53 protein-coding genes and 1 tRNA gene (2 of these 54 running past the window's edge) are annotated in these 57,671 nt (G+C 47.9%); 43 read left to right on the top strand and 11 right to left on the bottom strand.

Annotated features, from left to right (window positions below):
- Positions 1–342 carry the 5' portion of a GntR family transcriptional regulator gene (locus tag RQP18_RS12185; RefSeq protein ID WP_342387954.1) on the bottom strand. It extends 300 nt beyond the left edge of the window, so 342 of the gene's 642 nt are visible here — the first part of the coding sequence; the start codon lies at positions 340–342; its stop codon lies off the left edge, out of view.
- Between the two features lie 109 nt (positions 343–451).
- A complete protein-coding gene (locus RQP18_RS12180; protein WP_342387953.1) occupies positions 452–1,345 on the bottom strand; it encodes a LysR family transcriptional regulator in 894 nt (297 codons plus the stop codon).
- Positions 1,346–1,562: 217 nt separating this feature from the next.
- On the opposite strand from RQP18_RS12180, the gene hpaB reads away from it, so the two are divergent.
- The 16 genes from hpaB to RQP18_RS12100 all read left to right on the top strand — a co-directional run bounded on the left by hpaB (position 1,563) and on the right by RQP18_RS12100 (position 18,968).
- Positions 1,563–3,050, top strand: a complete 1,488-nt coding sequence (hpaB, locus tag RQP18_RS12175; protein ID WP_342387952.1) for a 4-hydroxyphenylacetate 3-monooxygenase, oxygenase component — start codon at positions 1,563–1,565, stop codon at positions 3,048–3,050.
- Between the two features lie 97 nt (positions 3,051–3,147).
- Entirely contained in the window at positions 3,148–3,996 is an 849-nt protein-coding gene (locus RQP18_RS12170; RefSeq protein WP_342387951.1) for an FAD synthetase family protein, read from the top strand.
- Positions 3,989–4,462 carry a flavin reductase family protein gene (locus tag RQP18_RS12165; RefSeq protein WP_342387950.1) on the top strand — a complete coding sequence of 158 codons (474 nt, stop codon included), beginning with the start codon at positions 3,989–3,991 and terminating at the stop codon, positions 4,460–4,462. The genes RQP18_RS12170 and RQP18_RS12165 overlap by 8 nt, the downstream gene beginning before the upstream one ends.
- Before the next feature lie 63 nt (positions 4,463–4,525).
- Complete coding sequence (locus tag RQP18_RS12160; RefSeq protein WP_342387949.1) at positions 4,526–5,185, top strand: GntR family transcriptional regulator; 660 nt, start codon at positions 4,526–4,528, stop codon at positions 5,183–5,185.
- Between the two features lie 110 nt (positions 5,186–5,295).
- The gene (gene hpaE, locus RQP18_RS12155; RefSeq protein WP_342387948.1) at positions 5,296–6,816 is read left to right on the top strand and encodes a 5-carboxymethyl-2-hydroxymuconate semialdehyde dehydrogenase; all 1,521 of its coding nucleotides are present in this window, start codon (positions 5,296–5,298) and stop codon (positions 6,814–6,816) included.
- A gap of 33 nt (positions 6,817–6,849) precedes the next feature.
- Entirely contained in the window at positions 6,850–7,833 is a 984-nt protein-coding gene (hpaD, locus tag RQP18_RS12150; protein ID WP_342387947.1) for a 3,4-dihydroxyphenylacetate 2,3-dioxygenase, read from the top strand.
- 55 nt (positions 7,834–7,888) lie between these two features.
- Positions 7,889–8,812, top strand: coding sequence for a 2,4-dihydroxyhept-2-ene-1,7-dioic acid aldolase (gene hpaI, locus RQP18_RS12145; protein WP_342387946.1), 924 nt, complete (start codon positions 7,889–7,891; stop codon positions 8,810–8,812).
- A gap of 83 nt (positions 8,813–8,895) precedes the next feature.
- Complete coding sequence (locus RQP18_RS12140) at positions 8,896–9,684, top strand: fumarylacetoacetate hydrolase family protein (RefSeq protein ID WP_342387945.1); 789 nt, start codon at positions 8,896–8,898, stop codon at positions 9,682–9,684.
- The gene (locus RQP18_RS12135) at positions 9,681–10,442 is read left to right on the top strand and encodes a fumarylacetoacetate hydrolase family protein (RefSeq protein WP_342387944.1); all 762 of its coding nucleotides are present in this window, start codon (positions 9,681–9,683) and stop codon (positions 10,440–10,442) included. The genes RQP18_RS12140 and RQP18_RS12135 overlap by 4 nt, the downstream gene beginning before the upstream one ends.
- A 32-nt stretch (positions 10,443–10,474) precedes the next feature.
- Positions 10,475–10,858 (top strand): 5-carboxymethyl-2-hydroxymuconate Delta-isomerase, encoded by a 384-nt coding sequence (locus tag RQP18_RS12130; protein WP_342387943.1) that lies wholly within the window; start codon positions 10,475–10,477, stop codon positions 10,856–10,858.
- Positions 10,859–10,881: 23 nt separating this feature from the next.
- Positions 10,882–12,303 (top strand): NAD-dependent succinate-semialdehyde dehydrogenase, encoded by a 1,422-nt coding sequence (locus RQP18_RS12125; RefSeq protein ID WP_342387942.1) that lies wholly within the window; start codon positions 10,882–10,884, stop codon positions 12,301–12,303.
- A gap of 35 nt (positions 12,304–12,338) precedes the next feature.
- Positions 12,339–14,204 carry a XylR N-terminal domain-containing protein gene (locus tag RQP18_RS12120; protein WP_373446073.1) on the top strand — a complete coding sequence of 622 codons (1,866 nt, stop codon included), beginning with the start codon at positions 12,339–12,341 and terminating at the stop codon, positions 14,202–14,204.
- A 167-nt stretch (positions 14,205–14,371) separates the two neighbouring features.
- Complete coding sequence (locus RQP18_RS12115) at positions 14,372–15,892, top strand: 4-hydroxyphenylacetate 3-hydroxylase family protein (RefSeq protein ID WP_342387940.1); 1,521 nt, start codon at positions 14,372–14,374, stop codon at positions 15,890–15,892.
- 232 nt (positions 15,893–16,124) lie between these two features.
- Positions 16,125–17,183: a TRAP transporter substrate-binding protein gene (locus RQP18_RS12110; protein WP_373446072.1), complete on the top strand. Its 1,059-nt coding sequence runs from the start codon at positions 16,125–16,127 to the stop codon at positions 17,181–17,183.
- Between the two features lie 4 nt (positions 17,184–17,187).
- A complete protein-coding gene (locus RQP18_RS12105) occupies positions 17,188–17,667 on the top strand; it encodes a TRAP transporter small permease (RefSeq protein WP_342387938.1) in 480 nt (159 codons plus the stop codon).
- On the top strand, positions 17,664–18,968 hold the full coding sequence (locus tag RQP18_RS12100) for a TRAP transporter large permease (RefSeq protein ID WP_342387937.1): 1,305 nt from the start codon (positions 17,664–17,666) through the stop codon (positions 18,966–18,968). The genes RQP18_RS12105 and RQP18_RS12100 overlap by 4 nt, the downstream gene beginning before the upstream one ends.
- Positions 18,969–19,227: 259 nt before the next feature.
- On the opposite strand, the gene RQP18_RS12095 is transcribed toward RQP18_RS12100, so the two are convergent.
- Complete coding sequence (locus tag RQP18_RS12095; RefSeq protein WP_342387936.1) at positions 19,228–19,431, bottom strand: helix-turn-helix transcriptional regulator; 204 nt, start codon at positions 19,429–19,431, stop codon at positions 19,228–19,230.
- Positions 19,432–19,585: 154 nt separating this feature from the next.
- Between RQP18_RS12095 and RQP18_RS12090 the strand changes: the two genes are divergently transcribed.
- Positions 19,586–20,437 carry a fumarylacetoacetate hydrolase family protein gene (locus tag RQP18_RS12090; RefSeq protein ID WP_342387935.1) on the top strand — a complete coding sequence of 284 codons (852 nt, stop codon included), beginning with the start codon at positions 19,586–19,588 and terminating at the stop codon, positions 20,435–20,437.
- A 131-nt stretch (positions 20,438–20,568) separates the two neighbouring features.
- Here RQP18_RS12090 and RQP18_RS12085 read toward each other — a convergent pair whose 3' ends face one another.
- On the bottom strand, positions 20,569–21,327 hold the full coding sequence (locus RQP18_RS12085) for an SDR family NAD(P)-dependent oxidoreductase (protein ID WP_342387934.1): 759 nt from the start codon (positions 21,325–21,327) through the stop codon (positions 20,569–20,571).
- A 156-nt stretch (positions 21,328–21,483) separates the two neighbouring features.
- Between RQP18_RS12085 and RQP18_RS12080 the strand changes: the two genes are divergently transcribed.
- The 20 genes from RQP18_RS12080 (at position 21,484) to RQP18_RS11985 (ending at position 43,179) form a co-directional block, all read left to right on the top strand.
- Positions 21,484–22,113: an SDR family oxidoreductase gene (locus tag RQP18_RS12080; RefSeq protein ID WP_342387933.1), complete on the top strand. Its 630-nt coding sequence runs from the start codon at positions 21,484–21,486 to the stop codon at positions 22,111–22,113.
- 186 nt (positions 22,114–22,299) lie between these two features.
- Positions 22,300–22,542 carry a hypothetical protein gene (locus tag RQP18_RS12075; RefSeq protein WP_342387932.1) on the top strand — a complete coding sequence of 81 codons (243 nt, stop codon included), beginning with the start codon at positions 22,300–22,302 and terminating at the stop codon, positions 22,540–22,542.
- A complete protein-coding gene (locus RQP18_RS12070; protein WP_342387931.1) occupies positions 22,543–24,048 on the top strand; it encodes a sodium:solute symporter family protein in 1,506 nt (501 codons plus the stop codon). It begins immediately after the preceding gene.
- Between the two features lie 252 nt (positions 24,049–24,300).
- Positions 24,301–25,068, top strand: a complete 768-nt coding sequence (locus RQP18_RS12065; protein WP_342387930.1) for an IclR family transcriptional regulator — start codon at positions 24,301–24,303, stop codon at positions 25,066–25,068.
- Positions 25,059–26,006, top strand: coding sequence for a sugar kinase (locus tag RQP18_RS12060; protein ID WP_342387929.1), 948 nt, complete (start codon positions 25,059–25,061; stop codon positions 26,004–26,006). Before RQP18_RS12065 ends, RQP18_RS12060 begins: the two co-directional genes overlap by 10 nt.
- Before the next feature lie 11 nt (positions 26,007–26,017).
- The gene (locus RQP18_RS12055; RefSeq protein WP_342387928.1) at positions 26,018–26,644 is read left to right on the top strand and encodes a bifunctional 4-hydroxy-2-oxoglutarate aldolase/2-dehydro-3-deoxy-phosphogluconate aldolase; all 627 of its coding nucleotides are present in this window, start codon (positions 26,018–26,020) and stop codon (positions 26,642–26,644) included.
- 1 nt (position 26,645) lies between these two features.
- Entirely contained in the window at positions 26,646–27,794 is a 1,149-nt protein-coding gene (gene dgoD / locus RQP18_RS12050) for a galactonate dehydratase (protein WP_342387927.1), read from the top strand.
- Between the two features lie 20 nt (positions 27,795–27,814).
- A complete protein-coding gene (locus tag RQP18_RS12045; RefSeq protein ID WP_342387926.1) occupies positions 27,815–29,176 on the top strand; it encodes a gluconate:H+ symporter in 1,362 nt (453 codons plus the stop codon).
- Between the two features lie 155 nt (positions 29,177–29,331).
- Positions 29,332–30,846 (top strand): gluconokinase, encoded by a 1,515-nt coding sequence (gene gntK, locus RQP18_RS12040; RefSeq protein WP_342387925.1) that lies wholly within the window; start codon positions 29,332–29,334, stop codon positions 30,844–30,846.
- Positions 30,847–30,858: 12 nt separating this feature from the next.
- Entirely contained in the window at positions 30,859–32,292 is a 1,434-nt protein-coding gene (locus RQP18_RS12035; protein ID WP_342387924.1) for a plasmid pRiA4b ORF-3 family protein, read from the top strand.
- Positions 32,293–32,304: 12 nt separating this feature from the next.
- Positions 32,305–33,180 (top strand): LysR family transcriptional regulator, encoded by an 876-nt coding sequence (locus RQP18_RS12030; protein WP_342387923.1) that lies wholly within the window; start codon positions 32,305–32,307, stop codon positions 33,178–33,180.
- A 105-nt stretch (positions 33,181–33,285) separates the two neighbouring features.
- The gene (gene acnA / locus RQP18_RS12025; RefSeq protein WP_342387922.1) at positions 33,286–35,967 is read left to right on the top strand and encodes an aconitate hydratase AcnA; all 2,682 of its coding nucleotides are present in this window, start codon (positions 33,286–33,288) and stop codon (positions 35,965–35,967) included.
- 22 nt (positions 35,968–35,989) lie between these two features.
- Positions 35,990–36,862 (top strand): LysR family transcriptional regulator, encoded by an 873-nt coding sequence (locus RQP18_RS12020; protein ID WP_342387921.1) that lies wholly within the window; start codon positions 35,990–35,992, stop codon positions 36,860–36,862.
- Positions 36,859–37,473, top strand: a complete 615-nt coding sequence (locus RQP18_RS12015) for an RraA family protein (protein WP_342387920.1) — start codon at positions 36,859–36,861, stop codon at positions 37,471–37,473. The genes RQP18_RS12020 and RQP18_RS12015 overlap by 4 nt, the downstream gene beginning before the upstream one ends.
- Before the next feature lie 37 nt (positions 37,474–37,510).
- Entirely contained in the window at positions 37,511–38,569 is a 1,059-nt protein-coding gene (locus RQP18_RS12010; protein WP_342387919.1) for a tripartite tricarboxylate transporter substrate binding protein, read from the top strand.
- Positions 38,570–38,645: 76 nt separating this feature from the next.
- Positions 38,646–39,104, top strand: a complete 459-nt coding sequence (locus RQP18_RS12005) for a tripartite tricarboxylate transporter TctB family protein (RefSeq protein WP_342387918.1) — start codon at positions 38,646–38,648, stop codon at positions 39,102–39,104.
- Between the two features lie 11 nt (positions 39,105–39,115).
- Positions 39,116–40,600: a tripartite tricarboxylate transporter permease gene (locus RQP18_RS12000; RefSeq protein WP_342387917.1), complete on the top strand. Its 1,485-nt coding sequence runs from the start codon at positions 39,116–39,118 to the stop codon at positions 40,598–40,600.
- A 3-nt stretch (positions 40,601–40,603) separates the two neighbouring features.
- The gene (locus RQP18_RS11995) at positions 40,604–42,010 is read left to right on the top strand and encodes an SLC13 family permease (RefSeq protein ID WP_342387916.1); all 1,407 of its coding nucleotides are present in this window, start codon (positions 40,604–40,606) and stop codon (positions 42,008–42,010) included.
- A gap of 210 nt (positions 42,011–42,220) precedes the next feature.
- On the top strand, positions 42,221–42,457 hold the full coding sequence (locus RQP18_RS11990; protein WP_342387915.1) for a hypothetical protein: 237 nt from the start codon (positions 42,221–42,223) through the stop codon (positions 42,455–42,457).
- Positions 42,458–42,474: 17 nt separating this feature from the next.
- Positions 42,475–43,179: an MOSC domain-containing protein gene (locus RQP18_RS11985; protein ID WP_342387914.1), complete on the top strand. Its 705-nt coding sequence runs from the start codon at positions 42,475–42,477 to the stop codon at positions 43,177–43,179.
- Between the two features lie 108 nt (positions 43,180–43,287).
- On the opposite strand, the gene RQP18_RS11980 is transcribed toward RQP18_RS11985, so the two are convergent.
- Both RQP18_RS11980 and RQP18_RS11975 read right to left on the bottom strand, forming a co-directional pair.
- Positions 43,288–44,259 carry a zinc-binding alcohol dehydrogenase family protein gene (locus RQP18_RS11980; RefSeq protein ID WP_342387913.1) on the bottom strand — a complete coding sequence of 324 codons (972 nt, stop codon included), beginning with the start codon at positions 44,257–44,259 and terminating at the stop codon, positions 43,288–43,290.
- Between the two features lie 86 nt (positions 44,260–44,345).
- Positions 44,346–45,221 (bottom strand): LysR family transcriptional regulator, encoded by an 876-nt coding sequence (locus RQP18_RS11975; RefSeq protein ID WP_373446071.1) that lies wholly within the window; start codon positions 45,219–45,221, stop codon positions 44,346–44,348.
- Between the two features lie 189 nt (positions 45,222–45,410).
- Here RQP18_RS11975 and RQP18_RS11970 point away from each other — a divergent pair, with 189 nt between their 5' ends.
- Together RQP18_RS11970 and RQP18_RS11965 are read left to right on the top strand one after the other, a co-directional pair.
- On the top strand, positions 45,411–45,644 hold the full coding sequence (locus RQP18_RS11970; protein ID WP_342389408.1) for a DUF2798 domain-containing protein: 234 nt from the start codon (positions 45,411–45,413) through the stop codon (positions 45,642–45,644).
- 122 nt (positions 45,645–45,766) lie between these two features.
- A complete protein-coding gene (locus RQP18_RS11965) occupies positions 45,767–46,858 on the top strand; it encodes an NAD(P)-dependent alcohol dehydrogenase (RefSeq protein ID WP_342387911.1) in 1,092 nt (363 codons plus the stop codon).
- 279 nt (positions 46,859–47,137) lie between these two features.
- On the opposite strand, the gene RQP18_RS11960 is transcribed toward RQP18_RS11965, so the two are convergent.
- Entirely contained in the window at positions 47,138–47,716 is a 579-nt protein-coding gene (locus RQP18_RS11960; protein ID WP_342387910.1) for a hypothetical protein, read from the bottom strand.
- Positions 47,717–48,144: 428 nt separating this feature from the next.
- On the opposite strand from RQP18_RS11960, the gene pruA reads away from it, so the two are divergent.
- Positions 48,145–49,689, top strand: coding sequence for an L-glutamate gamma-semialdehyde dehydrogenase (gene pruA, locus RQP18_RS11955; RefSeq protein ID WP_342387909.1), 1,545 nt, complete (start codon positions 48,145–48,147; stop codon positions 49,687–49,689).
- Between the two features lie 244 nt (positions 49,690–49,933).
- Positions 49,934–51,076 carry a 5-methyltetrahydropteroyltriglutamate--homocysteine S-methyltransferase gene (locus tag RQP18_RS11950; protein ID WP_342387908.1) on the top strand — a complete coding sequence of 381 codons (1,143 nt, stop codon included), beginning with the start codon at positions 49,934–49,936 and terminating at the stop codon, positions 51,074–51,076.
- 105 nt (positions 51,077–51,181) lie between these two features.
- Here RQP18_RS11950 and RQP18_RS11945 read toward each other — a convergent pair whose 3' ends face one another.
- Genes RQP18_RS11945 through RQP18_RS11935 form a run of 3 tightly spaced genes read right to left on the bottom strand, consistent with a single transcriptional unit; the run spans position 51,182 to position 55,466 of the window.
- Complete coding sequence (locus tag RQP18_RS11945) at positions 51,182–52,393, bottom strand: DUF819 domain-containing protein (protein WP_342387907.1); 1,212 nt, start codon at positions 52,391–52,393, stop codon at positions 51,182–51,184.
- 38 nt (positions 52,394–52,431) lie between these two features.
- A complete protein-coding gene (locus RQP18_RS11940) occupies positions 52,432–54,036 on the bottom strand; it encodes an amidohydrolase (protein WP_342387906.1) in 1,605 nt (534 codons plus the stop codon).
- Entirely contained in the window at positions 54,033–55,466 is a 1,434-nt protein-coding gene (locus RQP18_RS11935) for a sodium:solute symporter family protein (RefSeq protein WP_342387905.1), read from the bottom strand. The genes RQP18_RS11940 and RQP18_RS11935 overlap by 4 nt, the downstream gene beginning before the upstream one ends.
- Positions 55,467–55,656: 190 nt before the next feature.
- On the opposite strand from RQP18_RS11935, the gene RQP18_RS11930 reads away from it, so the two are divergent.
- On the top strand, positions 55,657–56,040 hold the full coding sequence (locus RQP18_RS11930; protein ID WP_342389407.1) for a VOC family protein: 384 nt from the start codon (positions 55,657–55,659) through the stop codon (positions 56,038–56,040).
- Positions 56,041–56,088: 48 nt separating this feature from the next.
- On the opposite strand, the gene RQP18_RS11925 is transcribed toward RQP18_RS11930, so the two are convergent.
- Positions 56,089–56,161: transfer RNA gene (locus tag RQP18_RS11925), tRNA-Ala, on the bottom strand.
- A 271-nt stretch (positions 56,162–56,432) separates the two neighbouring features.
- On the opposite strand from RQP18_RS11925, the gene RQP18_RS11920 reads away from it, so the two are divergent.
- Positions 56,433–57,671, top strand: partial view of an amidohydrolase gene (locus RQP18_RS11920; protein ID WP_342387904.1) — the 5' portion only. 192 nt of this gene lie beyond the right edge of the window; the window shows 1,239 of its 1,431 coding nt (coding positions 1–1,239); the start codon lies at positions 56,433–56,435; its stop codon lies off the right edge, out of view.

The following is a 57,671-nucleotide window of genomic DNA, read 5'->3' as shown; positions in this document are numbered from 1 at the left end:
TTCGATATTCTGTGCAAGCCGTCTGAGTGTATCCTCCCCCATATTTTTTAGCGCGAGACGAATTGCCAGTACCTCAAGGCTTTCCCGGCATTCAAAGATATCGACGATATCCTTCTTCGACGGGTTATAAACCTTTACCAGTCCATCGTTATAGAGGAGCAGTCCATCCTGGATCAGCATCCGGACTGCTTCCCTAACAGTCCCACGGCTTATTCCAAGTTCTTTGGCAGTCCGCGCTTCGACGATTCTGTCTTCAGGCTTCAGCTTACCATTCATAATGGATTCCTTAATCAGATGGTAGGCCTGTATGTGGAGGGACTCGGCTTTTACAATCTTGCTCATTTGCATCAGCTCATTTCTAAATTGAAGATATTCACCCTGGTCCGGGGTGTCCATAGTGGGTTCATGTGTTGCTGTGACCATATGCATTCATAGCAAATATACCATAGATTTAATCCATTTCATTTTCTTGATCGAAGAGTTCTATGAACTTTTGGGCACTTTTTGACAAGTACCTTTCTTTCAACCAGATTACGGCTGATTCAGAATGGAGAATATCTTCTTTTATCTTCATCATCTTCACTTTCCCGGGGTTGTGCTTCTGATAGGCAAGTTCCGGAACAATTGTAGCTCCGACGCCTTCGCTTACCAGTTCCAATATCATATCGACATCCGGACACATGGTGACGACTTTTGGGGAAGGAGTGAAATTTTTAAGCTGGTCGAGGATAAGCTCATATTGCCCACGGCCGCTGGTTCGCCTGAGCAGCAATAAAGGTAAAGCTGATAGTAGGTCCATCCCTATCGTACTGTCATCGCCTTCGACAAGCCATTCATTTGGAAGCACGGCTACATAGTCTTCGACGGGCAGGCGTTTATGGTGGAATTCATCGAGTTCCAGAGGAAGGCGGACGACTGCAAAATCTATCCGGCGGTTTTTCAGATCGTTGGCCAGGGAGGCGGAGTCTCCCTCCCTCAACTCGAATGTTATATCGGGATAAATTTTTCCGAATTCTTTCATTTTCCCGGGAATGTGGGAGAATGCTGATTTTACACATCCAATATTCAATTTCCCCTTCATGCCTTCGCCAGTATCCTGAACTTCCAGTAGTGTCTCCTCGAAAAGTTGAAAGAGTGTTTCACATCTGCTATAGAGGGTCTTTCCTGCTTCGGTCAATTCCATCCGCCTGCCGTTGCGGTCAAACAATGGGGTGCCGATATCCCGTTCAAGATTTTTCAGGCTCTGGCTCAAAGGGGGCTGGGCAATATGAAGTTTTTTTGCAGCCCTTGTAATCTGCCCTTCAGCGGCAATGGTATAGAAATATTTGAGATGCTTCATATCCATTTTTATTCTCCCTTTACGTCTATACTTTAAATATATGGTTATCATATATTATATATATTTTTAATATAACAACAAGGGTGCTATTCTATAACCAGGTTGAATTTTCCGAATATTCAAGTTGGACGCATAAGCGGGATTCAACTTTTTTAACTCATCTTATTGTAACCGCTTTCCATAATAGGTGCATTACGGGTGATAAATAAAAGGGGGAAACACTATGCCAGCAAAAACAGGCGCACAGTATATCGAAAATCTTAGAAAAGCAAAGAACAATGTCTACATACACGGTGAACGTGTAGAGGATGTAACGACACATCCAGCATTCAAAGGCGCAGTGAATTCAATGGCCAGACTATATGATCTGCAGTACGAGAAGCCAGAAAAAATGCTCTATACATCACCAACTACAGGAGATAAGGTAGGTAAAACCTTCATGGTGCCTGAAACCGTTGAACAGCTCATTGAAAGACGGGAAGCAATCATGGAATGGCAGGGAGTCACGAAAGGCCTGATGGGTCGTGCGCCTGACTATCTGAACTCCGAAGTCATGACGATGGCCAAGGCATTTGAATTCTACGGCCAGGGGAGCAACCCGGAATTTGCAGAGAATGCGAGAAAGTACGCTGAATATGCAAGAGAGAACGATATCAGTCTGACGCACACGCTCATACATCCTCAGGTCAACCGGTCAAAAATGCAGGCGGACCAGGATGACGCCAACGTAGCGCTGCACGTAGTAGAGAAAAATGATGACGGCGTGATTGTAAGTGGAATCCGTCTCCTGGCTACACAGGCAGGCATCACGGATGAAATTTTCGTCTTCCCGTCCACAGTTGTGAAGAGCGGTGCGAAGGACGATCCATATTCCCTAGCATTTGCAATTCCAAATAATACACCAGGACTCAAATACTTGAGTCGTGAATCCTTCGACTACGGCAAAAACAGCTACGATCATCCAGTAGGTTCCCAGTTTGAGGAGGGCGATGCAATCGTTTCATTCGATAATGTGCTGGTGCCTTGGGACCGCGTCTTCATTCTAGAGGATTCCGACCTGTGTAACCGCGCATTTGCCGATACAAGTGCAGTAGTCCATATGTCCCACCAGGTCATTGCAAAAGATGTGGCAAAACTTGAATTCCTTCTCGGCGTGACTCTGAAACTCATGGATTCCATCGGAATCGACGGCTTCCAGCATGTCAAAGACAAAGGTACGGAAATCATGCTGACACTTGAGAATATGAAGTCCCACCTTTATAAAGCGGAACATAATGCGAAGCTCGATAGATGGGGCATGATGACACCTGATTTTGAGGCGTTGAACGCAGCCAGAAACTGGTTCCCGCGCGTCTATCCACGTATGACGGAAATACTGAGGATCCTCGGGGCTTCCGGACTAATGGGAATCCCGACGTATGATGATTTCTCCAATGATGAAATCGGACCGATCCTTAACCGGGCAATGCAGGGCAAAAATGTTGAAGGATTTGAACGTGTTCAGCTCTTCAGGCTTGCATGGGATATGACAATGAGCTCATTTGGAACTCGTCAGACGCATTATGAATATTACTTCTTCGGTGACCCTGTCAAGATGGGCATGGCATACTTCGATAAGTATGATAAAGATTCCTTAGTTAAGGATGTAGACGAATTCCTCAAGCTGCAAGATGTAAAACGCCCGAACTTCAATGCAACACAACATGTCTAAATTTTTATTATTATCAGACATTTATTGATGTAGTGTGAAATTCGATATCTTGATACATTGAAAGCGTACACAAAATCTGTCCTGGGAGTGAGGCAATATGGAAGTGATCCATCTTGACCATTCAGCAATACCGACCATAAAAGAGGAACATGTCATGGCCATCGGTTTTTTTGACGGTGTCCATCTGGGTCATCAGAAACTCTTGGATGAGGCGCGGGATCTGGCTGAGAGGAAAGGGTGCAAGTTTTCTGTCATGACCTTCAGCCCACATCCCAGTGAAGTGATCAGAAAAGACAGCGACTTCCAGTATCTTATGACTTTGCCGCAAAAAGTTGCAAAGATGGAGAGGTTGGGCGTCGACACACTGTTCATTACAAAGTTCGATCTGAACTTCGCATCACTTCAACCAACAGAATTTGTACAGCAGTATATCCGGGATATCAACGTATGCCATGTTGTAGTGGGGTTTGACTTTACTTTTGGATTTAAAGCCCAGGGGAATACCGAACTGTTGAAGCGGGAGTGCTCCAATGAACCCTGGGGAGTCAGTATCATACCGAAGAAAAAATGTGATGAAGAGAAAATCAGCTCCACACGCCTCAGAAGTATGGTGAAGGCAGGCGACTTTTCTTCGATTCCAGAATGCCTCGGAGAGTATTACAGTATTAGGGTAAAGATTGGTGTTCAGAAAACCTCATGCCATTATACTGTCCATACTGATCCGAAAATTACTCTGCCGGCCTCCGGAATCTACGACGTAGAAGTGAGGACACCTCAAGGAATGAGATATGGACTATTGCAAGTACATGAGGAAAAAGGGTTTGAACTCAGTGTACTTTCCCCATTGGGGTACAGTAAAGATGGTTATGAAATGATGTTCATTGGAAGAAGCCGGAAAGCAAAAGGAAAGACGATAGAAAGAATGGAGGAGATTGTATATGGATAGCAGAGAATTCCGCAATGCAATGGGCAGGTTTGCTACTGGTGTAACTGTAATCACGTCGAGTGATGGTACAGAGAATTATGGTATGACGGCAAATGCATTCATGTCCGTATCACTTGAACCAAAGTTGATTACGATTTCAGTAGATAACAAAGCGAACATTTTGAACAAAATCAAAACCTCGGGACAATTTGCAGTCAGTTTCCTTTCTGATGAGCAACAGGACATCTCAATGCATTTTGCAGGTCAGAAAAAGAAAGATGATCCGATTGAATTTGATGAGATTGAAGGTGTGCCGACCATAAGAGGGTCCCTCGCCTCTGTAGTGTGTGATGTCGACCAGTCCATAGTTGTAGGGGATCATACGATATTCATCGGAAAAGTCCTGGACTTGAAATTGTCGGAGGGCCAACCACTCACATTCTTCTGTGGAAGGTATGGAAAGTATCAGGAAAATATCCACGTATAAAATGGAGCTTTGATTTTTCCGAAATTTTAATATATTATGTAAATTATCATGAATAATATAAAAATGAGTAAAAAACAAAAGGCTTATGAGTATATCAAGATTAGAATAATTGAGGGTATCTACGCTCCAGGACAACGTATTGTCATCAACCAGCTCCTCAATGAGCTGTCAACGAGTGCGATACCAATCCGTGAAGCTGTTATGCAATTGGAAGCTGAGGGGCTGATTAAATATCAGCAGAATATAGGACCGGTCGTCACACCCATAGACGAAAGTGCCTATGCAGATACATTATCAACCTTGGCAATCATGGAAGGATATGCAACAGCTTTAAGCAAAGATGCAATTACAGGCGACGTGATTGAAGAGTTATCACATTTGAATAGGCAGATGGAGGCTGCCCTGGAAACCATGGATTTTTCAAAGTATGGAGAGTTGAACCATACGTTTCATGAGCTCACCTACAGCGTATGCCCAAATCGCTATTTGGTGGAGGAAATAAAAAAGACTTGGTTAAGACTGGATAGTATAAGGATTTCGGGCTCGACGCTCAATATTGAAAGAGCCCGTCAATCCATCGCCGAACATGCCCATATAATTTCATTGATAGGCGGAGAAGGGGATTTTCAGGAAATTGAGATGACGGTCAGAGAGCACAAACTTAATACCATCAAAGCCTTCCACGAGAAAAAACATTCAACCAGAGGTACAACTTTCATCTAGAGGAAGTCTTTGAAGGTCAGCACGAAGAGAGAGTCTAAGCGAAAGACAGCGGAGCTATGCGCAATATTATATATGATTTCATATATGATTAAATTTAAGGAGATGATTTTGTGGCAAACCAACAAACACAATCAGTAGCAGATCAACATACGAAACTCGCCAAGGAGCTTCAGGATGTGAAGCTATACATCGATGGAAAGTTTGTAGACGCTGAAGATAATGGCACCTTTGAAAATATCAGTCCTTTCACGAACGAAACGATGAACAATATCGCCTCAGGACAGGCTGCAGATATTGACAAGGCTGTCAAAGCAGCGCATAAAGCATTCAAAGGGGAATGGGGCAAGATGAAACAGTCGGAGCGCCTGGATTATGTCTACAAGATCGGCGACCTGATTGAAGAGCATGTAGAAGAGATAGCATTGCTTGAGGCGCTGGATACCGGACTGCCATTAAGCCAGACAAAGAAGCAGGTTTCTCGCTCCGCGAACAACTTCAGGTTCTATGCTGATACTGTAAAAAGCCAAATGTACGGTGAAACATATCAGGTTGATGACGAGTTCGTCAATTATACTGTGCGTACGCCTGTAGGTGTGGCTGGACTCATCACTCCTTGGAATGCGCCATTCATGCTTGAAACATGGAAGATCGCCCCTGCTCTCGCTACTGGCAATACAGTTGTATTGAAGCCGGCAGAGTGGTCGCCGCTGACTGCAAACCGCATGGCAGAAATCATCGATCAGGCCGGCTTGCCGGATGGTGTATTCAATATAGTACATGGTTTTGGTGAAACAGCAGGAGATGCATTGGTCAAACACAAAGACGTAAAACTCATTTCCTTTACAGGAGAAACAACTACAGGTTCCACCATCATGAAAAATGGTGCTGACACGCTGAAGCGTTTTTCCATGGAACTTGGAGGCAAATCCCCGATCATCGTCTTCTCGGATGCCGACTTGGACCGCGCGCTCGATGCAGCAACATGGGGTGTCTTCTCATTCAACGGGGAGCGATGCACAGCGAACTCCAGACTTTATCTGCATGAAGATATCGCGGAAGATTTCGTTGCAAAGCTGAAGCAGCGTGTTGAAAACATCAGGGTGGGCGATCCACTGGATGAATCCACACAAGTTGGGCCGCTCATCAAGACCGAGCATTATGAAAATGTGAAGAGCTACATTGAAATAGCGAAAGAAGAAGGCTGTGAGGTCGTGAGCGGGCATATTCCTGAGGAGTTGAGCCGTGGGAATTATGTAGCACCAACAATGCTGCTGAATGCCGAAAATGATATGAGGGTGGTACAGGAAGAAATATTTGGTCCTGTCATTGCTGTCATGACTTTCAAAGATGAAGAAGAAGTCATTGAAAAGGCGAATGATGTCGAGTATGGCCTGGCCGGATATGTATGGACCAATGATATCAAACGTGGACACCGCGTCGCGCACGCTGTCGAATCCGGTATGCTTTGGGTAAATGCCCAGAATGTCCGTGATTTGAGGACACCGTTTGGCGGGTCCAAGAACAGCGGTATCGGACGTGAAGGCGGGTACTACGCTTTTGAATTCTATACAGAACAGAAAATCATCCATGTAGCAATTGGAGACCACCATATTCCACAATTCGGAATTTAAATATAGTGCTTGAAATATGAGAGGGGAAAACATATGAATTTTGATATCAAACGTACTGGCCGGGCTGTATTGCATGTGACTGATCTGGAAAAATCCAAGGAATTCTATGAATCATTGGGACTCATTGAGACGGAGTCGGATGATGAGAACGTCTTCTATAGAGCAATAGAAGACCATAACCACCATTGTCTGTGGCTTAGGAAAATGCCTGAAGCGGCAGTTGAAGTAATCAGTTACAGAGTGGATTCAGAAGAGGATCTGGATAAGCTTGCTGATTTCTTTGAAGCTGAAGGCACAGAAGTGATCTGGATGGAAAAAGGCATGCAGCCTGCAATTGGGCGTACGCTGCGTGTACAGGATGTTTCAGGGATTCCTTGCGAATACTACTGTGAAATGGATAAGGTGGAGCGCATGCTACAGCGCTTTGATATTCATGTGGGAGCAAAAGTACAGAGGATCGACCATTTCAACTGTGCAGTGCCAGATGTCCAAAAAGCCTATGACTACTATATAGACAAGCTTGGATTTGCGTGCTCAGAATATACGACGACAAAAGGCAGCGACGAAGTGTGGGCAGCATGGCTGCACCGCAAGCCAGGCGTCCATGATACTGCGTTCATGAACAGCATCGGACCGAGACTGCATCATATCGGCTTCTGGCTGAAGGATCCGATGAGTCTGATCGATGGCTGTGACTACCTTGCAGCAAAAGGCTTTGCACCGACCATCGAGAGGGGGCCGGGCAGGCACGGGCTCTCCAATGCGTTCTTCCTGTACTTGAGGGATCCGGACGGCCACCGCATCGAATTGTACAATGGAGACTATTACACAGGGGATTCCGACTTTGATCCGGTGGAATGGGATCTCGACGATCCGCAACGCCAGACTTTCTGGGGGCATGAAGCACCGGATAGCTGGTTTGAGGAAGCTTCCACATTCCTGAACGTCTATACAGGGGAAAAAGTGGAAACCGAACAGCCGAAGCTCGATAAGAGAAAGCCGAATACGATCATCTGATCCAAAAAAGATATGGAAGTGGCGTTTAATAATAATATCAGGAGGTTCATTATAAATGAGTAATCAATATGAAGATATCAAACAGAGACTAAGAGGATCAATCTGTCCGGTCATCACACCTTTCAAGGCCAACGGAGATCTTGACCTGGAGAAGCAGGCTGAACTGATCGAATATCAGCTGGAAAATGGCACACATGCCATTTCTGTAACAGGTACATCAGGAGAGCCGAGCTCTTTGACTACAGAAGAGCGGGTACAGGTGATGGAAAATGCAATGAAGGCCATTGATGGACGTGTGCCGTTTGCCCCAGGTACGGGTTCCGTAAACCACGATGAGACCATGTACCTCACCAAAAAGGCTGAGGAGATGGGTGCTGATGCCGCGATGGTGATCGTTCCCTACTACAACAAGCCGAACCAGGAAGCGCTGTATCAGCACTTCAAGACAGTGGCGGATTCTGTAGACCTTCCGATCATCATCTATAACATCCCTGGACGTACTGCGCAGAATATGACAGTACAGACGATGGCGAGACTTGTCAGGGACTGCCCGAACATCGTCGGTGCAAAAGAGTCCAACAAGGACTTCGAACATGTAAACCGCGTAATGCTCCATTGCGGCAGGGATTTCCTTCTCTATTCAGGAATCGAACTGCTTTGCTATCCAATGCTTGCAATCGGAGGAGCTGGTTCCATCAGTGCAACAGCGAACGTGGAACCTGCCAAAGTGGCTGAAATGCATGATGCATGGGAAGCCGGCGATATCAAAAGGGCGCAGGATCTTCATTTCGAACTGATGAACCTGAATGATGTGCTCTTCAAGGATACCAACCCAGCGCCTGTTAAAGCGGCACTCGGCATGATGGGCATGATAGAACCTGTTCTCAGGATGCCTATGGGACTGCCTTCTGAGGAACTGCAGGAGGAAATCAAGGAAACATTGGTGGAATACGGTAAGTTGGCAAAACAAAATTCATAATCCAACCAGGAGGGGAAGGATAGGACCAGTACACGCTGGTCTCTTTCTCTTTTTACAAACTGACTAAAGGAGAATGCAGGAATATGGTAAACATCAAATTCAAGCATCAAGGCATACAGTTGATGCAGGAAGGTCTGTTTGAAGGACCAGATAGAGTGACGCTTGATGCAGAACAGCATAATATTTCGGATTTCAAATTTGATGTCCCGATTACCGGGACGGTCTATGGCACACTTCTCAATTACAAGGGAGCCTACGAGCAGTATGAGGGGCAATTGAATGAAGACCCCTACAAAGCACCTCCAAAAGCACCCATACTCTATATCAAACCGATCAATACATATATCGGGGACGGGGAAGCTGTACCATTGCCGCAAAGTGAAGAGGCGCTTTCAGCAGGGGCCGCTCTGGCAGTGGTGATCGGAAAGACGGCCACCAGACTTGAAAAACCAAATGCCCTCGATCATGTAGCGGGTTATACGATCGTCAATGACATCAGCATTCCGCATGAAAGTATCTACAGGCCTGCCTACAAGGAAAAGGCAAGGGATGGTTTCTGTCCGATCGGTCCATGGATAACAGAAAGGGATTCTGTCGATGATCCAAACGCTTTGAAAATCTCCGTGTATGTAAACGGAGAGCTCAAGGCTGAAAATAACACATCCAATCTCATCCGTTCAGTGGAAGAACTTCTGACGGACGTCACTGAGTTCATGACGCTTTACGAAGGGGATGTTCTGCTGGTCGGTGTACCCGAAAACATGCCATTGCTTAGGGCCGGGGACACGGTCAAAGTGGAAGTGGAAGGCATCGGTGTTCTGGAGAACGAAGTGATGGATGAGAATCAAGTGGCAGGAGGCAAAAGAAAATGAAGCATGCAAGAATCGCAGTAGATGGTTTGATTCATAATGGCGTGGAGACGGACTCAGGTATAAAGCTCGAAAATGGCAGAACTGTCCAGGAGCATGATGTGATCTGGCTGCCTCCGGTCGAACCTCAGACGGTCTTCACCCTTGGTCTCAACTATGCAGACCATGCAGCTGAGCTGTCCTTTAAGGAAGCGCCCAAGGAACCGCTTGTATTCCTGAAGGGGCCGAATACTTTCATAGGCCACCGGGGGAAGACATACCGCCCTGCAGATGTGACATTTATGCACTATGAATGTGAGCTTGCTGTAGTGATTGGAAAAGCCGGGAAGAACATCTCCAAGGAAGATGCCTATGATTATGTAAGCGGCTATACAGTAGCAAATGATTATGCCCTGCGGGACTATCTTGAAAACTATTATCGTCCCAACCTCAGAGTTAAAAATCGTGATACGTGCACACCAATCGGCCCATGGTTTGTAGATAAGGAAGATGTGGAGGAACCGATGAACCTCAAGTTGCGTACCTTGGTGAATGGAGAGGTCGTACAGGAAGGGACCACAGCAGATATGATTTTTTCAGTCCCTGATCTCATAGAGTACCTGAGCAGCTTCATGACCTTGAACAAAGGCGATATCATCCTTACCGGTACACCTAAAGGGTCTGTTGATACTAAAGTCGGGGATGAAGTGATTACTGAGGTTGAAGGTGTTGGTCGTCTCGTCAATACCATCGTAGGGGAAGAGGCGGATATCAAGCAGTAGATCATCCAACATGATTCAAGGAGGAACTGTAGATGCCACATCTCTATATAGAATACACATCCAACCTGAAGGGTGCGTTCGAGGTGGATGAACTTCTCGAACAGGCAAATGCCTCCCTGCTCTCCCATTCGGATGTCATTCCAATTGGGGGATTGCGTACAAGGGCGATTGAAATTGAGGATTACCGTGTTGCAGATGGCACAGAAGATGATGCGTTTGTGCACATTACATTAAAACTTGGCGGTGGACGCTCTGAAGCGGTCAAGAAAGAACTGTGTGACAATCTCTTCAGTGTCATTACAGATTACTTTGAACCAATATACCAAAAAAGGTATCTTGCCCTCTCAATGGAGTTGTACGAATTTACCAACCCAACTTACAAGAAGAATAATATTCACGGAAGATATAAAAAATAACAGCAGGTTGTGGAGGCGTATTAATGGCAAATGTTGAAATGTATATCAATGGCGAATGGACTGGGAAAGAACTCGAACAGATGGATGTCACCAATCCAGCCACGGGCGAAACGATCGCTTCCGTCCCTAAGGGAGGAAGCGGTGAAGCCAAAGCTGCTGTAGATGCAGCGGCTGCAGCATTGAAGGAATGGCGGGCGCTTACGGCTGAGGAACGCAGTGCCTACCTTTTCAGATGGCATCAGCTGATCCATGAACATAGGGAAGAAATTGGCAGGATCATGACTGAAGAACAGGGGAAACCTTTGAAGGAAGCAATCGGCGAGGTGGATTATGCCAATGGCTATATATCCTGGTATGCAGAGGAAGGCAAAAGGATCTACGGGGACATCATACCGGCTTCCCACAGAAATAAGCGTCTATTCGTAACAAAACAGCCGGTTGGTGTAGTTGCAGCAATCACACCATGGAATTTTCCGGCTGCCATGATTACGCGTAAGGTGGGGCCGGCAATGGCTGCGGGATGTACCGTGGTCGTGAAACCAGCCTCCCAGACCCCGCTGACTGCTTTCAAGCTGGTCGAATTGGCAGAAGCTGCCGGTGTGCCAAAAGGCGTCATCAACATCATCACTGGAAGCTCCCGTCAGATTGGAGAGGTATGGACCCAGGATAGCCGGGTCAGGAAGCTCACTTTTACAGGATCTACAGGAGTCGGCAAGCAGCTGATGAAGGATTCCGCGGATACCATGAAAAAGATATCACTTGAACTCGGAGGACACGCACCTTTCATCATCACAAAAGATGCTGATTTGGATAAAGCGGTAAGTGGTGTGGTCATGTCGAAATTCCGCAATGCCGGCCAGACATGTGTCTGTACCAATCGAGTATATGTACATGCTTCGGTAGAGGAGGCTTTCAACGAAAAGCTCAGAGAAACAGTCTCCGGGTTGAATATGGGCAATGGACTTGAATCCGGTACGGATATCGGCCCATTGATCGATAATTCTGCAGTGGAGACAGTAGATAATCAGGTGAAGGATGCAGTAGACAGAGGAGGTACCGTTGTGTGTGGGGGCGGCCGGGGCGAAGGGCTATTCTATCAGCCGACTGTTGTTACCGGTGTTTCTGATGAGATGCTCTGCATGCATGAAGAGACATTCGGACCATTGCTGCCAATCACCGTATTCCATGAGGAGGAAGAAGTGATTGAGCGCGCTAATAATTCTCCATACGGATTGGCCGCCTATGTATTCACAGAGAAAATCGGCGAAGCGATCAGGATCAGTGAAGCGTTGGAATATGGCATCATTGGACTGAATGACGGAGGACCGTCGACACCACAGGCACCATTCGGTGGGTTCAAGGAAAGTGGCCTTGGAAGAGAAGGCGGCTATTATGGTATAGAGGATTACCTGGAAACGAAGTACATTTCCTTGAATTTTGAATAGAAGTTGAAAAGGAGCCTTCCCGGCTCTTTTTCATCGTGGAAGAACTGAGAGAAGGTGGAAGAGTGTACCAGGGGCAAGAAGTCAGCGATAAGGATGGAAGGATATATCTGGATGGTGAACGTGTGATCATGACCTCTCCTTCCGTCTTTGGAATACTGCGCAAAGAACTGGAAGAGAACATATCCTATGAGAGGATGAAAGGTTTTCTCATAAGGTATGGTTGGAATCTGGGGAAAAATGATGCGAAAAATGTATTGAAGAAGAATCGGGCATCCATTGAGGAGCTTCTTAAACAGGGACCTGCACTACATATGATGAGGGGCTACACAAAAGCCAAGCGTGTAGGACTCCAGATTGAATATGGACAACAGAATGAAATAGATCACATTCATGTCGAAGGGATATGGACGGGGTCCTATGAGGCGGAAGCATTTCTTGAGCAGACTGGAAAGGCTGAAGGCAGTGTGTGCCATACGCTTGTTGGCTATGCAAGCGGCTACTACTCTGAGATATGTAAAAAGAAAATCATCTTCAAAGAGGAAAAATGCAAAGCAGGAGGGCATGACGAATGCTATTATGTGGGCAAAACCCTCTCTGATTGGGATGACACTATAGGCAGTGAATTGAAATATTATGAAGATGACACGATCCTCAGGGAACTGGAAATGACTTATGACAAACTCCTTGAGGAAAGGGATGCGTTGAGCAGGACATTCAAGGTGCATGAGAAACTGACTTCCGTATTTGTGGATGGTAAGGATATGCAGTCCATTGTACGTACCATCTTTGAAGAAACAGGACTGCCGGTTCTGATTGAAGACGAAAGGTTCAAACACCAGGCAAGTGAGGGGCTGGATCAGGAAGCTTTGATGGAGGTCTACAACGGGCGGAAGGAAATGAAGGATACGGATCTGTGTTCCCGCAGGGAAACAACCGTGGGGAATGTTGGGGGCCATAATTATATAACGACACCCATCATTCTCCAGAAGAAATGCTATGGTTTCTGCTCCTTCATAGTTGGGACCGAATATGAATTCACCAGAGTCGACAATATGAACTTGGAACGGCTTGCTGATATATGTTCCCTCTATATTCTAAATGAAAAGACGACATTCGAAGCGCTGGAAAGGATAAAGGGGCATTTCCTTGATCGGTTGATAGAGGGGAAGGAACTTTCGGAAGAGGAACTGCTGAAGCAGAGCCGTTATATACAGGCCGACCTGAATAAGCCCTACCATATGATGACCTTGAAATATGACGATGCAAACAGAAGTCATGACGACTCTCTTCTATTTTACGACGATGTATTGAAGTCTTTGCAGAACTACTGCAAGAATGCTTCAAACATACTCGTCGGCCAACGCTCAGGAAATATAGTGATGATGGTTCAGCAGCATGAGAAGCAGAGCCGGATAATATCGGTGGCAGAACGTACAAGGGGCTATCTCAAGGAAAGATTCCCGGAGGAAAAGTTCCAGATGGGCATAAGTACTCTGACCACTGATATCGGAGATGCGCACGATGCTTATGAAGAAGCACTCACCGCTCTTAAAATGCTGGACGGAACCAATAAAAAGTTTTTGGAATTCGGGGATATCAGTGTGCCCGGGCTTCTGATCCATACTAAAAATAAAAGTGTCATCAGACAGAAGACGAAGCAGGTGCTGGGCCCACTCTATAAAGATAATGACGAATTCCTCCACACTCTGTATGTCTTTCTTTCAAATGGTGGAAACCTGGAGAAATCTTCACAGGACCTCTCCCTTTCCTTAAGTGGTCTACGCTATAGGGTGAAGCGGATACAGGAATTGATCGGCAGGGACCTCAGAGATCCTCAAACCGGTTATGAACTTCTCTTGACTTTGCAGGTGATGGAAGCAGAGGGCCTAATCTCTTTTTAAAACAACGATGCGGAGTCGAGTATTTCTACAGATTACTATTGATGAACAAAAAGTGTCAGTATCAAATAATATAAACAACATTTAGTGTTCTATAATTATACGAATTCATCTGATAATCTTAGAGTACAATATTTATAATTTTTAGATTATTAATGGGGGTATGTATTATGATGGATGGAAAAGAATATATAGAGAGTTTGAAAGATGGACGTGAAGTATATCTAAATGGGGAGCGCATCGAAGATGTAACGACGCATCCTGCATATCAGAACTCGATCAGGTCAGTTGCCCAATTATATGACGCAATGCATGACCCGAAAACGAAAGATATACTGACGACGAAATCGGATGTTGGAGATTTCGATACACATAAATTCTTCAAAGCTTCCAAAAGTGCGGAAGAATTGCTTGAAGCAAGGGATGCGATGGCTGAATGGACGAAAATGAGCTATGGGTTCATGGGCCGGACGCCCGACTATAAAGCAGCATTTCTAGGCTCACTTGGCCCGTACTATGATTTTTACGAAGGTTTCGAAGAAAACGCCAAAAGATGGTATAAAAAAGGCCAGGAGGAAGTGCCGTTCTGCAACCATACTATAGTGAACCCGCAGATCGACAGGCATAAGCCACTCCATGAGAACAAGGATGTCTTTGTACGTGCAGTAGATGAAAAGGATGATGGCATCATAGTCAGTGGAGCTAAAATGGTAGGTACCTCCGCAGCATTGACGAACTATAATTTCGTGGCGAATTATTCTCCGCAAGATTTGGGAGAGGGTGATCAGAGTCATGCCCTGATATTCTTTGTGCCAATGAATGCACCAGGTGTCAAGGTGATCAGCCGCCAATCCTATGAGGAAGCGGCTTCCAAGACAGGCAGTCCTTTCGACTATCCGCTTTCAAGCCGTTTTGATGAAAATGATGCGATTATAGTTCTTGATAACGTCTTCATCCCTTGGGAGGATGTACTCGCCTATAAGAATGTGGAAATAGCGAACGGCTTCCGTCCAAAGACGGGATGGCTGAACAGGTACACATTCCAGGGCTGTACACGTTTTGCAGTGAAGCTGGATTTCATGGTAGGTCTTCTGCTGAAATCCACAGAAGTGGCAGGTACGGATAATTTCAGGGGTGTACAGGCAAGGATCGGTGAACTGATTTCCTATAGGAATATGTTCTGGTCGATTTCAACATCAATGGCTCTGGATCCGGAGGATGGCCCAAATGGTGTGAAACTGCCGAACTCCACTTATGCGACTGCATATAGAACGTTTGCGCCATCAGTATGGCCGAAAGTCAAGAATACATTCAATGAAATTGTGGCCGGCGGACTCATCTCGCTGCCATCCAGTGCAAATGACTTCAAGAATCCAGAGCTGAGACCATATATCGATCAGTATTACAAAGGGACAGGCACGACAGCTGAAGAGAGGGTCAAGCTTCTGAAGATGGTCTGGGATGCAACAGGTAGTGAATTCGGTGGACGCAATGAACTCTATGAAATAAATTATGCGGGCAACAATGAAGGCATTCGACTGGATGCACTCAAAATGGCCCAAAACTCTGGTCAGGCCGATCAGTACAAAGCATTTGTAGAACAGGCGATGGACGACTACAACCTGGATGGCTGGACGAACGACACATGGGTGAACGCTTCTGCCAGCAAAGGCTCCATTCCCGTTTTCTAAACAGGCACATTTTTCCTCATCTTTAATGAGGATTGAAAGGCTATGCAATAGAAGGCAAATGTTTTAAAAGGTATGCTTTTTCTGCAATATGCAGACATACCTTTTATTTCTGTTTTTTCTAAAAATTCTATCATTGTGTTGATTTTATATATTATATTATATATAATTTACTCATATACTTTGTAAGCGGTTGCATAAAGAGCCATAAGTGAATATATAATACAGGAGGAATATGATGAAGGGGAAAAAAGAGATGGGACTTCTGGTCATTGCCATGACGTTCCTGCTGGCATCATGTGGAGGGACAAATGTTTCAGGTGAGGAGCTTGAATCACATAATCTTGTCGTTTCACATTTCCAGCCAGGCAACCATCCGATCCAAAATGAAATATTAACAAATTTTGAGGAAGATTTGAATGAAGGGACAGAAGCCCAAATTGACATGGATTTTTATCCATCCAATTCACTGGGGGATGCAAGTGCTCATTATGATATGGCGGTCACAGGTGAAGCTGATATTGGTTTGAGTGTCTACGGCTATTCCACAGGTCGTTTTCCGTTGGTGACGGTCATGGAACTGCCGTTCCTGGCTGAAAGTGCAGCGCAATCATCTGAGATTCTCTCAACACTCTACGATGAGTTTCCAGAGATGCAGGAGGAGCATGCGGATGTGCATCCTTTATTCCTTTTTTCTGCAGAGCCCGCACAGATCATCAGCAACAGCCATAAAATAGAGACACCAGAAGACTTAAAGGGGCTCAGGGTGAGGTCACCGTCGGCCATGGCAAATGACATCATCAGTGAACTGGGTGCAACGCCCATTTCCATGCCAATGGGTGACGTATATGAATCACTTGAGCGAGGTGTGATAGACGCTGCCATGGTACCGTTGGAGACACTCCTCAACTACAGCTTTCATGAAGTGACGAACTACGTGACCATAGGCAACTTTTCAGCAACACCATTTTTCAGTGTGATGAATAAAAAGACCTATGACGGCTTCAGCGATCATGACCAGCAGGTGCTTGATGATCTGACTGGAAAAGAGCTGGCGAGAAAAGCAGGCAGTATCTACGATAAGGATGGTCAAAAGGGACTCGATACCGCAAAGGAAAATGGTGCAGAAATAATTGAACTGGATGATACTCAGCTGAAGGAATGGAAGAAAGCATTGGAACCGATGGTGGAACAGTGGATTCAGGAGACATCGGCACAAGGGTATCCAGCCCAGGAGATATATGACCGTGCCATGGAATTGAATGATGAGATAAATGTTAAGGAAAGGGAGTAACGCCATGGAGAAACTAGTCATCAAATTGAATGAAGGCCTGGTTTATGTTGCAAAAGGAATCACTATGCTCATGGTATTGCTTATAACACTGGATGTCCTTGGCAGATGGATTTTCAACCAACCTATTACCGGTTCTGTGGAATTGATCGGGTTTGGTTTGTCCATGGTCATATTTTTGAGCATAGGCTACACGCATTTATATGAAGAGCATATTTCCATCGATTTTCTTGTAGAAAAGTTGCCGAAGAAGGTTCGGTATTTCATTGATGGAATCATCAATGCAGTCATCACGTTGTTGATGATATTGATAGCAGGCAGCCTAATGTGGTATGTAAGCAGGCTGTATGATTCGGGCACAATCACTGGTGATCTGGGAATCCCCATTTACATAATGGCCCTTATTACCGTAGCTGGTTCTCTTGTCTTTGCATTGACCAGTCTGCATCTTGCAATAAAGTATTTTGGGAAGGTGGGCCAAGTATGACTCCAGAATTAATAGGCCTCATTGGAATATTGGCAATATTGCTTCTGTTTTTTGCCAAAGTGCCTGTAGCGATCGCCTTGATTATTGTCAGTCTCCTCGGGACGACGGCCATCAGAGGATTCGAAGTGGCATTTGCCCAATTGGGGAGGACGCCCTTTGACACTTCCAGCAACTATTCATTGAGTGTCATCCCCCTGTTTATATTAATGGGGATGGTGCTATCCAACACTGGCATCGGCAGGGATCTTTATAGGATGGTGGACAGTTTCGTTGGTCACCTTAAAGGAGGTCTAGCAACTGCTACGATAGGGACTGCAGCCATCTTTTCCTCCATTTCTGGATCATTGAACGCAACTACAGCCACCGTGGCTAAAATCGCATTGCCTGAGATGGATAAATATAACTACAAATCCAGTCTTTCTACAGCGAGTGTAGCTGCCGGTGGTACACTCGGTATACTGATTCCTCCAAGTGTCATACTCATCCTATATGGGATACTGACACGTGAACCGATTGGCGCACTGCTGATAGCGGGCATAATTCCTGGAATCCTCCAGATTCTGCTTTTCATGATTACCGTTTATGTACTTGTACGAAGAGATTCTGATCTTGCTCCACAGAGGGAAGGAAAGGCAGGTGCCTCAGAGAGGTTACATACACTAAAGAATATATGGCCGTTCATCGGCTTGTTCCTGGTGACGATCGGCGGTATCTACTTGGGCGTTTTCACTCCTACAGAAGCTGCTGGCATCGGCGCGTTCGGTGCACTATTCTTTGCTGTCATTTCAAGAAAATTCAACTGGAAGATGCTTGGTGGATCTCTGGAAGAGACAATCCGTCTGACTGCTTTCATCTTTCTGCTGATTATCGGGGCGAACCTTTTTGGACAATTTTTGGCGATCAGCAGAATTCCGGTAATGCTGACAAGCTATATCGGCGGACTCGAGATGAATGCATATATTATTCTCGGCGTCATCCTGCTTGTACTGCTCATATTGGGATGCTTTGTTGAAAGTCTGGCCTTGATTGTGATTACATTGCCTATACTATATCCAATCATTACAGAGCTCGGTTTCAATGGAATCTGGTTTGGTGTCATCATGATCATGGTAATTAACATCGGTGCCCTGACACCACCTTTAGGAATCAGTGTCTACGTCATCAAAGGGGTGGCAAAAGATGTGCCACTTCAAACAATTTTCAAAGGTATTGTACCGATGATTGTTGCAATGGTCATCTGTGTCATCATTCTGATCATATTCCCGGAACTTGTGACGGTCTTGCCAGATATGATGAAATAACCAGCAAATGAAATATAGCTCAATAAGTGCATATTCTAATATGAGTAAAGCTAATGAAAAACCAGTATCGGAAGATACTGGTTTTTCTGCCTCTTTTTCCTGAATGACAGAATATATTACGATTTTGTAACCAGAAGTATGCCGGCTATGAGTAGCATGCAGAGCACCTGAATATTCCCTGTGCCCATGGAGCTGGGCACCAGATAGGTGACATGAATCCTATTGCGGCGTAAAGCATCAATTGGAAAATATGCTTCATCTAAAGTTCCTCCTCATCGAATATGAAGATATTTTCTATGGGTTCGTTGAAAATCTTCGCAAAGCGCTTGGCAATCAGCAAAGAAGGAATATATTCCTCCCGTTCGATCAGACTGACGGTCTGCCTGGAGATCTTGGCACAATTCGCAAGCTCTGTTTGGTTAAATCCTTCCCTGGCACGCAGCTCTTTCAGGCGTGTTTTCATATTCCTCATCACCTCTTGATAGTAATATATATTAAATTTGTCGTTATGGAAAGGATACTTGTCATTAATGAAAATATAATGGTCAAATCGTGTATTTTCGCAAAATTGTGATATAATCTTTTGGAAACGACATATACTGATGGAGGGAATAGGTATGAAACTTTTGACTTTTTATAGTGATGGAAAGCTCAAACCAGGTGTGCTGACGAAAAAAGGTGTCCTGGATATTTCAGGTTCCTATCCGACAATGATCGAGGCGATTAAACGCTATAAAGGGTTGGAAGAATTTCTGCAATTTGCGTACGAGGAGGAATGCGACTTCTTCGTGGATCCGCATAAGATCGATCTCGGGCCGGCAATCGACTGTTCTGAAAAAATCATCTGTGTGGGGCTGAACTACAGGAAACATGCAGATGAATCCAACATGCCGGTGCCCGACTATCCGATTCTCTTCAGCAAGTATAGGAACAGCCTGTCGGGGAGCGGGGAGACGGTCGGCATCCCATCTGAAGCCTCCCAAGTGGATTATGAAGCCGAACTTGCCATCATCATCGGCAGGGAGGCCAAGGAAATCAGTGAGGAAGATGCCGAAGATTACATATTCGGCTACAGTGCCTCGAATGACCTGTCCGAACGGGGATTCCAATTCAGAAGTGGCCAGTGGCTGCTCGGCAAGAACCTGGATGGTTTCTGTCCCTTAGGCCCATACCTCGTCACACAGGATGAAATCGAGGATCCGAATAAACTGCGGATCAGCTGCAGGGTCAACGGTGAAGTCCGGCAGGACTCCAATACGAACGATATGATTTTCAAATGTGAGAAGCTAGTCAGTTATATTTCACACTATATGACGCTGAAACCGGGAGATGTCATTCTGACAGGCACACCGGAAGGTGTGGCGATGGGCTATGAAGAAGGCAGCCGACCATGGCTCAAGCCCGGCGATGAAGTCGCCGTCGAAATCGAGCAGTTGGGCAGGCTTGTCACATATATGGAAGCGGAGTAGAAGATTATTAATATTGGAAGAATTTTAGTGTGGTTCAAGATTTCATTTGAAGAAAAGAATAGTGTAGAACAGTAAAACCTGCTCAGAACTGAGCAGGTTTTAAAAATTTATGCATTCTGTATAGAGAACCTTTAATCAGCCTGCATACCTCCGTCTACATTGTACATTGATCCGGTCACAAAGGAGGCATTGTCGGAAGCAAGGAAATAGACGACTTTAGCGACTTCCTCAGGAGTACCAAAACGTCCGAATGGTATCCCCGCCTTGATGGCCTCTCCAGATTTCTCAGGTTCTCCCGGTGTAAGGTTGTTTTGGATGTCCGATAGCATATCCGTATCGATAGCGGCAGGTGCAACAGCATTGACTCTAATATTACTGTCTGCAGCTTCAAGTGCAGCAGTCTTTGTGAGGCCCGCCACTGCATGTTTTGAAGCAATGTATGCAGGCATGCCTGCTGAACCGATGTAGGCTGCGTTAGAAGCCGTATTTACAATAGTACCGTGCTCCTGCTTCTCCATTTGTTGGATAACATGTTTCATCCCAAGAAAGACACCGGTTGTATTGATACTCATCACCAAGTCGAACTCTTTCTTTGAAAGATCCTTAATTTCTTTGAAGGGTCCATTTATGCCGGCATTGTTGAAGAAGATGTCAATTTTTCCAAAGCGATCTACAGTTTCTCTAACGTAATTCTCAACATCCTCTTCATTTGTTACATCAGCTTTAATCAGATGTATGTTTTCATCTCCAAGATTTGATTTTGCATTTTTCAATGCTTCTTCGTTAAGGTCAACGAGTATGACTTTTGCACCGTGGTCCAAAAATTCCTTGGCAGAAGCCTGGCCGATACCACCAGCGCCTCCAGTAATTAAAATAATCTTATCCTTCATACTATGCCTCCTAATATTTTCTGTATATTCCCAATATATAGAAAGCGTTTTCACAACACAATGTTTATGCCTGATGACCTTTCAAGCATTCCATTTGATTTGTTTCCGATTGAAGCGCACCATGGAACCATAGACATTTGAGGAGGCGAACATATAATGAGAATATTGGTAATTGGCGCAAATGGCCAGATTGGCAAAATGGTCGTGGAGAAGCTGAAGGAGAGCGAGCATGACCCGGTTGCGATGGTACGCAAGGAAGCACAGGCGGAGGCGCTGCACGAACAGGGAATAAAGACCGTCATCGGCGACCTGGAGCAGGATTTCTCGCACGCTTTTGAAGATATCGACCTGGTGTTGTTCACGGCTGGTTCCGGCGCGAAGACGGGTGCGGACAAGACGATTCTGATCGACCAGGAAGGCGCGATGGAATCGATTGATCTCGCCAAAGAACATGGTGTGAAGCACTTTGTGATGGTCAGTGGCATGGGCGTCGAAAAGGCCAGGGAGGCGGACGATACCATGCGTCCATACATGCATGCGAAATTCCGCGCGGATGAACACCTCAAAGCATCCGGCGTCCCTTATACCATCCTCCGTCCCGGACGGCTGACGAATGATGCCGGCAAAGGCTCGGTGGACTTCTATGAATATGAAGGCGAAACGCGCTACGGTGAGGTGCCGCGCGAGGATGTCGCAAGCGTTCTGATCGAAATCATCAATGCGAAACCTGAAAATAAACTCTACTATCTCATCAGCGGGGATACCCCTGTAGCTGAAATCCTATAGAATCATATCGATGATCGACCCGGCTCAGTCAGCCGGGTTTTTTATTTTCCTTTATGAAAACGATTTCATTAGATAAAAATTCAGAAAATGTAGAATATTTTGTGTGGAAGTGTTAATGTATCGGTAATTATATCTTGGCATCCGCTCTGGGGCGGGCCTCGAACCAATCATAAGGAAGGTGAGCAGATGAAACAGAAAACACGGGAACCGATTATGAACTACAGGATATGGATTGGGTTCCTCATCATTTTCATCCTGTTGAATCCCTGGTATTTTCCGTCCGGAGACCCAGTGCTGGTCTATGGTGTGCCGCTCTGGGCACTGGTGATCATGGGAGTGACGGTCGTACTGTCGCTCTATATCACGTATGTCATCCGGTATCATTGGGATGTCGAGGACGAAGAAGAATCAGGAGAGGAGGAGAAGTAGATGGAACTGGCCTTTTCAGGGACATCCGGCATTCTGATCATGCTTTTCTACGGCATCATCATGCTGCTGATCGGTGTCGGGACGTATATGAGGAACAGGAACGTACATAGCAGTCTGGAAGAATATTATCTCGGAGGCAGGGGACTCGGGACGATGGTCCTGTTCTTCACTTTCTTTGCCACCCAATACAGCGGAAATACCGTCATCGGCTATTCAGCAGAGGCGTACCGCGTCGGGTATGCAAACCTCGTGAGCATCCCGTTCTTCATCATGATCATTCTCGTCTATCTGCTGTTTGCGCCGAGGATGTACAAACTGAGCAAGAAGCACAACATCGTGACACCGGTGGACTGGCTGGAAATGAAGTTCAATTCCAAGGCGGTCTCCATACTCGCTGCAATCATCATGCTGTATGCCCTCGGCAACTTCCTGCTCGAGCAGCTGATCGCAATCGGCCAGGGTGTCGCAGGGCTGACAGGCGGCACGGTGCCGTACCAGGCAGGCGTCATCTTCTTCATCGTCATCATGGTGGTATACGGCTGGCTCGGCGGCATGCGTTCCGTAGCCTATACCGATACGATGCAGGGCATCGCACTGCTCGTCGGCGTATTCATGCTGCTGATCGGTACGATCGTCTACTTCGGCGGTCTGCCGGCGGCCGGAGACTACATCCGCACATACTCCCCTGAGAACCTCGGGGTGCCGGAGGGCGGCGGACTGGTCCGGTGGAGCAACTTCCTCATCCTGGTCGGCATCGGGGCGGCAGTCTACCCGAATGCCATACAGCGGATCTTCTCCGCCAAAAGTGAACGGGCACTCAAGCGGTCCCTTACGCAGATGGCATGGATGCCATTTGTAACGGCCGGAGTCGTATTCGTCATCGGAATCCTTGCCTATACCGCCTTCCCGGACCTCAGTGTGGAGGAATCCGAACAGATCGTCGGCATGATGGCCAGTGCCATCGCCAATGAGCACATCATCTTCTACATCGCGATGGTGCTCCTGTTCGGCGGCATCATTGCAGCCATCGTCTCCACCGCCGATTCCGTACTGCTGACATTCTCATCCATCGTATCGAAGGATATATACGGACGCTACATCAATAGGGAGGCTTCCGACAACAGGAAGATCCTCGTCGGCAAAATCGTCGGGGTCATCGCGGTCGCATTCCTGCTGATGATCGCATGGAATCCACCTGGCACACTGTATCAGGTTTTTGTCCTTAAGCTTGAGATTCTCGTCCAGGTGGCACCGGCCATCATACTGGGCCTCTACTGGGAACGGAGCCATGCAAAATCCGTGTTTGCCGGCATGCTCACCGGTGCACTCGTTGCGGCGATATTCACATTTGCTGGCCTGACGCCACTTGGCATCTTCAGCGGTGTATGGGGGCTCATCATCAATCTGATCATCTATGTCGCCGGCAGTTTCGCTTTCGGTACTGCCCCGGCAAAGGATGCAGTAGCCCAGGTCGATGGCCAGGAAGCCACCCAGTCAGTGAGGTAGGGAGAGCAGGCGTGCTACACCCCTCAGTGGCGCACGGAGCGAAGTACAGTTACCCATATATCAACGTCATATCCATTCAAATTGGCAGCACCTGTTCGATTCCGGAACAGGTGCTGTTTGCATTCTGAAAAAATGATGCAAGCCCTTACATTTTTCATTGACAGAAGGAATATCAAGTATTATATTAGCATTAAGTTCATATACAGGAACACCGTTTACATATGAAAACTATAATGACGAGGAGGTGACGCCATGTCGGTCAAGTCGGCGGAAAGGGTACTGGATATCATCGAATATCTGACAAAGATTGAAGGTGGCGTTTCTCTGATGGCGCTCTCCAAGGAACTGGAGATTCCGAAGAGCAGCATGTCTCAGCTGCTTCTGACGATGGTCAATAAAGGCTATCTGAACAAGTCGGAAGGCAACATCTACAAACTCGGACACAAGCTGATCATCGCGGGCAACAAGGCACGCACGAGCAACGACATCTATAGCGCGAGCATCGAGATTCTGAGGGATGCGGCGATGAAGACGGGTGAAACGGTATTCCTTGCGATACGTTCGGCGGATGAAATCATCTACCTGGCCAAAGTGGACAGTGAAGATTCTGCACGCACCACCGCCCAGCCGGGCATGCGCAAGCCGCTGCACTGCACGGGCCTTGGCAAAGCTTTCCTTTCTTTTGAAAGCGGTGACATCAGAACCTCGCTGCTCGAAATGATTTCGCTGGATGCCTACACTGAAAAGACCATCACGGACCGGGAAGCACTCAAAAAAGAGACGGCGGAGTACCGCGAACAGGGGTATGCCATTGATGATGAGGAGAATGATCTCGGCGTCTATTGCATCTCCGCGCCCATATATGGGGAACAAGGCGGAATGACGGCAGCGATCAGCTGCGCAGGGTCAAAGCCGAGGATGCTTGGAAAAAGAGAAAAAATTGTGGGCATCGTGACACAGGCAGCAAAGGAAATATCAGAAACCCAAGGATTTACAGGAGGTGTGGAAAAATGGATGTAGTCGCAATTGGAGAATCGATGGTGGCACTGGTCAATGAACCCTCGGGCTACATACGGCATGCGGATGGGTTCAAACCATTCGTCGCCGGGGCGGAGACGAACACGCTGGTCGGACTCAGCCGCCTGGGGCATAAGACGTCGTGGATATCGGCGCTCGGCACCGACGAGCTCGGAGAGTTCATACTGCACAAGGTGCGCGCGGAGCAGGTGGATACGACGTCCGTCAGCATGACGGATGACCGCACAGGTGTATTTTTCAAGCAGATTTCACCCGACGGATCGGTGGATGTCACATATTACCGTGAAAACTCTGCGGCAAGCCGCATGACGATGAATCATATCGACATGGATGCGATCAACCGGGCGAAGGTGCTCTATCTGACCGGCATCACACTTTCATTGAGCGCACAGACGAAAGAAATGCTTTTCAATGTGGTGCGGGCGCTCGATGAGGAAGTGAAGGTCGTGTTCGATCCGAATATCCGGCTCAAGATGTGGTCTGAATCAGCGGCACGCGCGACGATCCTCGAATTCCTCCCTCATGTGGACTATCTCATTGCTGGAAAGCAGGAGATCGAAATACTGCTTGGGCATCAGGATTTCGATGAAGCCATGGAGAAGTTCAGGAGCCTCGGTTGTGGCAACACCATCATCAAGCTTGGCAAGTCGGGGGCACTGTACGATATCGATGGAAAGCGCGGCAAGGTAGACAATCCGAAACAGTTTGACGAAATAGACCCGGTCGGCGCAGGCGATGCATTCGCAGCCGGCGTGGTCTCTGGCATACTCGAGGACACGCCGCCCCGCGAAATGATCCGGACCGCCTGCTTCCTCGGCGGCTACATCACCCAGTTCGTCGGGGATTACCAGGGCTTTCCTTCAAGAGGGACGATAGAAGCAATGCTTGACGCAAATGAGGATGAAAAAGTAAAAAGATAGGTGGGATATCAATGACAGTACTTGGCAGGATAAAGGACCATAAGATGATTGGCATACTGCGCGGATATGATACGGAGGAGGCGGTGAAGATCGTCGATACCCTTGTAAAGAATAATTTCAGGGTCATCGAAGTGGCGCTCAACTCCCCGAATGCGAAGGAGACCCTCAAGGTGCTCAAAGAAAAATTTGGTGATGAAATCATCCTTGGTGCCGGAACGGTGCTGACGGTGGAGGCTGCGAAGGCCTGTGTGGACATCGGTGTCCAATTTCTGCTCGCGCCGGCATACGGTGAACGTGTGCTCCAATACGCCAAAGCCCGTGGCATCCTCTATATTCCAGGCTGCTACACGCCAACGGAGATCTATGAGGCCTACCTGGCCGGCGCTAAGATGATTAAAGTGTTCCCTGCCGGACAGCTGGGGGCAGGCTATATCAAGGATGTGCTTGCACCGATGGATGACCTGGTGCTGCTCCCGACAGGCGGAGTGAATACGGACAACATCAGGACCTACTTTGATGCAGGCGCCCAGGCGGTCGGCATCAATTCCGCCCTGGTGCCGTCGAAACGTACGGTCGATGATGCACTTCTTGCAGAAATCGGTGAACGTGTACAGAAACTGAAAGCCGAGGTGAATTAGGATGAAAATAAAAAGCTATGAACTGTTTACGGTACCGCCCAGATGGCTCTTCCTCAAAGTCGAAACGGACGATGGTCTCGTCGGCTGGGGTGAGCCGGTCATCGAAGGCAAGGCAGCGACGGTCAAGGCGGCCGTTCACGAACTGATGGATACGATCATCGGCAAGGATCCGATGAATATCGAAGGCATATGGAATGAACTGTACCGCGCCGGCTTCTATCGGGGCGGCCCGATCCTGATGAGCGCCCTGGCCGGTATCGACCAGGCGCTGTGGGATATCAAAGGGAAGTACTACAATGCGCCGATCCATCAGCTGCTCGGCGGCAAGGCGCGTGAGCGGATCAAGATCTACTCCTGGGTCGGCGGCGACCGCCCGCTGGACGTCGGAGCGGCATCCCTCGAACTGAAGGATCAGGGCATTACGGCCGTGAAGATGAATGCCACTGAAGAGCTGCAGTACATCGACAGCTACAGCAAGGTCGACGATGTGCTCGAGCGTGTCGCATCCATCCGCGAGATGTGCGGCAAGGACTTCGGCATCGGCATCGACTTCCATGGCCGTGTACATAAGCCGATGGCAAAAGTGCTGGCGAAGGAACTGGAACAGTTCCGGCCGATGTTCATAGAGGAACCGGCCCTGCCCGAAAACAATGAGAATCTGAGGGATATTGCAATGCATACATCCATCCCGATCGCTACAGGAGAGCGTATGTTCTCAAAATGGCAGTTCAAGACGCTGCTCAAGGATGGATATGCCGACATCATCCAGCCGGATCTCTCACATGCCGGCGGCATCACCGAGTGCAAGAAGATCATCTCCATGGCGGAAGCCCATGATGTGGCGGCTGCACCACACTGTCCACTCGGTCCGATTGCGCTTGCGGCATGCATCCAGGTCGATGCGACATGCCACAACGCCATCATCCAGGAGCAGAGTCTCGGCATCCATTACAACAAGGGGAACGACATCCTGGACTATGTAACCGACGCTTCCGTCTTCGAATATACGGATGGACATGTCGAAGTGCTGGAGAAGCCGGGGCTTGGCATCGAGATCGATGAAGACTATGTCAGGGAACGCAGCCTGACCGGGCACAACTGGAAAAACCCGGTATGGACGCACAAGGATGGCAGCATCGCAGAATGGTAAAACTGAAAGGAGTATAGAATATGTCTAATGAAATGTGGCTGGTCATTGCGACCGTCCTTGGAATCGCTTTACTGCTGTTTCTGATCATGAAGGTCAAGCTTCACGCATTCGTTTCTCTACTTATAGCATCACTCTTCATCGGCCTGGCCACAGGCATGAGTCCGATGGACATCATCGATGTCATTGAAACCGGCATGGGCGGCACACTCGGCTTCATCGCCGTCGTCGTCGGACTCGGCGCCATGTTCGGTGAAGTACTGAAAGTATCCGGAGGTGCCGAACGCCTGGCCCTCACACTGATCGATAAGTTCGGCGAGAGCCGCTCGCAGTGGGCGCTCGGCTTTACAGGCTTCCTCGTCTCCATCCCGGTCTTCCTGGATGTGGCGCTGGTCATCCTGATTCCAATCGTCTACTCCCTCGCGATGAAGACGAAGAAATCACTGCTGTACTACGGTATTCCACTGCTCGCCGGTCTCGCGGTGGCGCACAGTTTCGTGCCGCCGACACCAGGTCCGATGACGGTGGCAGCCATGCTCGGGGTCGACCTGGGCTGGGTCATCCTCTTTGGTATCGCAGCTGGTATCCCGGCCATGATCCTTGCGGGTCCCGTCTTCGGTAAATTCATCGGGAGCAAGATCCATCTGGACATTCCGGATTATCAGAAGCTGGATGATGAAGTCAGTGCGATGCGTGAAGAGCGCGACATGCCAAGCTTCAAGCTCGTATTCTCACTCATCCTGATTCCGCTTGTGCTCATCCTGGCCAACACGGTGACAGGTGCGATCGTTGGTGAAGATTCAACGAACCTGTTCGCTGAAAGCATCCAGTTCGTCGGTCACCCATTCGTTGCACTGATCATCACGGTCGTCCTGACGTTCATGCTGCTCGGCACACGCCGCGGCTATACTCGGGACGAAGTGCAGGAGATTGCGACGAAAGCGCTCGAACCTGCGGGGATCATCATCCTGATCACAGGTGCCGGTGGGGTCTTCAAGGAAGTCCTCATCCAGAGTGGTGTCGGTGACGTCATGGGCAACCTCGTTGTCGGTGCCGGTCTGCCGCTTGTGGTTGCGGCATTCGTCATCACGACATTCGTCCGTGTCGCCCAAGGGTCTGCAACGGTTGCGATGGTCACAGGTGCCGGCCTCATGGCACCAATCATCTCCATCAGTCCGGTCAGCCAGCCGGAACTCGGTCTGATTGCGATCGCCATTGCGAGTGGTGCGACTGTGCTCTCCCACGTCAACGACTCCGGTTTCTGGCTGGTCAACCGCTTCTTCGGCATGACCACCGGGGAGACGCTGAAATCGTGGACGGTCATGGAGACCATCATCGGTCTGACCGGCTTTGTCGTCGTATTCATCATCAGCATTTTCATATAGAATAAAATTTTCCACCCCATGCTGAGCATGGGGTTTTCTTAAGATTAGTACCACAGGACCCCACCAGGCGCTGTGGTACTAATCTTAGTGTTTTGTATACACAGCCAAAAAGCCATATAATAGAAGCAATAGGAAAATATGAAGGGGGAGTCGACATGAAGAAATATATGATGGGTCTGGATCTGGGGACGACCGCAGTAAAAGCGGTGCTGTTCAATACAACGGGTGAATACATAGACAAGGAAACGCAGCACTACCCGCTCCATACCCCGAATGTACATATTGCGGAGCAGGACCCGGATGAGATCCTGGAGAAGTCGATGGAGGCGATCAAGGCACTCGTCGCGCGCAACCGCTGCAGCAACAGCATCGAGTTCATATCCTGCTCATCCGCCATGCACAGCCTGATCCTGCTCGACAAGTCAGGCAGCCGGCTGACCGAATGCATCACCTGGGCCGACCGCCGCAGTGAAGATGTGGCGGAAGCATGGAATACTGAACGCGGCGTCGGGATATACAGGCGGACCGGCACACCGGTCCACCCGATGAGCCCATTCATCAAGCTGCTTTATTTCAAGGCGGCGCATCCCGAAATGTACAGCCGGATCGGCAAGGTCGTCGGCATCAAGGAATATGTGCTGCACCACCTGACCGGTGTCTATGAAGTCGACAAGTCCGTCGCCAGCAGCATGGGCATGATGAACTTGGAAACGTCCCGCTGGGACACGGAAGTGCTTGAAATCCTTGGTCTGGACACAGCCCAGCTGCCGGATATCGTCGATACGACGAAAGTGTATCCATCACTGAATAAAATGCATCAGAACCTCGGCCTCGCCGAGAAGACGAAGATCATCGCCGGCGCGAGTGACGGCGTGCTGGCGAACCTCGGTGTCAATGCCATCCAGAAGGGGGACATTGCGATCACAATCGGTACAAGCGGTGCCATCCGTACGGTCATTGATGCGCCGAAGACGGATGTGAAGATGCGGACGTTCTGCTACCATCTGACGGATAGCCACTATGTCATCGGCGGGCCGGTGAACAACGGCGGTGTCATCCTGCGGTGGATCCGGGATGAACTGTGCACGGAGGAAGTCGGCGAAGCGGAGTCCTCCGGCAAGGACCCGTATGAAGTGATGACACAGGCAGCAAGGGATGTCGGCCCGGGAAGCAATGGCCTCATCTTCCACCCGTATCTCGCAGGGGAACGCGCGCCGCTCTGGAATGCCAAGGCGGTCGGCTCCTTCTACGGTCTGACACTGTCGCATGAACGGAAGCACATGATCCGTGCCGCGATGGAAGGCGTCGTCTACAACCTCTACAGTGTGTATCTGGCACTCCGGGAGCAGATGGACAGCGTGGGCAGCATCAAGGCAAGCGGCGGTTTCGCCAGAAGCGAGATGTGGAAGCAGCTCATGGCCGATGTGTTCGGCGAACAGCTGACCGTACCGAAATCATATGAATCCAGCGCCTTCGGCGCCTGTCTGCTCGGATTGTATGCCATCGGAGAAATGAAGGATCTGGACGAGGCCGGAGATTTTGTCGGCGAAAGTGATGCATATGTTCCGGATGAGGCGGTATATATGAAGTACCAGGAGATCATGAGCGTATATATCGAACTCGGCCGGGCACTGGAGCCATTCTACAACCGGATGGACGAGATCAGATGAGGAGGCGGTACAATGGATCTGCATCAGTTTTTCATTCATTTTCTGCAGGAGAATGAACTCGTACGCGCCAATCTGATCAATGACCGGTCCTTCGAGTCGATCGAAGCACTCGTAGAGTACAAGGAGGCGGAAGTCGGCGGACTCGATGGCTGGTCACCCGTGACCGGCATGCTGTCGATGACGGAAGTCGAGCTCATCAGCCATCTCGTGGACATCGAGAGCGGCGATCATCTGCATTATGTGGCATATGACGTCGCCAGCTATCCCGTCCTGATCGACTACCAGTACATACTCGAGGCGGGCGACGGGGCGGGTGTCATCCATCATGACATCATCCAGGGTCTCCATGCCATATTGAAGGAGAGCGGCATCCTTCCAGGCCATCCGATGTACATCCATAAGGACGAACCGCTGGATCCGGAGGAGGTTCGGCAGCTTGACCGCATATACGGGGGACCGATCTACTGGCTGTATGACAATCTGACGTGGCGTACGTTGCGTGCAACACTGAAACGGCTCAATGTCGAACCCGACGGCCATCAGAAGGAGGACTACCTGCGGCACATCACGTCCGTCGTCACCCATCCGAAGTATCTGGAAGGGATCCTGCTTCAGCTTGGTTTTGAAGAGTACACGCTCATCAGGGAGAATGTCGAAAAAGGATTCAATGTCTATGAAGCAAGCTCGAGGTGGGAGACGGCAAAGGAGGTCGGCCTGCTCGTCAAAGTCCATGCCGACTACTACGTCATGCATGAAGCGGTGCGCCAGGCGCTCGCGCAGGTCAATTTCAAGACGGTCGAAGACCGGCACCGGCGCAGTCCGAAAACGACCAATCGCCAGAGGCAGGGTGGGGACTATAATGCCTATGTCATGACGCTCACCGTCAAGGATATCGATTTTCCGATCAGTCGGGAGATCATCGTCCCGGCAGGCATCAACTTTTTCGAGCTGCACCTCGTCATCCAGAAGGCCATGGGCTGGCAGCGAAAGCATGACGCAGAGTTCAGGACAGGAGACATCACGATATTCGAAACGTTGAATCAGATGAATGAAGCGGATCCGGGACACATGCAGATGGCCGCAAGCTTCACCCAGGTCGACGCCGTATTCGACCAGTTCAACCCGCTTGAATATGTATATGGCGATTCCTACCGGGTGGCGGCTGCCCTCCGGGAGACGGCGAACATCCATCGGGCGATTCCCGCCATCCGGAACTACGAAGGACCTGCACCGATCGAGAATATCGGGGGTGCTGCACGTCTGCCGGACGTGCTCGAAATCCTGGCGGATCCGAAGCATCCCGACTACGTCCCGACATATGAGAAGGTCAGGGCGACGAACTACCGGGAGCGCTATCCCATCACCGCAATCAACCATCAGCTCGAGAAGCTGTTCGCAAAATCCCATCCGCTGACGGAGTTCAACATGGACGGAATGGAAGTATAGAGGAGTGCGGATATGAATTTTAAAGATTGGGTAATTCTGGAAACAATCAGTAAAGAAGGCAATATATCACGTGCTTCCAAAAAGATATATCTGACCCAGCCGGCAGTTACCAAAAGGATACAGCAATTGGAAAAAGAGCTGGATGTCAATATACTCTATAGGACAAATAGAGGTTCCCAGCTGACGCCACAAGGAGAATTTCTGGCGAATAAAGCTTCAAAGATAATCAAGAAAGTAGAAAGCATTGAAAATGGTATTCAAAGGATGAATGAATCGTTATCAGGAACAATAAAAATCAGTGCTTCCAATTTTATGATGAGATACAGATTGCCTGCAGTCCTATCGGATTTCAAGGAGAAGTACCCCAAAGTCGAATTCAAAGTCGAAACGGGGTGGAGTCAGGATATGCTGAAGAAGCTGCAGAACGACGAAGTGGATATAGCATTTGTCCGGGGGGACTACACATGGCGGGAAGGAAAACACCTGCTATTCGAGGAACCGATGTGTATTGCTTCGATGAAGCCTTTGGATTTGGAAAAGCTTCCTGAAGCTGAACGGGTCGACTATCGTACTGATTATAAACTGCATGAACTGATAGACAGATGGTGGATGCAGAATTACAGCCAAGCCCCCAACATATCAATTGTTGTGTCCAGAACGGATATATGCAGAGAGATGGTGGCCTCCGGTTTAGGGTATGCCATACTGCCAAAGTTCGTGGTGGAAGATGTCCCCGGCATGCACATCAATGATATCTTTGATGAAGACAATCAGTTGATAGTCAGGCACTCCTGGATGTTCTATTCCAAAAGAACGGAAAATATCAAAGTTATGAAAACATTCATTGAGTATCTGAGTGCAATTGACTTCAGTAAAAACGACGGTTGATAGTGATATTCCAATAGGTTATAGACTTTGATAAATAATACCTATTTCCTTTATGATTGCGCTTTCAATATACTGAAAAGTAAGCAAAGTTCGGGAGTGTAATCTATGGATAAAAAAATTTATTTGAAATCATTCTCATCCGGTGGACAGGATTATTATTATTATTCACTGGAAGAATTGGTACAAGATCATGGCGGTAATATGAAATACCTTCCCTATTCTTTGAGAGTGATATTGGAGTCAAGCATCCGGAACTTCGATGATCATAAGATAACAGAAAAGCATATTGAGCCTTTGGCGGGGTGGGGGACTGGAGAGGAAAAGATCGAAGAGATCGCATTCAAACCCCATCGCATATTATTTCATGACACAACGGGTGTACCTGCGCTTGTCGATATGGCCCTTTTAAGAGATTATGCAAAAGACCATGGGACGGATACGGATAGGGTCAATCCAGTCATTCCCATAGACCTGGTTATCGACCATTCACTGATTGTTGATGCTTCAGCTAATCAACTGGCGATTGAAATGAATGAAACTAGAGAGTTTGAGAGGAACAAGGAACGCTTTCAGTTCTTAAAATGGGCTCAGAATAATTTTGATAACTTCAGAGTGTTCCCTCCTTCTTCCGGCATCATGCATCAGATCAACTTGGAGTACATATCAGAAGTAGTGAGAATCCAAAAAGAAGAGGATAAGTCAATCGTATATCCGGATTCCTTGGTAGGTGCCGATTCCCATACGACAATGATCAACGGGCTCGGTATTGTCGGATATGGAGTTGGGGGGATAGAAGCAGAGGCAGCAATGCTCGGTGAATCCCTGTATCTGGGAGATCCTAAAGTGGTTGGAGTCAAATTGGCCGGAAAGTTGCCGGAAGGTTCCACCGCAACAGACCTGGCCCTTACGGTTACCCACCTTTTGAGAAAGCATGATGTGGTTGGAAAGATCGTCGAGTTTTTCGGGGAGGGAGTCGACTCCCTTACTGTTTTCGATCGCTCTACAATATCGAATATGGCCCCCGAATACGGTGCGACAATGTCTTATTTCCCTGTCGATGAAGAGACTTTGGAGTATCTTGAAACCATCGGCAAAGACAAAGAGACCATTGAGTTCATAAGAAATTACTATTGTGAACAAGGTCTTTTCAGACAAGCAGGGGCAGAAACTCCCATATATTCCGAACTGGTAGAGTTGGACCTGAGTGATATAACTTCGTCCATATCAGGCCCAAAACGACCACAGGATAAAGTCGATATCAAAGAAGTCAAAGATGATTTCAACCATTTGGTAAAAGCCCCGGTTGGAGAAGGCGGATATGGTCTCGATCAATCACAATTGGATAGGAAAGTGGCCATCCCTTCATCTGATAAGGAACACTTGGAGACCGGCAGCATAGTACTTGCCTCCATTACGAGCTGCACAAATACATCCAATCCGGATGTGCTCATAAGTGCTGGTATTCTGGCAAAAAAAGCATTCGAAAAAGGATTGGAGGTTCCTTCCTACATCAAGACCTCATTTACGCCAGGGTCAAAGGTCGTTACTGAGTATATGAAAAAATCGGGGTTGCAGGAATCAATGAACGCTTTGGGTTTCGATATTGCCGGGTATGGATGTGCGACATGCATAGGCAATTCTGGAGATCTCCTGCCTGAGCCAGATCGGATAGTGGATGAAGAAGATCTTGTAGTGTCCTCCATACTGTCGGGCAATCGTAATTTTGAAGGCCGGGTGCATCCTAAAATAAAGGCTAACTATCTGGCTTCTCCTCCTTTGGTTGTCGCTTATGCGCTTGCAGGAAAAATAGACATTGATTTTGAAAGTGAACCGATTGGTGTGGAGCCAGGGGGGAAAGAAATATATTTAAGAGACCTCTGGGCGACTTCCAAGGAAGTGGAGCAAATAAAGAAAAGTGCCATTGACCCTGAAATGTTCTTAAAGAGCTATGGTGATATAATGACGCGGAATGAACGGTGGAACAGCTTGACTCCAGTAGATAGCAATACCTATTCATGGGATCCGGAATCCACTTATATACAGAAGCCGCCGTTCCTGGATGAAGATCTGAAAGCCGAGTCATTGGAAGAGTCTAAAATATTATTGATGTTGGGGGATTCTGTGACAACTGATCATATCTCCCCTTCCGGTCGGATAAAAGTCGATGGTTCAGCTGGCAGACACTTGATTGAAAAAGGAATCAGCCCGAGAGAATTCAATTCCTATCCATCAAGACGAGGGAATTATCTGGTCATGGAGCGTGCTGCATTTGCCAATGTACGTGTCCGCAACAGACTTGTTCCGGATAGAGAGGGTGGCTTCACAAAGTATCTGCCTACAGGTGAAACCATGGAGATTTTTGAAGCGGCAAAAAGGTACGCGCAGGATGATACGCCTTTGACAATCATTGCTGGCAAGGAGTATGGAACGGGAAGTTCCAGGGATTGGGCTGCCAAGGGTACCATGCTGCTTGGGGTAAAGACAGTCATTGCTGAAAGCTTTGAGAGGATTCACAGAAGCAACCTTATATGCATGGGAGTACTCCCACTTCAATTCCAGGATGGTAAAACCCAGGAGACTTTAAATATCGCAGGTGATGAAACATTCTATTTCGAGAATGAATTGGAAGCGCTTCATCCAGGCAAAGTGATTACGGTAAAAATGAAACGCGAAGATACGGTTGAATCTTTTAGAGTCAAAGTTCGGCTCGACAATCACGCTGAGGTGACCTACTACAAGCATGGGGGGATATTGCCGTATATAGCCAATACAATGATGTCCGAATAGATGACGATGGAAGTGATATCGAATGGATGATATAGATTGGTTGGTTGTAAGTGAACTTTATAGTAGTAAAAATGTCACCAGAACCGCTGAAACATTGTATATATCACAACCAACAATTACAAAAAAGTTGAAAAAGATTGAAGAGAAATTCAACATTACGATCTATACACGAAAAAGCAAGGGAATAGAATTTACAGCTGAAGGCCAATATCTGGCCAGAAAAGCCAGGGAAATATCGAATGAAATGGACCAGGTCAAAAGAGATGTCAGAAGTATGAGCCACCAGACAGTCGGTAAGCTCAATATCGGTGTAAGCAATCACATTGCAAAATATCAGTTGCCGGAAATACTGAGTGCTTTCCGGGAACATTATCCATTGGTTGAATATAATATTCACAGTGGATACGGCAAAGAAATATACAAGTTGATGAATACACAGAATATCCATCTGGGTTTTATAAGAGCCGAATATGATTGGAACGGCTGCAAAGATAAATTGGGTGAAGATCCCGTATGTCTGGTCTACAGGGAACCGATTTCCAAAAAGGATTTGCCTGCATTGTCCAAAATAGAATACCAGACTGGCAGTACTACAAAAGCGATGATTGAAAACTGGTGGGCTTTACACTTTGAAGTGCCTCCTGCTGTAGGCATGCAAGTGGATAACGTTGAGGGGTGCAAGGAAATGGTGATGAATGGATTCGGCTATGGAATACTTCCTGAGTCCATTATGGCAGATGAAGATTCCCTATATAAAGAACGGCTTATGCTCGATGACCAGACACCGCTGGTTGCAAGTACATGGATGTATTACACAGAGTCATTACTGGAAAATAAAATCATTGCAGAGTTTGTTGAGTTTGTAAAAAACAAGTACAAGGAGGAAGGTCAATGACAGACAGACTAGTTGATGAGTTCTCGGATATTCCTACAACGAGCGCTTCGGATGCTTTGAAGGGGCAGACTACGATGGACTATCGCATAAAGCCTTTAACATCACAGAGAGTTGCAGGAAGAGCTTTTACAGTCAAGATAACCAAAGGGCAGAATAAGGATTTTCTGAAAGCCCTGAAGGAAGCAAATGAAAATGATGTCATAGTCGTGGATGCGGAGGGAGACACCAGAAGAGCGATTGCTGGGGATTTCGTAGTCGGCATGGCCAGGACGTTGGGGATACAAGGTATCGTCGTAGACGGCGTCATCAGGGATATTGAAGGCATACAAGCGCTGGACTATCCAGTCTTTGCATTAGGGACTACATGTGATGCCGGATTCAAGGCGGAACCGGGCGTATTGGATCGACCAATCAGTTGCGGGGGTGTTGCTGTAACAGATGGCGACATAGTCCTTGGCGATGCAGATGGTGTTGTCGTTGTCCCGAAAGAAGAAGCGGAAGCAGTTTTGGAAAAAGCAAAGCAAAAAATAGAAAAAGATGAAGCGCGTGATGAAAGAGTTGGAAACAGTATCGAAGAAATCCATCGCTATATAGACTCGATGACGAGTTGAAATATAGAAAATCCATTAATTCAAGGGGGAAATTAGCATGAAGAAGTTTTTAAGTCTATTGTTACTTGCTGTTGTTGCGCTATTTGCTGTTGCTTGTTCGGGCGAAGGTGGCTCGGAGGAATCAACTGAGAGTGAATCCGCTGATTCTGGTGAAGGTAGTGGAGGAGAAGAATCGGCTGAAAGCTGGGAACCTTCTGAGCCTATCGAAATCGTAGCGCCAGCAGGCGCAGGTGGCGGGTATGACACTACTGCCAGAATGGCGATGCAGACATTCAGTGAAGAAGGCATCATTGAAGAAGATATGGGTGTTACCAACAAAGTTGGTGGCGGCGGCGCTGTAGGTTGGTCGTACATAGCAGACCAGGCAGGCAGCAACCATCATCTCTTCGTGACATCTCCACCATTCCTGTTGGTGCCGTTGAACGGCCAATCGGAATACAACTACGAAGATTTCACACCAATTGCGAACATGATTGCTGACTATCCAGCTTTTGCAGTAGCAGAGGATGCAGAATGGAATGATCTTAACGAACTATTTGAAGATATGAAAGAAGACCCATCCAGCGTAACCGTAGTGGGTACATCTTCCCCAGGCAGTATGGACCATATTGCATTCGCATATGTGGCTAAAGCTGCCGGAGTGGATATTACACAGATCAAGTATGTCTCTGCCCAGGACGGTGAAGGTGTAACGCAGATTCTGAATGGTAGTGCTGACGTTTTCTCAACTGGTATAGCAGAAACTGCAGAGCAGGCACGTGCGGGTAATATGAGAGTGCTCGGTGTCACTTCTGAAGAGAGGTTGGAAGGCGAGACGCTTGGACAATTCCCGACGGTACAAGAGCAGGGGATTGATGCTGAACTGGTCAACTGGAGAGGTTTCTTTGGACCGCCGGATATGGATCAGGCAGCAGTTGACTACTACGTGGAAAAATTTGAGGAATTGAGCAACTCTGAAGGTTTCGCAGATGTAAGAGCCCAGTTCGGGTGGAATGAAATGTACATGGCTCCTGAAGAATACCAGGAATACCTGGATGCACAGAATGAAGAATTCCAAAGCATCCTTGATGAGCTGGGACTCGGTCAGGCTGAGTAAGGATATTAAGCTGGGTTAAGCCCAGCTTAATTCACTAATGGCCCATAGAGGGATTTAAACTAGAGGTGGTGTCTGAATGCTGGGAACAATGAATAGAAAAATCAGTCTTATATTACTTGCATTAGCGGCATTTTATTTAATTATGACATATAATCTGCCTTCGTATACATATACAGAAATTGATGCGGATATGGTACCGAAAGGTCTAGGATGGCTTCTGGTCTTCTTTTCCGTAGTACTATTTTTTATCAAAGACTCTGAGACGGAGGAACAGAGGGAGAGGCGCAATATTCCCAAAAAGGAAATCATCACGTTGCTTGCAGTCACAGGGATGATACTGCTATACATCTTTTTACTGGAAATACTCGGCTTTGTCGCAGTAACTGCTCTCTTCGTATTCTTCTGCTCCTGGTTTCTTGGATATAAGAAGTTCATTACGAATGCGATAGTATCCATAGTTTTTCCAGTAGTACTGTACATGTTGTTTACGCAATTTCTACGCATAGAATTACCACAAGGAATATTGCCATTTTAAGGAGGGTTTGAATGGGTTCAATAGAAGGAATTATGACCGGTTTCCAAACAGCTTTCAGCTTGGAAGGAATCATGTTTGTCATGATTGGTGTATTGGTCGGAACGTTCATCGGGATGCTACCCGGATTGGGGCCGATCAGTGCAATTGCAGTAATGATTCCGATTACATTCGGTATGGATCCCTCCACTGGTCTTATCATGATGGCTGGGGTTTACTATGGTGCAGTATTTGGTGGGTCTACGTCTTCGATTCTGCTAAATGCACCTGGGATATCAGGAACGGTAGCGACATCTTTCGATGGCTATCCGATGGCGCAGCAGGGAAAAGCGGGTAAGGCTCTGGCAATTGCAGCCATCGCATCCTTTACCGGCGGTACAGTAAGTGTGGTCCTGCTTATGATTATGGCGCCTGCATTGGCAAGTGTGGCGATATCCTTTGGTCCACCCGCCTACTTTGGACTGATGCTCTTGGGGTTGACAGCTATAGCCAGTCTGTCTGAAGGTTCTACTACAAAGGCCTTGATATCTGCCGTAGTCGGGTTTATGGCAGTGACCATAGGAATTGACCCACAGACAGGGACACAGAGGTTTACTTTTGGAAATGCTAATTTGTTTGAAGGTATAGATTTTCTTGTCATCGCACTTGGGTTATTTGCAATAGCGGAAGTAGGCAAACTGATCATAGCAAGACATGATGATTCATTAAGCGAAAAGCAAAATGTTGGCTCACTTAGAATTACAAAAGAAGAATTCAAAGATATGCGCGGTCCGATGAGTCGGCAATCGTTTGTCGGATTCTTTCTTGGTGTACTTCCAGGTGCAGGCGCAACCATTGCATCTTTTATCGGATACATCATGGAAAAGAAGATTGCCAAAAAGCCTGAAGAATTTGGAAAAGGGTCCGTCAAAGGCTTGGCAGCACCAGAGACAGCGAATAACGCTGCGACAAGCGGTGCTTTCGTTCCGCTGCTCAGCTTAGGGATTCCAGGATCAGGTACAACAGCTGTCCTGCTTGGTGCATTTCTGGTATTGGGTGTACAACCGGGGCCATTGCTGATGGTAGAACGTCCTGAAATTTTCTGGGGTATCATTGCGAGCATGTATCTGGGCAACATTGTTCTGCTTGTGCTCAATCTGCCCCTGATTCCGTACATATCCAAAATATTGAACATACCCAGACCGCTTCTGATTGCTTTGGTCATCATGTTCAGTATGATCGGTGTCTACGCTATCAGTTTCAGTACTTTCGACTTGTATATGCTGGTACTGTTTGGCGTTCTTGGATTTCTGATGAGACTGTTCGCTTTTCCAGCCCCCCCTTTCATATTGGCATTCATACTGGGAGGGATGCTGGAACAGTCGTTCAGGCAGTCCCTATCCATTTCAAATGGAAACTTCATGATATTTTTGGAAAGTCCGATTTCATTGACGTTGATTATTTTATCTGTGCTTTCCTTTATCTTCCCGCTGTTAAAATTAAGGAAAAAGAAGGCATAATTTATGAAAGATATTTACTCCAATCATCTAAAAAATGTGATTCCTTTAATAATTATTGCTGGTGTCCTTTCTCTCGTATTGTTTATTGATACGGGGGGAGGGACCTTTTTTACAAAACAGCAGCAACTCACCTTGGTATTATTGATGGTCGCTGTGTATATATGGATAATGGCTCCCCTCCCTGTGGGAGCCGGAAGTCTGCTCATACTTGCTTTAATGATCGCCTTTGGTCTGGTGGGAACAGTTGAAGAGGCATTTCAAGGGTTTCTTTCTTCAGCCCTCTATTTTATATTCGCACTTTCCATATTGAGTAAAGTTTTTGTTAAAGTGGGTGTGGATCAGTCGATTGCCGGGATGATAAAGAAGTTCAGCAAAGATAGCATAGTCAAAAGTATCATAGGATTGCCAATACTCATTCTACTGTTGCCGATTATACTTCCTTCGGCCATAGCGAGGTTTAAAATGCTTCAGCCTCTAGTCGACAGTCTGAATAGGTTGTATGGCTTCTCTTATGATAGCACATATCATAAATACAGCATGTTCGTCATAGGCATGATAAACCAGATAGGAACGATGGTTGTGATTACAGGGGGAGGATTTTCAGTACTCACTGTGCAGCTTTTAAGAGACTTTGACGTTGTGGACATAGGCTGGTCAGAATGGTTCCTGCTGCTTGTCCCCCCAATCTGGATAGGATCGATTTTAATTATCATGATGATGTTGGCTTATTTGAAACATGCCGGGAAAGACAGGGTTTCAACTGACTTGAGCAAAAATGACAAGGTTGAAACCATAGAGGTGGAATATACAAAAAGGTTTTGGGCTGTATTGATTGGTTTTGCCATGATGATTCTGGCTTGGATCCTGTTTGATCAGGACACCGTACCGTTACTGCTTCCACCCCTGCTGCTGATTGTCGTTTTTTCATTACCCAAATTGAATCTTGTAACCAGCGAAATGATCCGGGGTTTCGACTGGGAAAATTTCCTGCTTCTCGGCACGTCTTTTTCATTGGGGATATTACTGGCTGAAAATGGAACAGCTGATGCCATGGCCAGAGTATTGATGCTTGCAGTACCTGAAGACACAAGCATTTTAATCAAAGTCATATTATTTTCTTTAATCATCTTCATACTCAGATTTTTCTTTATCGTGCCTTCCTCTGCAATCATTGTTATTTTTCCTATAGTAATTTCATATGCTGATCTGATTGGGGTTGGTGACCTTCAGCTTTCGCTGCTGGTATTTGTGATTATAGGGAGTATGCTCATCCTCCCCATCCATACGCCTACTGTTTATCTCGCATTTCAAACTGGAGTGGTGAGCAGCAAAGATCAATTCTTTATCGGTCTTTGTGCAAGTCTGATCATGACAGGCATAGCGATACTTTCACTATTTCTCTATTGGTAGAATATCACTTTGATTTATTGAAGTAAGTGATATTATAAAAGGAGAGTAATGACCTGGAAAGCCCGGACGCTGACGGAGTTCAAAGACCAACTTTCTTAATGAATAGAGTGATTCAATGAACATCGACAAGTTTTATCGCATGTTTATGGAAAACAAAGACATTGAAAAAATGCATGTCGCGAATCTGAAGGACAAGGAAAAGTTGCAGCGATGGCGTCTGTCCTGAATGAAGCGGAACAGCAGCTAATCCATAAGATGAAGGAAGATTCATTTCCGTTTTGGGCATCTACGGAGCCAAGCAAGAATCTTTATGAAAATGGACTGCTGTTTGAAAGCATGTATGACGGGATCTATATGCATCTGGATTTGACCAGCATCGTCAGAATGATCGATATCGATGCCATCATCGACGTGCATATTAAAGCTGGGCGGTTGAAGACCGAATAGAAACGAGGGGGAGTCAGATGGAACATCGGAAAATATATAGGCTGTTCACCGGCAAAGTCAAAAAGGCTGGACACAGTGATGCGGAGAACAAGATGGATCAGGAATGGGAGAGTGGCATCTTCAAGGAGCCGGCGGAAGGTTCCGTCTATCTGACCAAGACGGGCTTTAAAGGCGACGAAGTGGCCGACAGGAAGAACCATGGCGGACCCGAGAAGGCGGTTTTCGTCTATCCGGTCAGACATTATGAAGAATGGAAGCGTGAACTCCATGCAGACATTCCAGTCGGTGGAAACGGGGAGAACTTCGCCGTCCTGGGTATGGATGAATCCAATATATGTCTCGGGGATACATTCAAGATCGGAGAAGCAATCGTCCAGGTCTCCCAGCCGAGACGGCCATGCTGGAAACCCGCCCGCCGCCACAAGGTCATCGACCTTGCCCTGAGGATCCAGAAGACCGGGCGTACCGGCTGGTACTTCAGAGTGCTCAAGGAAGGGCATGTCCAGGCGGGGGATGCATTCGAGATGGTCGACCACCCATGCCCAGGATGGACAATCGAGGCCTGCAACGAAGTCATGTACAACCAGACCGGCAACATCGGCCTCGCCGAAAGTCTCAGCGAGTGCAGATATCTTGCCGACAACTGGAAAAAGACGCTCAACAAGCGTCTGCAGGGCAGGGAAGGCAGCAGTGAGCCGCGCGTGTTCGGACCGAACAGGTAGCCACAAAGCGTGAGAACAGGCATATGGCCGTTCTCACGCTTTGTTTATTTTCCCTTGAAGTTCATGAATGCCTATCCACTATCTTTTCCATCATCTGAGCCTTAGCTTCTATTCCGGATTGATGACAACAATTTTTCCATTTGCACGATTGCTCTCCATTAGTAGATGGGCCTGGCGAATGTCATTGAGTGTAAACACCTGGGCAATAGGGACTTCAATATCATATCGAGCAATGTGATCAAATAAATCTGTAAGCAGTCTTTCCTTGAAGTTCGCCCCGCTATCAAACTGTGTGAAATATCTTCCTGAAGGAATGTCTACCATAGGTTCGAAGTTTTCCATCACCCATTCCCCGCCCAATATTCCAGTCATGCATAGAATTCCCTTTTCAGCCAGCATGCTTAAGGAACTCTTCAAAGTGGCTGTGCCAACCAGTTCCAACACTTTATCCACACCGTTGGGAAAAATGGAATGAAGCTGAGCATTTATATGTTCATCGTCCGTCACTACAAAATCAGCACCATGTTGCTTAAGCAAATCAAATTTACTTTTGCTTCGGGAAGTGGAAACAACGGTTGCTCCTATGCTTTTTGCGAGCTGTAGTGCAGCCAGTCCCACTGAACTTGTGCCCCCACGTATCAATAGGACGTCATCTTCTTTTAAATCCAGGACGTCGATCGTCGATGCATAAGCCGTGTAATACATTTCAGGTACAGCTGCTAAAGTCTCCCAGTCCATATCATTTTTCACAGGATAAACTTGGGTAGCGGGAATCAGCGCATACTCTGCGTAACTGCCATCAAATTCACGGCCCAGGCCGCCCATCAAAGAAACTACCCGTTGTCCTTCTAAAAAGAAGCTGTCAGATGGATCGGCAATTTCTCCAACACATTCTATTCCTATAATCCGGGGAAGTCTGACAGAGGGAGAATCCCCTTGCCTGGTGAATATTTCAGACCGGTTAATGCCAAATGCTTTTATTTTAACGAGCACCCAGCCTGGTCTGACCTTCGGTACAGGTATCTCACTGATGTGCAACTCCTGCGCTGAGCAGGGGTTTTCCAGTACAACTGCTTTCATATTGAACGTCCTCCTCAATTGTGGGATTCGAAAATATCCACATCGTCATCGTACTCAATAGAGCGCTCCCGAATCTATAAACTTCCTCAAATATCCCTGTATCTTTCAATGATGAAATCAATGAAATATCTGCTCGCTATTGGAAGGACCCTTTTGTCTTTATAGGACAGGCTGATTGTCCGAACAAAGGATGGAGAGATTTTTCTGGCTGAAACATCATATGGATTATTCGTCAAAAGAAGCTTGGGCAGGATTGATATGCCCAGCCCTTGCTCTACCATGGAAATGATTGTATAGGGGTCAAACACCCGGTATTCAATATCAGGCTCAAAGTTGCTCCTTTGAAAGGCCGATAAAAGATTGCCGGCAGTGCCTTCATCCAAAAGGATGTAGGGTTCTTTTGCCAGTTTTTCCATCGGGACGCGCTCCTCTTTGCTCAACGGGTGTGTTGGTGGCAATATGACGAGCATTTCGTCTTCTTGCAGAGGAATGGACGTCAGGTTTGGCATGGATTGGAAATCCGTAAAACCGAAATCCACCACGCCTTCCTTGATCCATTCGGCATTTTCCGTGTAGTTCCCCTGTTTCAATTCGAAACGGACAGTCGGGTACTGCTGTTTAAACTCCTTAATCAGAGGGGGGAGCCAGTGGCAAGATACACTTGAAAAAGCGCCGATTCGAATAAGACGCTCCTGTAATCCCTCCATTTCTTTCGATTTTTCCGCAAGTTCACGCTGGGAATTATAAATACTTCTAATATAAGGCAAAAATTCTTTGCCGTCAGGTGTTAATGTAATTCCTTTGCGAGAACGCAAAATGAGGGTTGTTGATAGTTCTTTTTCCAAGGAATTTATCATCTGGCTTATAGCCGATTGAGTGTAGCCCAGCTCATCCGCTGCTTTTGTAAAGCTCCCTGTTTCGAGGGCTTTGATGAAGGCGTGATAAGAATTCATTGTTTTCATCCTCTTTCATTAGGATTACTTATAGTACTATTATAAACATTCCTTATATTTATTTATATACTGATGTTAAAATAGAATACTATATAAAGCAAAGTCGTTGTCGGATAAGAAACTGTCTGACAACCGGAGGGGGAGGTGCTCTCAATAAAGGTTGACATCAAATACCGAAATATCATTTTCGCCTTTCTAATGGCGTTATCCATGTCAGTTTTCATCACCTTTATATTAGTCTCGCTGAGTACAGGCTATACAGGAAAATTTGTATATGTATGGGGAAAAACTTGGCTGCAAGCATTCTTCTGTGCGTTTTTTGGTGCCTACTTTTTCCCGATAGTCATCAAAAAAATAATGAAAAGGATTCATTTCGTAGAAAATCCATTGATTGTCAAAAAAGGTTACGTGGACGAAAGAAACAAACGCTAGAGGAGAGTTGAAGTGTCCAGACACTTTCACGGCCAAGTGGAAATAATGGAGATGCAATTACAATGAAACCGGGATGAACCAGTTGCAGTTTTAAAATGTTCTAATTTTATAGGAGGGTTTTTATGAAGATTACAGCAGCAGTTGCACATGAAACCAAGGAAGCATTACAGCTCGAAGAAGTGGAATTGATGGAGCCGAAAGCCGATGAAGTATTGATTAAGATCGTAGCGACAGGTGTATGCCATACTGACGCGGAATCAATCAATGGAAGAGGCGCTCCATTCCCGGCAGTTTTAGGACACGAAGGTGCAGGAATCATTGAAAAAGTGGGCGCCAGTGTAACAAATGTTGAACCGGGTGATCATGTGGTTCTGTCGTATTCGTATTGTGGCGAATGCAGCCAATGTTTGACTGGCCATCAGAATTTATGTGAACGGACAGTGGAACTTAACTTTGGCGGGAAGGCAAAAGATGGTTCCAATCGGATTCATCAACATGAAGACCCGGTTTCCACATTCTTTGGGCAATCGTCTTTCGCAACATACTCTGTTGCCAATAAAAACAATGTCGTCAAAGTGGACAAAGAGGTTGATTTGGCATTATTGGGTCCATTAGGCTGCGGCATCCAGACAGGCAGTGGAACTGTCATGAACAGCTTGCGTCCTGAACCGGGCACATCGATTGCCATCTATGGCGGCGGTGCAGTTGGTTTAAGTGCGGTCATGGCGGCTAAAATCATGGGGCTGAAACACATCATCGTTGTGGATCTTCATGAAAGCCGATTGGAGCTGGCAAAAGAATTGGGTGCAACACATACGTTGAACGGAAAAGAAGTGGACGTAGTAAAAGAGATTAAAGAAATTACGGATGGCGGTGTCCACTATGCCATCGAGACAACTGGAGCGACACCAGTCATCAAACAATCCATTCATGCGTTACGGGTATCTGGCACGGTATCGGTTGTCGGCATGGGTGGCGACGTTACGATCAACTTCACAGATGATATCTTGATGGAGGGAAAACATGTAGTTGGAACAGTGCAAGGCGACTCGGTACCACAAATTCACATTCCACGCCTTGTGCAATACTACAAAGAAGGAAAATTCCCGTTTGATAAATTGGTGAAGTTCTATGATTTCGAAGATATCAACCAGGCATTCGAAGATTCAAAGGTTGGTGACACGATTAAACCAGTCGTTAGGATTGCCGAGTAAGAAGAATACTCCTTCCCTCTGGCCTTTCGATGATCCAGTCAAGGAGAGAGGACTGGAATCATGCAGGCATTTTTGTAGAATGCTATATATTTTCCTGAGTTTTCAGGCCGGATAGACGACGGAGTGAAGAAGGGAGCATACCAGACTGGTATGCTCCCTTTCATCGTTATTTTCCTTTTACCGTCGAATAGACCATCATGCCGATGCTGACGACGATGACGAGTATTATGACCCACATGAATATATCGAGCAGATCCATTATATCACCTCTTCATTCTTCTATTTTACACATTCAAATGTATACGTATTGGAGATTTTCCACCAGGCCTTCTTAGGTGCACCGCCCATGCCGCCAGTGTCACCGCTATCCAATGATGGTGTGCCACCCATATCATAGCATCTGTTGATCAAGTTCTGTTTTTCCACATGTGTCATGTATTTTGATGAGAAATAAAGTGCGGCGCCTGTAAATATCCCGAGTATGGCGACACCACCCCATACGATTACCGGTGCTACCATGGTTGTCACTTCGTCTTCACTGACCGGACTTGCTTCTTCAATCATCAGTTGTACTTCTTCGTCAGTCAGGCTGCCCAGTCTGTCTTCAACAATCTGAAGTTCCTTCTCCGTAAACGCATAGCCTTGGAGTGCTTTTGCCCTATCGAGTGAAGCCGTCCTATTCTCGAGGTCGATATAGATGCTCTGGTCCAGAGCGCGTTCCTTTTCATCGCTATGGCTGATGGTCTGGGGAGGGCTTGAGAAACTTTTGGTGGTCGCGAAAGTCTTTACAGGTTCGAAAAACAGGGATGAGAACATGAGCAGGCTCATCATGACAAATACAACTTTTCTTAAACTCATCAAAATACATCTCCTTTAGTTTGTTGGATTCCAACGTACTTCAAAAAAATTCCAAAATCAATGGATATTTCCAAAGTGTCACCGTTTTTGCAGAAGTGAATAGTATTTATTCCAAGCCGCTTGCATCACGTAAGTGAGCTTTTGAAAGTGCAGAAGCGGGATGCCTTTCAAATTCATCCTGTTTTCATGGAGGATCTGAATATACGAATGGTCATGTTGAATGGAGCTGACTTGTAAGTTTTAGGAGGAGGAATCCGGGGAAAAGGGCTGATAGACCGTCAGGCTTTAAATTGCCTGAAAAATAAGATAAAATTCATTATGAAGGGTCACTACTCTGATCGTATTCCTGACGCTTCCATATGAAAGCGTTTTTTTGGAGTGTGATCATCTCAATATCCAATTAAGTGAAATGAAGGAGGAAGTATTCAATGGTACAACCGTATCGTGCAGAACCAGCTACAGACTTTACAAAAGAAGAGAATAAGAAGGCGTTCAGGGATGCCCTGGAACAGGTCAAAAATGATTTTGGTGTCAAACGTCCGCTCATCATCGGCGGTGAACATATAGAGACGGAGGACCAGATCACTTCGTACAATCCGTCGAATAAGGACGAGGTCGTCGGACATGTTTCAAAAGCGACGACCGAGCATATCGATCAGGCGATGGAAGCTGCGGAAGAAGCATTCGAATCATGGAGTGCATGGGACCCGAAAGACCGTGCAGAGCTGCTCATCAGAGTGGCGGCCATCATCAGGCGCAGGAAGCATGAGTTCTCGGCACTGATGGTATATGAAGCGGGTAAACCATGGAACGAGGCCGATGGCGATACCAATGAAGGCATCGACTTCATCGAATACTATGCCAGATCCATGATGGAATTGGCAGACGGCAAACCGACACTTGACCGTGAAGGCGAGCAGAACAAATACTTCTACCAGCCGATGGGGCCGGGTGTCACGATTACACCATGGAACTTCCCATTTGCGATCATGACGGGAACCACTGTGGCACCGATCATTGCAGGGAACACCGTACTGCTGAAACCGGCGGAAGGCACACCACTGATTGCCTATAAGCTGATGGAAGTGCTTGAGGAAGCAGGCGTGCCGAAAGGTGTCGTCAACTTCGTTACAGGTGATGCAGGTGTCATCGGGGATTATATGGTCGATCACCATAAGACCCACTTCATTACGTTCACCGGCTCCAAAGCGACCGGCCTACGCATCAACAAACGGGCAGCTGAAGTCCAGGAAGGCCAGACGTTCCTTAAAAGGGTCATCACGGAAATGGGCGGCAAGGACACGATCATCGTTGATAAGGATGCGGACCTCGATCTCGCAGCAGATGCAATCGTCAATTCCGCTTTCGGATTCTCAGGTCAGAAATGTTCCGCCGGCTCCCGTGCAGTCATCCACAAGGATGTCTACGATGAAGTGCTGGAAAAATCCATTGAACTGACGAAGGAACTGACAATCGGGGACCCTGTAGATGAAACCTACATGGGGCCGGTGATCAGCCAGAAGCAGTTCGACATGATCAAGGACTATATCGAAATCGGCAAAGAGGAAGGCGAATTGAAAATTGGAGGAGAAACCGACGACTCCAAAGGGTACTTCATCAACCCGACGATATTTGCAGACCTGGACCCGCAAGCACGTATCATGCAGGAAGAGATATTCGGGCCGGTCGTGGCATTCGCAAAAGCGGAAGACTTCGATGAGATGCTGAAGATTGCCAACAACACCGAGTATGGACTGACAGGTGCAGTCATCACGAATACACGTGAACACTGGAATCTGGCGTGCCGCAAGTTCAACGTCGGCAACCTGTATCTGAACCGCGGCTGTACCGCGGCTGTAGTCGGCTATCACCCGTTCGGCGGCTTCAAGATGTCTGGTTCCGACCAGAAGACCGGCAGCCCGGACTATCTTCTGAATTTCCTCGAACAGAAAGTCGTATCAGAGATGTTCTAGAATATTGATGCGAATGGAATTTTAATGCGGTGGATGACTGAAGAAGTCATCCACCGCATTTTTTTATGGTGAAGCAGGATATGAAGAATAGGCCATCTCTTCCAAAGCTGGGAGGAGGGGGAGAAAATTTGAAGCGTGCATAGCCAAAAGCTATAGCCAACCATGAAAATTATCAGTTATCTTATATCAGCTCCGTCATGCTAACATGAAGCTATCAAATAAACGTATCAGGGAGTGGTTGAGGATGGCAGTAATCAATAAAGTGGGCACACGTAAGGAAACACCTTTCAGGTTTGATAATGTAGGCAGTTTCCTGAGACCGGCGACATTGAAAGTGGCACGGAAAGCGTATCAGGAGGACAGGCTCACACGCGAGGAATTGACTCTGATTGAAGACGAAGCAATCCACGATCTTGTGGAAAAGCAGAAGAAGCTCGGGCTCAAGGCGATCACAGACGGTGAATTCCGCCGTTCCTGGTGGCACCTCGATTTCATGTGGGGCCTGAACGGCGCGGAGAAGGTGGATGTGGATAATGGATATAAATTCGAACACGAAGAGACACGTGCAGAATCCGCCCGGCTGACAGGGAAAATCAGCGGCGGGAACCATCCATTCGTCGAGCATTTCAAGTTCATCCAGCAGTTTGCGGATGAGGAGGTAATCGCGAGACAGACCCTTCCGGCACCGGCACAGTTCTTTGCCGAACTGCAGCGCCCGGAAAATGTAGAAACGACGAAAGCGATCTATGCGGATGCGGATGAATTGATTGAAGATATTGCCTCAGCCTATCAGACAGTCATCAGTGAACTGTATGAAGCCGGTTGCCGCAGCGTCCAGCTTGATGACTGCACGTGGGGCATGCTGGTGGATGAAGGCTACTGGGACTGGGCAAGCAAGAATACGGATGAAACGGTGGAAAGCCTGAGCAGACTTTACGTCTCCCTCAACAACAAGGCAATCGAAGGGCATCCGGAAGACCTCGCCATCACGACACATGTGTGCCGCGGGAACTACCATTCCACATGGGCCTCTTCCGGTGCCTATGATACTGTGGCTGAAATCCTTTTCGGCGATGAGAAAGTGGACGCCTACTATCTGGAATTCGATACCGAGCGTTCGGGCGGTTTCGAGTCGCTGGTTAATGTCAGCGAAGACAAACACGTGGTCCTCGGCCTCTTCTCCTCCAAAGTCGCAGAGCTCGAAGACAAAGAAGAAATCAAGGCGCGCATAGAGGAAGCCTCCAAGTACGTGCCGATCGAACGGCTATGCGTCAGCCCGCAATGCGGATTCGCCTCTACCGAAGAGGGCAACCTCCTGACCGAAGAAGAGCAGTGGAATAAACTGCGCCTCGTGCGTGAAGTCGCAGAAGAAGTCTGGGACAAATAAAAAGAAGGTGGGAAATCGATGATGATTTCCCACCTCTTGTCTGTTTTATCAGGTTAATCGTCACTGGCTGATGTCACGAGTGACAATCAAACCGCCCAACTTCCCCTATATCATGCTGCTGAACCAGAAGCCGAGTGCGGTCCCGATATAGTTGCCGATGATATATCCGAGTGTACCGACGATCAGGATCGGACCGACAAGTTTCGTCCAACCCCGGGAGATGGCCATGGCGGCGGCCGTCGTCGGACCGCCGATATTGGCGTTGCTGGAGAGGATGATTTCTTCGAGATCGAACTTGAACAGTTTCCCGAGCGAGAACGACACAAGCATGTTGATGAATACGATGATGGCCGCAAACAGAAGGATGAGGGGTGCGTTCTGGATGATCAATGGAATGGAAGCGGGCACCCCGATGACGACGAAGAAGATGTAGATCAGGAATGTACCGATTTCCTGTGCACCGTTGATCCGTTCGAAATACTTCGGTATGAGTGTGACGAGCAGCAGTGTCAATGTCGTCAGCATCAGGTAGTTGTCCCCGATGATCGCCCGGAGGATCGTCAGGAAGATGTTCGCATCCTCCGGGATCAGGTTGCTGAAGGTCTCGGCGAGCTTGAAGGATACCGCGACGATGACGAATGAAGTTCCGACAGCGAGCGCGATATCGTTCAATGAAATCTCCTTGCGCTTCCAGTAGGAAGCGGCGGCCGTCTTGTCCACTTCATCCCGGGATTCGACTTCATCGATGTGCGGCGTCCCGAATCTTTTCCTGAAGAATCCGAAAGCCGGGAGGGCGATGAGTACGAGGAAATAGACGGCCATCAGCAGGTTGTCTGCAACGACTGCAGAGGATACCGTCTCGCCGGGTACATCGAACCGCGTCGCCAAGGCGGCAAAGTTCACGCTGCCGCCGGTGTATGATCCTGAAATCATCGCTGCGATATGCGGCAGTCCGGGAATCAGATCCTTCAATAATGTAAATGAAACGATGGCACCGGCGACGGTACCGATGGCGCTGATCAGGAAGATGATCAGCAGCCGGCCGCTCTCATGCCAGATCTTAAGTATGTTCGACTGGAACAGGAGCAGCGGGATGGAGAGGGGCACGACATAGCTCCATACCGCATCATAGACCGGTGACTCGATGGGGATGACACCGGTGTTCGCCAGGATCATCGCCCCGACCAGTGCGACGATGGCTCCGGAGAGTTTGGAAGCCCATTCGAAGCGCTGTTCCAGGTAGATCGACGCTGCTGCCCAACCAACGAGAAATGCCCATAACAGCCACGTCTCGTCAGGTGAAATCAATGTGTCCATGTATAAATCCCCCTTGTTCTATTTCCCTATAGTACATCCTATGATTTTCTGTAGACCATCCGGCCATCGATGAATGTGTAATGGATGAGCTGGTCTGTCAGCACGATATCCGTATCCAACGGGTTTTCATCGAGTATGATGAGGTCGGCATCCTTGCCGATATCGATGGTGCCATTCCGGTCCTCCGTGCGGTTGAGCTTCGCACCGCTGACGGTCATGGCCTTCAGTGCCTCGAAGCGCGTCAGCTTCATGTCCTCACCGAGTACCCTGCCGCTCTTCGTCTCGCGGTCACACGCGATGCGTATGGTGTCGAGCGGTGAGATCGGCGTCACCGGACAGTCGGAGTGGAGTGTATAGAGCACGCCGAGATCTTCCGCCCAGCGTGCCGGGTCCATTTTCTCGGCACGTTCCGGTCCAAGGAACTGCTCGTAGTGCTTGTCTCCGAAATAGTAGATGTGGTTCGTGAAGAATGAACCGTCGATGTTATGCGCCTTCATCGCCTCTATATCCCCATATTCCCCTGTCTGGATATGTTCTATGCGTTTCACCGCACCGTACTCCGGCAATGCATCGACCTTGCTGTAGGCTTCGATGATGGATTTGATCGCCGCGTCCCCATTGCCGTGGGTCGTGAGCGGATAGCCCCGCCCGGCGAAATCCAGGTACAGTGCTTCGAGCTTCTCCTGGGGAATGATGATGTGGCTTTTGTCCGCCACATTATGATAGTCCCTGGTCAGTGCAGCGGTGTTGATCTGGATGGAACCGTCCTGGAAGAACTTCGCGCTATCCAGTGTACACTGGCCACCAGACAGTGCCTCTATCCTTTCCTTTAATTCCGAAAATGAAAGTCCCTTGAGCGCCTCCGAGTCCATCAGCAGATGATAGTCGATCATCAGCCGGAGCTTCAGCTCGTTGTCCTGCCGGATGTAGGCGGTGAAGGCATCATAGTCGTCCGCCCCATGGGCGAGGCCGACGCATGCTTCGGTTGCGGTGGTGATGCCCCGTTCGATGTAGTCCGCTTCCGCCGCCTCGAGCGCCCGGATCATTTCTTCCTTTGTGGGCTTCGGCAGGTGGGGGAGGAGTACCTCCACTGCAGGCAGCTCGAATAGGAGGCCGTTCAGCTTTCCATCCGTCCGTGCGAAATAACCGCCGGCGGGATCCGGCGTATCCTTTGTGATGCCTGCAATTTCCAAGGCTCTGGAGTTCGCGACCCCCATATGGGCGGAACTGTGCCGGATATAGATCGGATGCTCCGTGGAGACCGCATCGAGCTCTTCTATCGTAATATGGCGATCCTCCTCGAGCTCAATTTCGCTGTAGCCATGGCCGACGACCCATTCGCCGGCTGACGTCTCCGCCACACGGGCTTTGAGCGCCGCCTGTATGTCCGATACATTCTTCACCGCCTCGGGTGTCAGGTCGACAAGCGATTTATACAGTCCGTAAAGCAGCAGGTGGCTGTGTGTATCGATGAAGCCGGGCAGGACGAAGCGGCCTTCTGCATCCAGCACATCCTCCTCGCCCGCGGCGATCTCCTCATCGATATGCACGATCTTTCCGTCTTCGATCAGAATGTCCCCGAAGTATGGGGTGTCGAACACCATATCGATGATGTTTGCATTTTTAATCAATAGTGTATTCATCGTCTATCCTCCAATGTAGGGTTGTGCAGTTTTTCGAAATAGGCGGCCTGTACCGTTTCCGATGGTGCATGCTTCGTCATGAGGCTCACGCCGACAAGCAGTACGATCGATACAGTGAAGCCGAACAGTGCGTGATCCATGCCGATCGGCAGGAACGGATAGGCAAGGACGAGCAGTGCGGTGCCGAGCATGCTGACGAATACGCCCATCTTCGTGACGCGCTTCCAGAACATGACGGCAAGGAAGGGGAATACGATGACGGTCGCCGTCAGGCGCAGCGCCCACTGGTAGGTCGTTGCGATGTCCTCCACCGTATAGGCGAACAGGCACGCGAGGCTCGTGATGATCAGGACGGATACACGCGAGAAGAACAGCATACGCTTGCCGCCGGCATTTTTATTGATGAAATTCCTGTAGAAGTCGACCGTCAGGTTGCTCGATCCCTGCAGGATGAACGATGTGGCACCGGTCATGAGTGCAGCAAGCAGTCCGAGGAAGACCAGTCCACCGATCGGACTTGCCAGCAGGAAGTCCGTCACATATGAAAATACAAGATCCGGATCCATGTCGAGCGGCACAAACTGGCGTGCAGCGAGGCCGATCAGGAAGGGCAGGAAGGAGATCAGTCCGGCGATGACGAAGCCGAGCGTATTGGCGCCGACAGCGACCGTCTCATCCTTCGCTGCGAATATGCGCTGCCATGTCGACTGCCATACCAGATAGAATGGACCGACCGACAAGGCGTAGAGCAGAATTTCCCCGTAGCCTTCAGGACCCGCGATGCTCAGATACTCCGGTGCACTCGCTTCAAACAGGGCGCCGAATCCGCCGACATGTGCCACAGTGACGATGGCGAGGACAACGACACCGATGATGATGATGATGGACTGGATGGCATCCGTCAGAATCGTCGCCGGCAGTCCGCCGATGACGGTGAATATGAGGATGACGACGAATGAAATGAATATGCCCATCGGCAGGCTGACGCCCATCGTGATATTGAATACCGTCGACATGCCGACCATCTGGAGTGCCGTCGTCGGCACGGAATAGATGAAGGCGGACAGTATGGAAGGGACGATGCCCGCCTTGCCGCCGAAGCGGACCGTGAAGAGGTCTGCCATCGTAATCAGGCGCTGGCGTCTGAGCGGTTTTGCGAAAACAAGGATCAGGATCAGCGAGAAGACGATGGCGACGAAAGCGAACTTCCAATAGCCCGACAGCCCGACCGTGAAGCCGAGGCCGACCCAGCCGATGAAGACCGCCGCCCCGCAGAATGTACTGATGATGGTGCCGGTGATCTTCCAGAAGCCGGTGTTCCAGCTGCTGATCAGATAGTCTTCATACGTTGTAATTCTTCTGAAATAGAATGCTGCGATACCCAGCATGAATATGAAATAGAGGACGAAATAGAATATATACCAACCCAATGGCTATCAGCTCCGATTTTTAGGATGGTTAGAATTATATAGTATATCGGATGAAATTTCTAACTTGCCTGATAATTCCGTTCAGGTGTGGGAATGATTTGAGTGGCGCATGGGTAATATAGAAGTGATGGGAAGCGGTGGCAGAGCAGTATGGGGGCATTTCAAATCACTAACAAAAGGGGAGAGGCAGATGTTCACGAGGATTGGGGAAGTCATGCTCTATGTGAATGATCAGGAGGCGACGCGGAAATTCTGGACGGAGAAATTCGGATTTATAGTCGCTTCCGAATCTGAGGAAGGGGCCGATATGAAGTGGATTGAAATCAAACCGACGGAGACTGCGGAGACCAGCATCATCCTGCATGACAGGAAACTCATCGAGAAACTGTCGCCGGAACTGAACTTTGGCACACCTTCGCTCATGTTCTTTACGGAAGACCTCGACAGGTTGCATGAAAAGCTCTCGGAGAAAGGTGTGAAGGTCGGAGAGATTGAAACATTCTCATCCGAGAGGACGTTCAACTTTGCAGATAATGAAGAGAACTATTTTGCCGTGATGGAGAATGGGGGATAGCCCGCACAAAAAACCGCACCTTCATAATTGAAGGTGCGGTTTGCTTTATGGAACCAAGGGGGCTCGAACCCCTGACCTTTGCACTGCCAGTGCAACGCTCTCCCAGCTGAGCTATGGCCCCTGATTGCTACATTCATATTCTATACGATTCCCTTATGATATTCAAGCCCCATTTTAACGATTCCTTATCAATATACAGCATTTGTAATTGGTATAAATATCCGGAAAATGTGCATTTTAGTTGAGTAGTTAAACAATTCAAAACTTGTAGACATATCAGAATTTTGATTGTAATATATTTAAGTGTTCACCCTAAACTGAATAAATATATATGAAGGAACTTGCCACCACGAGGTCGGGTGATCAACCAGCGAAGAGGAGGAAATTTGTGCATGAAGGATTTTGTAACCGCTTATCTAAATGAGCATGAATCTTATTTCAGAGAAGTCAGTGCATACATATTCAATCATCCCGAAACAAGGTTCGAGGAGTACGACTCGGCACGTTTTTTAGCTGACGAATGCGAGAATCAGGGTTTCACAGTCAGGCGCAATGTAGCGAACATCGAGACGGCATTTACAGCATCATATGGAACGGAAGGGCCAGAAATTGCCTTTCTTGGAGAGTTCGATGCACTCTCCGGTCTCTCCCAGAAGCCGGGAGAGGCCGCGTACCAGCCGATGGAGCCGGATATCGGCCATGGCTGCGGACACAATCTGCTCGGCACGGGGGCATTTGCGGCGGCATGCGCAGCGAAGGCGTATCTCGAGGAGAACGATCTCCCGGGACGGGTGACCTTCTACGGCTGTCCGGGTGAAGAGGGTGGCTCCGGCAAGACATTCATGGTGCGTGAAGGGGTGTTCGATGATGTCGATGCGGCACTCACGTGGCATCCGTCACCGGTCAACGCCATCATGGACCTCTCTACGCTTGCGAACTATCAGGTCTATTTCAAGTTCCAGGGGAAATCTTCCCATGCCGCCCATACACCGCATCTTGGCAGAAGTGCATTGGATGCAGTGGAGCTGATGAATGTAGGTGTCAACTACTTGCGGGAACATGTCATACCGGACGCACGGATGCACTATGCAGTGACGAATACCGGCGGCATCTCTCCGAACGTTGTACAGGCGCAGGCAGAAGTACTGTATCTCATCCGCGCACCACGGGTGGATCAGGTGGATGAAATCTATCAGCGTGTCCTGAAGATTGCCGAAGGTGCGGCGATGATGACAGAAACCGAAGTGACCGTCGATTTTGATAAAGGCTGTTCGAACTACGTCCCTAACCGTCACCTTGAAAAGCTGCTGCATTCCAATCTTGAAGCGGCAGGCGGGGGAGAACCGGAAGCCGGGGAGAAAACATTTGCAGAGAAGCTTTGGAAGACATTATCTGAAGCCGAGCAGCGCAACTACCTTGAGCCGATCAGTGGATTCGGCTACATCGGAGAGGGTGAAGAGTACACTGGGAAGTATCTGGCAGATACCATATCGCCCTACGAAGGACGAGAAGGCATTCTGCCTGGTTCTACAGACGTCGGGGATGTCAGCTGGGTAGTGCCGACAGCCCAGCTTTCTGCAGCAACTTCGGCCCTTGGTACATCTCTCCATTCATGGCAGATGACCACGCAG

The sequence above is a fragment of the Salinicoccus sp. Bachu38 genome (assembly GCF_038561955.2).
In the GTDB taxonomy this organism is placed as follows: Bacteria; Bacillota; Bacilli; order Staphylococcales; family Salinicoccaceae; genus Salinicoccus; species Salinicoccus bachuensis.
Note: the sequence above shows the minus strand (reverse complement) of the source record. Positions and strands in the feature narration are given on the sequence as shown.

Coding starts and splice junctions, on each gene's coding strand:
- RQP18_RS12180 (WP_342387953.1), bottom strand. CDS start 1,345: ATGGATATGAAGCATCTCAAATATTTCTATACCATTGCCGCTGAAGGG.
- hpaB (WP_342387952.1), top strand. CDS start 1,563: ATGCCAGCAAAAACAGGCGCACAGTATATCGAAAATCTTAGAAAAGCA.
- RQP18_RS12170 (WP_342387951.1), top strand. CDS start 3,148: ATGGAAGTGATCCATCTTGACCATTCAGCAATACCGACCATAAAAGAG.
- RQP18_RS12165 (WP_342387950.1), top strand. CDS start 3,989: ATGGATAGCAGAGAATTCCGCAATGCAATGGGCAGGTTTGCTACTGGT.
- RQP18_RS12160 (WP_342387949.1), top strand. CDS start 4,526: ATGAGTAAAAAACAAAAGGCTTATGAGTATATCAAGATTAGAATAATT.
- hpaD (WP_342387947.1), top strand. CDS start 6,850: ATGAATTTTGATATCAAACGTACTGGCCGGGCTGTATTGCATGTGACT.
- hpaI (WP_342387946.1), top strand. CDS start 7,889: ATGAGTAATCAATATGAAGATATCAAACAGAGACTAAGAGGATCAATC.
- RQP18_RS12140 (WP_342387945.1), top strand. CDS start 8,896: ATGGTAAACATCAAATTCAAGCATCAAGGCATACAGTTGATGCAGGAA.
- RQP18_RS12135 (WP_342387944.1), top strand. CDS start 9,681: ATGAAGCATGCAAGAATCGCAGTAGATGGTTTGATTCATAATGGCGTG.
- RQP18_RS12130 (WP_342387943.1), top strand. CDS start 10,475: ATGCCACATCTCTATATAGAATACACATCCAACCTGAAGGGTGCGTTC.
- RQP18_RS12125 (WP_342387942.1), top strand. CDS start 10,882: ATGGCAAATGTTGAAATGTATATCAATGGCGAATGGACTGGGAAAGAA.
- RQP18_RS12115 (WP_342387940.1), top strand. CDS start 14,372: ATGATGGATGGAAAAGAATATATAGAGAGTTTGAAAGATGGACGTGAA.
- RQP18_RS12110 (WP_373446072.1), top strand. CDS start 16,125: ATGATGAAGGGGAAAAAAGAGATGGGACTTCTGGTCATTGCCATGACG.
- RQP18_RS12105 (WP_342387938.1), top strand. CDS start 17,188: ATGGAGAAACTAGTCATCAAATTGAATGAAGGCCTGGTTTATGTTGCA.
- RQP18_RS12100 (WP_342387937.1), top strand. CDS start 17,664: ATGACTCCAGAATTAATAGGCCTCATTGGAATATTGGCAATATTGCTT.
- RQP18_RS12095 (WP_342387936.1), bottom strand. CDS start 19,431: ATGAAAACACGCCTGAAAGAGCTGCGTGCCAGGGAAGGATTTAACCAA.
- RQP18_RS12090 (WP_342387935.1), top strand. CDS start 19,586: ATGAAACTTTTGACTTTTTATAGTGATGGAAAGCTCAAACCAGGTGTG.
- RQP18_RS12085 (WP_342387934.1), bottom strand. CDS start 21,327: ATGAAGGATAAGATTATTTTAATTACTGGAGGCGCTGGTGGTATCGGC.
- RQP18_RS12080 (WP_342387933.1), top strand. CDS start 21,484: ATGAGAATATTGGTAATTGGCGCAAATGGCCAGATTGGCAAAATGGTC.
- RQP18_RS12075 (WP_342387932.1), top strand. CDS start 22,300: ATGAAACAGAAAACACGGGAACCGATTATGAACTACAGGATATGGATT.
- RQP18_RS12070 (WP_342387931.1), top strand. CDS start 22,543: ATGGAACTGGCCTTTTCAGGGACATCCGGCATTCTGATCATGCTTTTC.
- RQP18_RS12065 (WP_342387930.1), top strand. CDS start 24,301: ATGTCGGTCAAGTCGGCGGAAAGGGTACTGGATATCATCGAATATCTG.
- RQP18_RS12060 (WP_342387929.1), top strand. CDS start 25,059: ATGGATGTAGTCGCAATTGGAGAATCGATGGTGGCACTGGTCAATGAA.
- RQP18_RS12055 (WP_342387928.1), top strand. CDS start 26,018: ATGACAGTACTTGGCAGGATAAAGGACCATAAGATGATTGGCATACTG.
- dgoD (WP_342387927.1), top strand. CDS start 26,646: ATGAAAATAAAAAGCTATGAACTGTTTACGGTACCGCCCAGATGGCTC.
- RQP18_RS12045 (WP_342387926.1), top strand. CDS start 27,815: ATGTCTAATGAAATGTGGCTGGTCATTGCGACCGTCCTTGGAATCGCT.
- gntK (WP_342387925.1), top strand. CDS start 29,332: ATGAAGAAATATATGATGGGTCTGGATCTGGGGACGACCGCAGTAAAA.
- RQP18_RS12035 (WP_342387924.1), top strand. CDS start 30,859: ATGGATCTGCATCAGTTTTTCATTCATTTTCTGCAGGAGAATGAACTC.
- RQP18_RS12030 (WP_342387923.1), top strand. CDS start 32,305: ATGAATTTTAAAGATTGGGTAATTCTGGAAACAATCAGTAAAGAAGGC.
- acnA (WP_342387922.1), top strand. CDS start 33,286: ATGGATAAAAAAATTTATTTGAAATCATTCTCATCCGGTGGACAGGAT.
- RQP18_RS12020 (WP_342387921.1), top strand. CDS start 35,990: ATGGATGATATAGATTGGTTGGTTGTAAGTGAACTTTATAGTAGTAAA.
- RQP18_RS12015 (WP_342387920.1), top strand. CDS start 36,859: ATGACAGACAGACTAGTTGATGAGTTCTCGGATATTCCTACAACGAGC.
- RQP18_RS12010 (WP_342387919.1), top strand. CDS start 37,511: ATGAAGAAGTTTTTAAGTCTATTGTTACTTGCTGTTGTTGCGCTATTT.
- RQP18_RS12005 (WP_342387918.1), top strand. CDS start 38,646: ATGCTGGGAACAATGAATAGAAAAATCAGTCTTATATTACTTGCATTA.
- RQP18_RS12000 (WP_342387917.1), top strand. CDS start 39,116: ATGGGTTCAATAGAAGGAATTATGACCGGTTTCCAAACAGCTTTCAGC.
- RQP18_RS11995 (WP_342387916.1), top strand. CDS start 40,604: ATGAAAGATATTTACTCCAATCATCTAAAAAATGTGATTCCTTTAATA.
- RQP18_RS11990 (WP_342387915.1), top strand. CDS start 42,221: ATGGCGTCTGTCCTGAATGAAGCGGAACAGCAGCTAATCCATAAGATG.
- RQP18_RS11985 (WP_342387914.1), top strand. CDS start 42,475: ATGGAACATCGGAAAATATATAGGCTGTTCACCGGCAAAGTCAAAAAG.
- RQP18_RS11980 (WP_342387913.1), bottom strand. CDS start 44,259: ATGAAAGCAGTTGTACTGGAAAACCCCTGCTCAGCGCAGGAGTTGCAC.
- RQP18_RS11975 (WP_373446071.1), bottom strand. CDS start 45,221: ATGAAAACAATGAATTCTTATCACGCCTTCATCAAAGCCCTCGAAACA.
- RQP18_RS11970 (WP_342389408.1), top strand. CDS start 45,411: ATGGCGTTATCCATGTCAGTTTTCATCACCTTTATATTAGTCTCGCTG.
- RQP18_RS11965 (WP_342387911.1), top strand. CDS start 45,767: ATGAAGATTACAGCAGCAGTTGCACATGAAACCAAGGAAGCATTACAG.
- RQP18_RS11960 (WP_342387910.1), bottom strand. CDS start 47,716: ATGAGTTTAAGAAAAGTTGTATTTGTCATGATGAGCCTGCTCATGTTC.
- pruA (WP_342387909.1), top strand. CDS start 48,145: ATGGTACAACCGTATCGTGCAGAACCAGCTACAGACTTTACAAAAGAA.
- RQP18_RS11950 (WP_342387908.1), top strand. CDS start 49,934: ATGGCAGTAATCAATAAAGTGGGCACACGTAAGGAAACACCTTTCAGG.
- RQP18_RS11945 (WP_342387907.1), bottom strand. CDS start 52,393: ATGGACACATTGATTTCACCTGACGAGACGTGGCTGTTATGGGCATTT.
- RQP18_RS11940 (WP_342387906.1), bottom strand. CDS start 54,036: ATGAATACACTATTGATTAAAAATGCAAACATCATCGATATGGTGTTC.
- RQP18_RS11930 (WP_342389407.1), top strand. CDS start 55,657: ATGTTCACGAGGATTGGGGAAGTCATGCTCTATGTGAATGATCAGGAG.